Source organism: Haloarcula sp. CBA1115 (genome assembly GCF_000827835.1).
In the GTDB taxonomy this organism is placed as follows: Archaea; Halobacteriota; Halobacteria; order Halobacteriales; family Haloarculaceae; genus Haloarcula; species Haloarcula hispanica.
The window spans coordinates 57,672-115,342 of the sequence record NZ_CP010531.1 but is presented as its reverse complement, the minus strand read 5'-3'; the positions used below and the strand labels follow the sequence as shown (position 1 = coordinate 115,342).

The 57,671-nt window shown below is 56.0% G+C and carries 45 protein-coding genes and 2 pseudogenes (2 of these 47 cut by a window edge); 24 read left to right on the top strand and 23 right to left on the bottom strand.

Features of this window, described 5'->3' with window-relative positions:
- Window positions 1-1,568: the 5' portion of a DUF1156 domain-containing protein gene (locus SG26_RS19190; RefSeq protein WP_050038553.1), read on the bottom strand. 1,081 nt of this gene lie to the left of the window's left edge; only the first 1,568 of its 2,649 coding nucleotides appear in the window; it begins with the start codon at window positions 1,566-1,568; its stop codon lies beyond the left edge, outside the window.
- Between the two features lie 95 nt (window positions 1,569-1,663).
- Entirely contained in the window at window positions 1,664-4,366 is a 2,703-nt protein-coding gene (locus tag SG26_RS19185) for a protein NO VEIN domain-containing protein (protein ID WP_228841627.1), read from the bottom strand.
- A 67-nt stretch (window positions 4,367-4,433) separates the two neighbouring features.
- Here SG26_RS19185 and SG26_RS19180 point away from each other — a divergent pair, with 67 nt between their 5' ends.
- A complete protein-coding gene (locus tag SG26_RS19180; RefSeq protein WP_228841628.1) occupies window positions 4,434-5,366 on the top strand; it encodes a hypothetical protein in 933 nt (310 codons plus the stop codon).
- A gap of 54 nt (window positions 5,367-5,420) precedes the next feature.
- On the opposite strand, the gene SG26_RS19175 is transcribed toward SG26_RS19180, so the two are convergent.
- Window positions 5,421-6,572 carry a hypothetical protein gene (locus SG26_RS19175; RefSeq protein ID WP_228841629.1) on the bottom strand — a complete coding sequence of 384 codons (1,152 nt, stop codon included), beginning with the start codon at window positions 6,570-6,572 and terminating at the stop codon, window positions 5,421-5,423.
- A 642-nt stretch (window positions 6,573-7,214) separates the two neighbouring features.
- Between SG26_RS19175 and SG26_RS19170 the strand changes: the two genes are divergently transcribed.
- Window positions 7,215-8,504: an orc1/cdc6 family replication initiation protein gene (locus SG26_RS19170; protein ID WP_079980877.1), complete on the top strand. Its 1,290-nt coding sequence runs from the start codon at window positions 7,215-7,217 to the stop codon at window positions 8,502-8,504.
- A gap of 695 nt (window positions 8,505-9,199) precedes the next feature.
- Here SG26_RS19170 and SG26_RS19165 read toward each other — a convergent pair.
- The 12 genes from SG26_RS19165 to SG26_RS22060 all read right to left on the bottom strand — a co-directional run bounded on the left by SG26_RS19165 (window position 9,200) and on the right by SG26_RS22060 (window position 22,717).
- Window positions 9,200-9,586, bottom strand: a complete 387-nt coding sequence (locus SG26_RS19165; RefSeq protein WP_050038539.1) for a hypothetical protein — start codon at window positions 9,584-9,586, stop codon at window positions 9,200-9,202.
- 103 nt (window positions 9,587-9,689) lie between these two features.
- Window positions 9,690-10,976 (bottom strand): McrC family protein, encoded by a 1,287-nt coding sequence (locus SG26_RS19160; RefSeq protein ID WP_050038538.1) that lies wholly within the window; start codon window positions 10,974-10,976, stop codon window positions 9,690-9,692.
- Window positions 10,969-12,483: an McrB family protein gene (locus SG26_RS19155; protein WP_079980873.1), complete on the bottom strand. Its 1,515-nt coding sequence runs from the start codon at window positions 12,481-12,483 to the stop codon at window positions 10,969-10,971. The genes SG26_RS19160 and SG26_RS19155 overlap by 8 nt, the downstream gene beginning before the upstream one ends.
- Window positions 12,484-12,486: 3 nt before the next feature.
- Window positions 12,487-13,635: a hypothetical protein gene (locus SG26_RS19150; protein WP_050038536.1), complete on the bottom strand. Its 1,149-nt coding sequence runs from the start codon at window positions 13,633-13,635 to the stop codon at window positions 12,487-12,489.
- A gap of 197 nt (window positions 13,636-13,832) precedes the next feature.
- Window positions 13,833-15,392, bottom strand: a complete 1,560-nt coding sequence (locus SG26_RS19145) for a 26S protease regulatory subunit (protein ID WP_050038535.1) — start codon at window positions 15,390-15,392, stop codon at window positions 13,833-13,835.
- A 141-nt stretch (window positions 15,393-15,533) separates the two neighbouring features.
- On the bottom strand, window positions 15,534-17,501 hold the full coding sequence (locus SG26_RS19140) for a hypothetical protein (RefSeq protein ID WP_050038534.1): 1,968 nt from the start codon (window positions 17,499-17,501) through the stop codon (window positions 15,534-15,536).
- 78 nt (window positions 17,502-17,579) lie between these two features.
- On the bottom strand, window positions 17,580-19,961 hold the full coding sequence (locus SG26_RS19135) for a VirB4 family type IV secretion system protein (protein ID WP_050038533.1): 2,382 nt from the start codon (window positions 19,959-19,961) through the stop codon (window positions 17,580-17,582).
- Between the two features lie 60 nt (window positions 19,962-20,021).
- Complete coding sequence (locus SG26_RS19130) at window positions 20,022-21,545, bottom strand: hypothetical protein (protein WP_154020829.1); 1,524 nt, start codon at window positions 21,543-21,545, stop codon at window positions 20,022-20,024.
- Window positions 21,542-22,003, bottom strand: a complete 462-nt coding sequence (locus SG26_RS19125) for a hypothetical protein (protein WP_050038531.1) — start codon at window positions 22,001-22,003, stop codon at window positions 21,542-21,544. Before SG26_RS19125 ends, SG26_RS19130 begins: the two co-directional genes overlap by 4 nt.
- Window positions 22,004-22,180, bottom strand: a complete 177-nt coding sequence (locus SG26_RS21300; protein WP_154020828.1) for a hypothetical protein — start codon at window positions 22,178-22,180, stop codon at window positions 22,004-22,006. It abuts the gene before it with no gap.
- Window positions 22,177-22,572: a hypothetical protein gene (locus SG26_RS19120; protein WP_058990907.1), complete on the bottom strand. Its 396-nt coding sequence runs from the start codon at window positions 22,570-22,572 to the stop codon at window positions 22,177-22,179. The genes SG26_RS21300 and SG26_RS19120 overlap by 4 nt, the downstream gene beginning before the upstream one ends.
- Before the next feature lie 16 nt (window positions 22,573-22,588).
- Window positions 22,589-22,717: a hypothetical protein gene (locus SG26_RS22060; protein ID WP_255355561.1), complete on the bottom strand. Its 129-nt coding sequence runs from the start codon at window positions 22,715-22,717 to the stop codon at window positions 22,589-22,591.
- 230 nt (window positions 22,718-22,947) lie between these two features.
- On the opposite strand from SG26_RS22060, the gene SG26_RS19115 reads away from it, so the two are divergent.
- The 8 genes from SG26_RS19115 (at window position 22,948) to SG26_RS19080 (ending at window position 31,950) form a co-directional block, all read left to right on the top strand.
- Window positions 22,948-24,165, top strand: coding sequence for a hypothetical protein (locus tag SG26_RS19115; protein WP_154020827.1), 1,218 nt, complete (start codon window positions 22,948-22,950; stop codon window positions 24,163-24,165).
- A gap of 102 nt (window positions 24,166-24,267) precedes the next feature.
- Window positions 24,268-24,702, top strand: a complete 435-nt coding sequence (locus SG26_RS19110; protein WP_050038528.1) for a hypothetical protein — start codon at window positions 24,268-24,270, stop codon at window positions 24,700-24,702.
- An 88-nt stretch (window positions 24,703-24,790) separates the two neighbouring features.
- A complete protein-coding gene (locus SG26_RS19105; protein WP_050038527.1) occupies window positions 24,791-27,028 on the top strand; it encodes an Ig-like domain-containing protein in 2,238 nt (745 codons plus the stop codon).
- 543 nt (window positions 27,029-27,571) lie between these two features.
- Window positions 27,572-28,714 (top strand): winged helix-turn-helix domain-containing protein, encoded by a 1,143-nt coding sequence (locus SG26_RS19100; RefSeq protein ID WP_058990909.1) that lies wholly within the window; start codon window positions 27,572-27,574, stop codon window positions 28,712-28,714.
- A complete protein-coding gene (locus tag SG26_RS19095; protein ID WP_050038525.1) occupies window positions 28,707-29,420 on the top strand; it encodes a hypothetical protein in 714 nt (237 codons plus the stop codon). The genes SG26_RS19100 and SG26_RS19095 overlap by 8 nt, the downstream gene beginning before the upstream one ends.
- Window positions 29,421-29,429: 9 nt before the next feature.
- Window positions 29,430-30,275 carry a hypothetical protein gene (locus SG26_RS19090; RefSeq protein ID WP_050038524.1) on the top strand — a complete coding sequence of 282 codons (846 nt, stop codon included), beginning with the start codon at window positions 29,430-29,432 and terminating at the stop codon, window positions 30,273-30,275.
- On the top strand, window positions 30,268-31,365 hold the full coding sequence (locus tag SG26_RS19085; RefSeq protein WP_369804319.1) for a CBASS oligonucleotide cyclase: 1,098 nt from the start codon (window positions 30,268-30,270) through the stop codon (window positions 31,363-31,365). The genes SG26_RS19090 and SG26_RS19085 overlap by 8 nt, the downstream gene beginning before the upstream one ends.
- Window positions 31,366-31,437: 72 nt before the next feature.
- Window positions 31,438-31,950, top strand: a complete 513-nt coding sequence (locus tag SG26_RS19080) for an SLATT domain-containing protein (protein ID WP_154020825.1) — start codon at window positions 31,438-31,440, stop codon at window positions 31,948-31,950.
- 54 nt (window positions 31,951-32,004) lie between these two features.
- Here SG26_RS19080 and SG26_RS22240 read toward each other — a convergent pair whose 3' ends face one another.
- The 4 genes and pseudogenes from SG26_RS22240 to SG26_RS22055 all read right to left on the bottom strand — a co-directional run.
- Window positions 32,005-32,457 (bottom strand): metal-dependent hydrolase, encoded by a 453-nt coding sequence (locus SG26_RS22240; protein ID WP_369804318.1) that lies wholly within the window; start codon window positions 32,455-32,457, stop codon window positions 32,005-32,007.
- 331 nt (window positions 32,458-32,788) lie between these two features.
- The gene (locus tag SG26_RS21295; RefSeq protein ID WP_154020824.1) at window positions 32,789-33,493 is read right to left on the bottom strand and encodes a hypothetical protein; all 705 of its coding nucleotides are present in this window, start codon (window positions 33,491-33,493) and stop codon (window positions 32,789-32,791) included.
- Window positions 33,494-33,502: 9 nt separating this feature from the next.
- The gene (locus tag SG26_RS21730) at window positions 33,503-34,780 is read right to left on the bottom strand and encodes a pentapeptide repeat-containing protein (RefSeq protein ID WP_228841632.1); all 1,278 of its coding nucleotides are present in this window, start codon (window positions 34,778-34,780) and stop codon (window positions 33,503-33,505) included.
- A gap of 96 nt (window positions 34,781-34,876) precedes the next feature.
- Window positions 34,877-35,227 (bottom strand): annotated as a pseudogene (locus SG26_RS22055) (ribosomal L7Ae/L30e/S12e/Gadd45 family protein); the annotation flags it as partial.
- A gap of 167 nt (window positions 35,228-35,394) precedes the next feature.
- On the opposite strand from SG26_RS22055, the gene SG26_RS19070 reads away from it, so the two are divergent.
- Window positions 35,395-35,895 carry a hypothetical protein gene (locus tag SG26_RS19070; RefSeq protein WP_050038520.1) on the top strand — a complete coding sequence of 167 codons (501 nt, stop codon included), beginning with the start codon at window positions 35,395-35,397 and terminating at the stop codon, window positions 35,893-35,895.
- Between the two features lie 87 nt (window positions 35,896-35,982).
- Here SG26_RS19070 and SG26_RS21290 read toward each other — a convergent pair whose 3' ends face one another.
- Window positions 35,983-36,168 (bottom strand): hypothetical protein, encoded by a 186-nt coding sequence (locus SG26_RS21290; protein WP_007538796.1) that lies wholly within the window; start codon window positions 36,166-36,168, stop codon window positions 35,983-35,985.
- Between the two features lie 277 nt (window positions 36,169-36,445).
- Here SG26_RS21290 and SG26_RS19065 point away from each other — a divergent pair, with 277 nt between their 5' ends.
- From SG26_RS19065 to SG26_RS19040, 6 genes are all read left to right on the top strand, one after another.
- On the top strand, window positions 36,446-36,847 hold the full coding sequence (locus SG26_RS19065) for a hypothetical protein (protein WP_050038519.1): 402 nt from the start codon (window positions 36,446-36,448) through the stop codon (window positions 36,845-36,847).
- Window positions 36,848-37,360: 513 nt separating this feature from the next.
- Window positions 37,361-41,218, top strand: coding sequence for an ATP-binding protein (locus tag SG26_RS19060; protein WP_154020823.1), 3,858 nt, complete (start codon window positions 37,361-37,363; stop codon window positions 41,216-41,218).
- 248 nt (window positions 41,219-41,466) lie between these two features.
- Window positions 41,467-43,155, top strand: a complete 1,689-nt coding sequence (locus SG26_RS19055) for a hypothetical protein (protein WP_154020822.1) — start codon at window positions 41,467-41,469, stop codon at window positions 43,153-43,155.
- Window positions 43,156-43,301: 146 nt separating this feature from the next.
- Window positions 43,302-44,603 carry a DNA repair exonuclease gene (locus tag SG26_RS19050; RefSeq protein ID WP_050038516.1) on the top strand — a complete coding sequence of 434 codons (1,302 nt, stop codon included), beginning with the start codon at window positions 43,302-43,304 and terminating at the stop codon, window positions 44,601-44,603.
- Complete coding sequence (locus SG26_RS19045) at window positions 44,600-48,076, top strand: AAA family ATPase (protein WP_050038515.1); 3,477 nt, start codon at window positions 44,600-44,602, stop codon at window positions 48,074-48,076. The genes SG26_RS19050 and SG26_RS19045 overlap by 4 nt, the downstream gene beginning before the upstream one ends.
- A gap of 163 nt (window positions 48,077-48,239) precedes the next feature.
- Window positions 48,240-48,650, top strand: a complete 411-nt coding sequence (locus SG26_RS19040) for a hypothetical protein (protein ID WP_050038514.1) — start codon at window positions 48,240-48,242, stop codon at window positions 48,648-48,650.
- A gap of 349 nt (window positions 48,651-48,999) precedes the next feature.
- Here SG26_RS19040 and SG26_RS19030 read toward each other — a convergent pair whose 3' ends face one another.
- The gene (locus tag SG26_RS19030) at window positions 49,000-49,605 is read right to left on the bottom strand and encodes a hypothetical protein (protein WP_050038512.1); all 606 of its coding nucleotides are present in this window, start codon (window positions 49,603-49,605) and stop codon (window positions 49,000-49,002) included.
- Between the two features lie 139 nt (window positions 49,606-49,744).
- Between SG26_RS19030 and SG26_RS19025 the strand changes: the two genes are divergently transcribed.
- The 3 genes from SG26_RS19025 (at window position 49,745) to SG26_RS19015 (ending at window position 52,786) form a co-directional block, all read left to right on the top strand.
- A complete protein-coding gene (locus SG26_RS19025; protein WP_050038511.1) occupies window positions 49,745-50,530 on the top strand; it encodes a hypothetical protein in 786 nt (261 codons plus the stop codon).
- A gap of 148 nt (window positions 50,531-50,678) precedes the next feature.
- Window positions 50,679-52,253 (top strand): hypothetical protein, encoded by a 1,575-nt coding sequence (locus SG26_RS22235; RefSeq protein WP_369804317.1) that lies wholly within the window; start codon window positions 50,679-50,681, stop codon window positions 52,251-52,253.
- Window positions 52,254-52,324: 71 nt separating this feature from the next.
- Complete coding sequence (locus SG26_RS19015; RefSeq protein ID WP_050038510.1) at window positions 52,325-52,786, top strand: hypothetical protein; 462 nt, start codon at window positions 52,325-52,327, stop codon at window positions 52,784-52,786.
- A gap of 151 nt (window positions 52,787-52,937) precedes the next feature.
- Here the strand turns inward: SG26_RS19015 and SG26_RS19010 are convergent, their stop codons facing one another.
- Window positions 52,938-53,948 carry a GNAT family N-acetyltransferase gene (locus tag SG26_RS19010; RefSeq protein WP_050038509.1) on the bottom strand — a complete coding sequence of 337 codons (1,011 nt, stop codon included), beginning with the start codon at window positions 53,946-53,948 and terminating at the stop codon, window positions 52,938-52,940.
- A gap of 111 nt (window positions 53,949-54,059) precedes the next feature.
- Complete coding sequence (locus SG26_RS19005; RefSeq protein WP_050038508.1) at window positions 54,060-55,988, bottom strand: hypothetical protein; 1,929 nt, start codon at window positions 55,986-55,988, stop codon at window positions 54,060-54,062.
- A gap of 319 nt (window positions 55,989-56,307) precedes the next feature.
- Here SG26_RS19005 and SG26_RS19000 point away from each other — a divergent pair, with 319 nt between their 5' ends.
- The 4 genes and pseudogenes from SG26_RS19000 to SG26_RS18990 form a co-directional block, all read left to right on the top strand.
- On the top strand, window positions 56,308-56,724 hold the full coding sequence (locus SG26_RS19000; protein WP_154020853.1) for a hypothetical protein: 417 nt from the start codon (window positions 56,308-56,310) through the stop codon (window positions 56,722-56,724).
- Between the two features lie 87 nt (window positions 56,725-56,811).
- Window positions 56,812-57,339 (top strand): hypothetical protein, encoded by a 528-nt coding sequence (locus tag SG26_RS18995; protein ID WP_154020820.1) that lies wholly within the window; start codon window positions 56,812-56,814, stop codon window positions 57,337-57,339.
- Between the two features lie 29 nt (window positions 57,340-57,368).
- Window positions 57,369-57,521: pseudogene (locus SG26_RS22050) on the top strand (transcription initiation factor IIB family protein); the annotation flags it as partial.
- Between the two features lie 93 nt (window positions 57,522-57,614).
- Window positions 57,615-57,671, top strand: partial view of a transcription initiation factor IIB family protein gene (locus SG26_RS18990; RefSeq protein ID WP_255355562.1) — the start only. 687 nt of this gene lie beyond the right edge of the window; 57 of the gene's 744 nt are visible here — the first part of the coding sequence; it begins with the start codon at window positions 57,615-57,617; its stop codon lies off the right edge, out of view.

Below are 57,671 nucleotides of genomic sequence, written 5' to 3'. Positions count from 1 at the left end.
TTAGCCTGAATCTCCCGCATATCCCCTCTGTGGACGCTGGCGTCATTCCCGATTGGCTGAGCAAACGCCTCGGACTCCTTTGTTTCACCCGATTCGATGTACCGGTCGGTCGGGGCATTCGCGTACTCCACTCCGTTCACTAGCTTGTCCCACGTGTTTCGGAAATTCCCTCGGCCGAACTTTGCCCCCCAGACGTTGTTCTCGACGAAGTCAGTCTGCGGGACGAACGAATTCATGCGGAACACTCCCTCCATGTTGTTACGCTGCTGGTTGTAGATCGAAAATGTTGACTGGAACATCAGAGAATCGCTGAATGCCATCAGCAGGTATTCCCGGGCGTCAGTATCTTCGACTTCACTAATGCTCTTCAACAGCGTCGCGAGACAGAGAAGCTGCCGCGGCAAGAACATATCCGTCCACTCGGTGTAGCCGTGGTCGAATAGGGGGCGACGTTCAACTGTCTCGTATCCGGGAGGGATCTCTTCGTCGGGGACCCATTCATGAAGACTATCCGATATTTCCCACACCTCTTCCGCCTTCGAAACCTTCTGTTCGTCCGCGGGATCGACCTGTTTGTACCCTTTGTGGATTTCTTTCGGCCGTCCTTCGTCGTCGCACACGCCACAGTAATACTCAATCGCGTACAGTTCTGCTTCGGGAATTCCCTGAGACTTCGCTGCCTCCGAAATAGCTTCCTTCTGCCCACAGGACTGACAGGTATAGTACCCTCTTGAAACAGGACCGTCTTTGGGTACCCAAGAGGTTCCGCAATCACACTTTGTCTCGCTTTTCCAGTCGTCGACCAGCGAGACGGACCCACAACCCGGACAGAAGACGTAGTACTTACTGCCATCCACGTATCTAGCTTTCGCGACTCGGTAGTTCTTGAACAGGGGAACGGTCTCCCCACACGAAACGCAGTCCAGTTTTCTCACCCAGAAGTTGTTGACCGCTTCAGCCTCGTGGTCACCATGCGGGCAAGGGGTTTGGTAATGGTCACGGAGTTCGGCAGCGACGTCTTTCTTCACCTGCTCGTACGCCGCCTGGAGGTTATCCGGATCAGTCTGGCCTGCTTCAAGTTCCTTCTTCGTGACGAACCAGGCGACGGGGTTGAGGTCGTACCCAACCGTCTCAGCGCCGAAACGGGATGCCTCGACAAGGGAGGTTCCGCCGCCCATGAACGGGTCAAGAACTTTCTTGTCACCGATTCGAACATCCTTGGGATAGAATTCCCAGAGCGGTTCGGGGTCCTCAATATCCGTTTCACTGATTGCGTCAATGATATCCGCCGCATCAAGGCCGTTGGTCCCAAGAGACTGGTTTTCGCCGGGTTCGTAGACCTCTATCTTATTTGCTGGCGTATTCTCGTCCAGCAACGAATAAAGAGTAATTGCACGGAAAAGACATCCCGGTCGGCGTGCCCACCACTTATGCATCGTATAAATCGGTCGATACCACGGTTTTGCTCGGCCTTCTTTTTCCGCGATTTCGTTTACCCGTTCAACCGGGAATCCGTTTTCAATAGGGAGATCAGGACGGCCTTCCTCTCGTGGTTGCTGCTCAGACATCTGATGTCCCTCCATTTTCACGAGAGACATATAAAACTGGTACTACGCTCGCCGGTCTCACGCGAAGTTGGAGTCCAGCAGAGGTGATACTGCTATCAGTAGGAGGACCTCGTCCCCAATGGTGAAGAGTGTCGTTGCCAATCGTTACTCGAGAACTCCAGTTTGAACGTTCCTGCACTACGGGCCGTCTCCGCATCTGCAAAGCGTACAATCGGATCTGTCGACAGGACCTCGGTCACCCTGTACACACGATATCGCTCTGACTCCTTTTCGAGCAGTTGCGTTTGCTTGGTATTGAGATTGAAATCCCGTTTCGACTCTGCCGTTGACTTGACTTCGATAATCTGCCCGTCGGGGTCACCAATAGAGCCGACGTCCAAATCCCGACCGATCTTCGCCTGCCTCACGTCGACGTCTTGATCCGCTTCAAGCTGCAGCTTCACGAAGAGCTCTCCCAGCGCTCCAATCGTGTGTTTTTCATCGAGCATCGAATCGACTCCAAGTTTCCGAAGGAACGATCTCCAGTCGTCTACATCGAGCTCGTCGAACGTTTCGAGGTACGCTTCACTCACGTATCGAGGACCGGTTCTAAGAGCGTCAGCTCCTGCTTCAGCGAAGATACCGCGGTTTTCGGTCACCGTGTCTGTGGTAAACCAAGGTGCAGCCTGGAGATCTTGACTCGAAGCATCTGAATCGTCTGTCACAGTCGGAGCGTAGGCTTCTCCGAGTAGAATTCCGGATGCCGAGAGCCAGGAGCCATCTTCAGATTGTAGTCGAAGGGCCAGCGGATCTTCACCGACTTCCCACTCGCCGTCAGTGAATGCTCGACAGAGAATCGCCGCTGCGAGGTGTCGATCGTTCGTCGAGAGTGATCCCCAGTTGACGGTCTGGAGCCACTCTTCGATCAATGCTCCTTCGGTCAATTCATCCACATCGTTTCCACCCAGCACCGACCGAATCTCCTCTTGCTCGGCAAGGTCACTATCTACGATATTGAGAGAGGACCGGACCTCTTGTAGCGGGTTCTCAGTTTCGAACTCACCCAGGTCAAGCTCAGCAGGCGGAAGATAGACCTGTTCCACATCATCAGTGCCCACGGCTCTTCCATCTTCAAGAGGAATACCAGTTGAGCTGAGGGTCTTTGATTGCTTCCACGAACTCTTGCTTGAGAGGCCGTTATAGATTTTCTCGAAGGTATCTTTTCGAGTGTTGTCGGTGAGTTCTTCGAGAGGAGACGTTACCTCGTGGCTCTGCAGGAAGTCATGAAGTCCCAGTGAGTTCCGTCCCTTGACCGTCCGGTAGATATCTTCGTGTTCCACGTGGATGGGGCGGGAAGCACCCGCTTCCTCAACTTGATCAGCGTCGAACGCTTCGCGAATGTGTTCGTCAACCACCTGGCAGTCGTCAAGTTTGATTCGCTGACCCGCCTGATCCCGAACCAGTTTCGAGTTCTCGACGTGCTCGTGGATTTTGTCGACGATCTCAGTCGTTACGAATGTGTCTCCCCGTCCTTCTGGAACGAATACGCCAAGGTCTGTCCACCAATCGTCGTGGCCGGCAACGACATCGAGGACATCCTTCGCACACTCGACTACGCCCTGCGCGATCTCGCGGTTCCAGGGCAGCTCTTGCTTGATCGTCTGTCGGTCAGCAGGCGTGAGGAAATCCGCATGAACGAGAAAGTCGAAGTCAGTCTCAAGTTCTTTGAGAGGAAGATAGCTGAACACGCCGGTATGCAGTGTCCCGCTTTCTGGCCGAGCGAATCCACCATCTTCGTCTACGATACAGGCGATGAACACCTCACGATAGTCCACACCCCCTCGCATATACTGCTCAGTCTTCGGATCATCCTGGATGCTATCCGGAACCTCCCAGAGATGTTTGAACAGTACCCACGTATCCGCCTCCATCGTTCCATCCGCTAACGACTCCTCAAGCTCTACAACTTCGATAGGATCGAACTGCGCGTCTGCCTCGTCTCTGATCGTTTCCTGTTTTGAACTGGGAAACCCCTGTCTTGCACTCTCAACGGACGAGGCTAATCCATCATCACGAACTTCATCTGTCCGGCTAATACGCCGTGAGCTGTCCGAGTAATCATCATCGATAGATAGCTCACGTACGTCCTTCAAGAAGAGAAAGACACGTCGGTCGATGTTCTCGCTCCGGAGTGGTTCAAAGAGTTCGTCGTCGGAAAGCAGTTGCTGTCCCCGTTCATCCAGCCTGACGACAAACCGGGTAGTATACTCGGTTCCGTCAATCTTCGTGGGAACCCCTGTCTCCTCCGTAGGCTTACAACTCCAGGGGACGACTCTCCAAGGAATCTCATCACCGTGCTCTTCCGCACGCTCTCTATCGAACGAGAAATGGAATTGACCGGAATGAACCTCGACACACTGACTGATCTCGAAGATCGATTTGAATCCCACACCGATGAAACCGATGTGATCACGGGGATGCTTCGGTGAGACGCCAGCGGCACACAGTCCAGTTACGTCGTCCTTGACGTCATCGGCATCTCCATTCTGGCCCACGAGTGCACTATCGGTGAACTCACGCCCGTTGTTGAGAATTTCTAAGCACCAGTCTCCGTCGATCTTGCGGATTTGGAAACGAACAGCACTGGCACCCTCATCGTCTGCGTTCTGGATGAATTCGAGCGGGAAATACGTCGAGGCAAAGTTCATCTGGACGACATTCGAGTGACCGTGAAGACTCGTCCTCACCAGATCAGGTGAATCAGCCAAATATTGTTCTCGTATGTTCCGGACTAATTCGTCTGGATTGCTGGCATCCATCTATTGGTGGTAAATCAGATGTTCTTAACATATAACTTCCAACGGCCACACTACGACTGGTAGTAACGTGTCTGATTCAGATATGGACCTCCCTGTTGACCCTACTCAGAACGAAGCCTCACCGCAGGAACTCATACAGGCTCTTCCGACACGAGCGGCCCGCCGGCGTGTCCTCCAGGCGGCCGAGATCTCCATCGACGTCGACGACAAGAATTTCGAGAGTTTCCTCGACGAGCTATCCGAGGTCGAACTCCGGCGAGCCGCTTCCGAGCTCAGATTCGCCGGCGAACCCACCGTCTATTACTATCGGGTCGACGGCCTGCACCGACTCTCCTCCGATGATGCCCTCGGACGAAGCAATAACGAGAGTTCCTCTGGAGCGTACGGCCCTGATGTCGAGACAGCAATCAGGGACCACGACCGTATCTACGTCGTCTGCCAGGTGCCGGAAACTGGATCACAAACACAGCTCACACTCGCCCCTGACGACCGGGAAACGACCGTCGCGACGTTCAAACCCAGGTCGCAACTTCTCGCAGTACGCGCCAGCGATACAGAGACTGCAGATGCCACAGCCAGCGCTGTGTCGAAGTACTACGAGATGGATGGAGCAGAACGAATCTCGTTTCTCGATGCCGGAATCCGAGGCCGATTCGAGGACGCGTGCGTAGATGGATATTCGACGCTCCAACTCCGGAACCTCAATTCACAGGATAACACAAGAGAAATCGAAGTTCGTTCGAAGGAGCCGGATGGAGAACGCATCTCCGACGTCCGTCACGACCCGATCGTTGAGGATCTGGTCCGCCGTGGTGACACAGAACTTGCCGCTGCGACAGGTCTCGTATCGGTACCGACTGTGGTCCGGTTCCCAGAAGATGGCGAGCCATTACATCCTCGAGTGACGGTTAGGTTCAGCGAAGGAAGCGTGACTTTCGAGCAATTCGTTCCTGAGTCCATCCTTATCGAGTTCGACAACATCGTGCGAGAGTCCTTGTGAGCCGGCGATAAATCTGGAAGTTGTCGTATGGAACGCTGTGGTGAAATCTGGAGGTCATCCCGATTCTATTTCGAAGGCTGTTTCGAGCAGGTCGGTTAATTCTCGGAGCTCAGGGACGACGGATTTATCGACCTGGACCGTGACCCGATCGGTTTCCTTGGGATGTTTCTTCCCCAGAGAGAGGACGACGTCCCCATCTGGAGAGAGCGATGCTGAAAGCCACGCCGTTACTCTGGGGGAGCCCGCAAGCCAAGCGGTGGTGAGGTCGTGCCAGGGGTGTTCACGCTCCACCTCCGATGGACGTTCTTGACCGAACGCTTTCGGCTGGAGTGTCTCTACAAAAGACCGTAATTCCGCACAATCGCTCTGTTCAAGCTGGACCGTGACTCGATGCGTATCTGCGTTCCATCCCCAGTCCTTCTTTCCGAGCTGGAAGGTGAGATTCCCTGTTGGTGAGCGAGAAATCGTCACCCACGCCCGCCCCTTCTTACGGATCCGGCGCTGTGCGACGGTTACCCACTCTCCGGACTTGTCGAATGAAGCCCAGAACTCACCAGGAATCGGGACTTCCATCGACACAGAGACCGACTTCTCCTGCCAGAGCCATCTCGTCACGTCGGGATAGCCTTCGGTTCCAGTCCTACTCGGAAGCACGTAGGGCCAGACGGTCAGCATACCGGAGAGATCCACGTCGTACTCTGTGAAGTCGGCTTCATCGAGCCATGCGACACTGTACTCCCGGTCGAGATAATGGTCCGTGACCGCCTCGATATCCTTTCCGTGATTACGATACTGAGCCTCCACAGCAATTCCCCTCCCATACGGATGACAGGGCTCGTCGAAGGTCACCAATACGTCAGCAATTCGGTCACCGACGCCCGATTCCAACTCTACTGTGGCGTCGGGGAAATCGTGTTCGAGACGAGCATAGGCTATCGACTTCATCTTTAGATGCTCATCTGACTCCCCAGGGCACTCGCCGGTCGTGGCGAGATCATCGAACGTGACCTGCCCTGATTTTGTAGAGATCTCAGACCTCTGTTCCTGCTCGTGGTGACGGAAATGCCGAGAAATGAAGGCGTTCCCCCGTTCGTGTGATTTCACTACTGCCATCGGTTGTTCGCAGACAGGGCAGGAGACGGTCTCTCCATCGTCTACTTGTGGAGGAATGACTCGAGTATCGTCGAGGAGGGCTAAGTACGGCATCAGACTCGTTTTAGGGAATAGGTTACATGGCAGACGTAAAGACAGTTTCTGCGACACACGCTGCGATTGTATCACCCGCAATCGGTCGCAGCTTACTATCTTCCAGCATCGAATGAGCCGTAGATCTATATGCAGGAGTCGACTTTTACACTTCGATGACGGGGGGTGCGGTACGTGTTGGGAAGATTTCAGTCGAGGACTGCGGGAGATGTGCGAGTTACACATCGATGACGGGGGGTGTGGCTGACAGATTATTTGGACGACAATATCAGGGCGGTATCCAAATCCAGCCGAACCGCACGCTGTTACACTTCGAACACGGGGGGAGAACCACAGCAATGTACTTCGTCACCGGTATTGAGCCGAGATAGCCCAGAATGCCGAATATGAGGAGTAGCCCAAATGACGCCGAGAGATATACATCGACGGAGGTTAATCTTTTTAATACCTCCGTCACACAGCAGAAGTATGGCCGGCAGCAATCAGGGTGGCACTGATCAATCTACGTTGGAAGATGAAGCAACGCAATCACAGACAGAGGACACGTCCGATGCCACTCAGGACAATACCGCTGCCGACAACGCGTCTCTCGGTCTCTCCGAAGACGACGCTGACGGAAGTACACAGCAGTCGATCCGGGATATGCTCAACGAGGACGGTGGCGGGTCAGTCTTCGTCAACCGTGACCTCGTCGAGCCCGACACCATCATCGACGAAGAGCGGATCGTCGGTCGCGACGACCAACTTGAGTCCGTCGTGTCGTTCCTGAAGCCGACACTGCAAGGAAACCGGCCGCCGAATATGCTTCTCTACGGTCCTGCCGGTACTGGGAAGTCACTCATCATCGGTGCCGTGACGCAGCAAATCGTCGAGCTCTGCAAATCGAAGGGTGAGAGCTTCGGTGTTGTCGACATAAATTGCCAGCCGATCAATACCCTCGATCAGGCGGTCTACGAACTCGTCCAGACGGTCGCGAAGGACGTCGGCGCAGAAGTGGGCGTGCCCGAAACTGGCGTGTCGACTAAACGCAAGTACAGACGTCTCTACGAACTCATCAACACCCACTACGACTCGGTCATCTTCATCCTCGACGAGATCGACCTCCTGGTCGGACGCCGCGCTAACGACGAACCCGCCTACTCGAAGCTGCTCTACCAGCTCTCGCGAGCGAGTAACACGAATGAGATCGAGGGTAGAGTCTCCGTCGCGGCGCTGACGAACGATCCGAAGTTCATGGAGGACATCGACGGGCGAGCCGAGAGTTCGTTCAACCCACGGGACGTGTACTTCCCGGACTACGATGCCAACCAGTTGCGCGAGATACTCCAGAATCGTCGTGACGCCTTCCGACCGGATGCGCTCTCCGATGACGTGATTCCACTCGTCGCTGCCTTCGCAGCACAAAGTCACGGGGATGCTCGGAAGGCCATCGACCTGTTCCGTGGCGCTGGCGACCTCGCCGACGAGCGTAGTGACGACAGCGTCGAGGAACATCACGTCCGCGAATCACAGGAAGAGATCGACAAGGACCGTTCGCTGAAGCTCGTCGAGGGACTCACGACGCAGAAAAAGATCTCGTTGTACGCCACTGCTGCCGTCGCGCATTACTCGAAGCGCTCTGGAAGTTCTGTTCCGAGCCCCGTCGGATTCAAAGTGTATCAGTGGGTGACGGACGAGCTCGACGCGGACCAGATGACTCGGGAGACGTACGTCAAGTACGTCAAAGAGCTTTCCACGTACGGCTTGATTTCGACGTCGAGGAAGAGTCGCGGTCGCGGTGGTGGGATGTACATGGAGTTCACCTTCACGGGTGACCCCACGGGAATCATGAAACGGATCACGGAAGACACCCGATTGGAGAGTATTGCCGAACAAGAGGAACTCCTCCGAACGGTGGTCAACGCACAGCTGAAGGATTTCCACCAGGACTGAGGCTGGCGCTTTTCGCGGAGTATGAGTGTAGATACACCCCCCGTCGTCGATGTGTAAGTTCCTGACCCCTCCCCCCGTCATCGAAGTGTAACTGATTTCGATGCAGTGACTAGTTCCACGAAACCGAGCAAGGGTGTTCGATATTAGTGAACGCAGAGTCCAGGTGCGAATAGTACAGATCACTCTTGTCAGACTCTATCGGTATAGGAAGATACCGTCCGACAAACGAGAGGGAGGAAGTCCCCGACGAATGGCCTCGAGTCCATAACGCAACCCCCTCCCCCCGTCATCGATGTGTAAATCACCGATGAAGGGCGGGTAGAAGCGATAGAGCGAACGGTCTCATTCAGGGTGAGAGGGTCTAACGCTAGTGATAGCAAGGGAAGGAGGGTGTAGAATACCGATCATTCAGAGCGATTGACCTCGCTCGGTCAGCTGGAGCATCACTCCACCTGACACTCACTCTAGGTCCATTGCAGTTCTGGTTAATCCGGAGGTGACATAAAACTTCGTCAGACTAGAGTCATAACTTCTAGAGAAGTTACTTTAGGAGTCTCACGACCTCTCGTCCGTGTCTGCGGCTGTTCCGTCCATTTTCGCATGATCTCATCTTCTCCCCCCGCCCCCTTCTCACGGTTTTACACATCGATGACGGGGGGAGAGGGTCCCGGTTTCTGGCCTCGTCGAGCTCGTTCTCACCTTGGGTTAACCGGTGCGATGTACTCGTTCTTCCACGAATCGCCCTCTCGCCACTGCCAGTAGTAGTACCGGTAACTTCTCTCTCCGGTCTGCTTCGTTGTCTTCACGGTGATGTAGGCCCCGCTAGCAGGAACATCATCGTAGTCCTTCGGATCTGTCGAGATTTCACGTTCTTCCAGGTCCTCGAGGTCCTCCTCGCCGACTTCTTCTTCAGCCCATCGACGTTCGAGTTCATCTTGGCGTTGCTGCCGTTTCCATTTCGCCAACTCGGTCGCGTACGACGCAACCTCTTCGAGCCGCTCCGACGATTGCTTCTCCAGTGGCTCGCGAAGATACTTCGGAAGATCGGGCGCTGGTGGTTTCGTTGACTCCTCTTCTCCCATAGTTACCCCACATTGAGCGATAGATATCAATCTGTGGGGTAACTCAAAGTCGCTCTCTCAGGTCCAAACGAAGAAGCTCTCCCCGGTGACGCAGGACCTGTAACTACAGTACTTCGACGAGATAATCAGATGCACTTGATTCGAGCGCGTCGACATAATCGTCGTACGAAAAAACAGGCGCATTTGTGGAGATGGTTCTCGAGCGGAGTCTGAATTCGTCTAACACCCTCGATTGTTCTGATCCTCGATCTCGATGTCCTGGGAAAACCAGCGCTCCGTCAGTCTCCATCGCAAGAATATAGGAGGTCAACTGGTACACGTCTCCAGATGAAACAGAACCTGTCTTCCATTTCGCGTCTATAACCGTAATCGGGGCTCCTTCGCGATCTCTGACGACGACATCAGGACGCATCGAGACGGCATGTGGTCCATCTACGATGTTTTGAATTGACGCTTGCCCTTCCACGACCAAATCACCGTGTTCCTTCGCTGCCGCCCGAAATGCCCGTTCTACGATCCGTTCAAAAATATTATTCATATTCACGAAGAGAGCGAGTGACCGCTGTGATCCAGCACTAACATCCTCGAAGAAATCACGTGTCAAAACAGTCCGAGTCAGGTCTACCAGAGTCTCGTAATGGTCATTCAGTCGCGACAGCTCGATTCGTTCTACTGCCTCCACTGAGACTGACGAAGGGGTTACAAACTGCCGGAGCCGCTGCTCCTGAACACGGAGACTGCTGGCGAGGTCTGTATCTCGAACCAACCGAGTGAGGACTCGAGTCGCTGTGAGTACAGCACGATTCAATTCAGAATCCGCCGTGAACTCATCGTGCTCGATCGCAAAGTCCGTTGGTGCACTTATCGATCGCCGGAGCTGTCGTTGGACATCAATTCGACCGGTGACGTGCTCTCGAACCGAGTTCGTCCTAACGTATTCCCGATGCAGTCCTCGGTCGAGAACAGTCCGTAGCTCACTGAGGAACAATACAGCGATTGCATCGAAAAAGGTCGATGCAGCACTAAACTCTGTCTCGACATCAATTGACTCGACAGGGGTATCGAAGGCATATTGCAGTGCCCAAAGTAGGTTAGTGACGGACCGTTTCGGTGTTACCTCCACCTGCGTTCCGCTTGGGAGGGTCAACACACCAACATGAGTGCCCGTAGAAAGTACCGCTAGTCCCTCGCTTGTATATGATACGGAGAGCGGTGCTGGCGTACACTCCTCCTCAAGTTGTTCTAGAAAGGCAATATCTTCTTCACCAATCTCAAATGGAATTGTTTGGTCGTGTTCCTCTAGCGAGATCGGGTCTGACGGTGGAACCGTTTCATCCTTCGATGTAGAGTCAACTACGGGTCCGAAGTGGCTGATAGCAAACTCACTCATCTTGGTTTGCCGCCTGTTGAGCGAAGGACTGGAGCCCCTCAACCAATGCGTCCATCTCTTCGTCGGTTAACGTGGCGACATCGAGCGTCGGTGATTCGAACTCTTCCTCATCAGGATTCCATGAGTGTGCATATCCGTCGATTTCATCAAATACGGATGCAGCATCATCTATGAATTCTGGAGTGAGCGAATTCTCTTCGCGACCCGAAAGCCAGTCCCATCGGAAATCGATTTCCCCGTCCTGATTGAGTTGAATCACGCCGACACCAGGATCAATGTCGTCGGTTTTGAGCTGGGCGGTTGGGAATTGATCTCCCCGGCCAGTATCAACCCATCCAAGGTCCTCACCGATGTCCAACAGCCGTTCGACCCGTTCTGCGGCTTCCGAATTCAAATTGCTTCGTATACGCTCTCGAAATGCTTCCTGTGTCTTCTCGCCGGCAGCCCAGGAATCCTGAGCCTCGACCGATGTACCGTCTCCGTCGGAAACGACTACCTCTGATGTATCAATAAGCGGGATCGGGTCGCTGATTCGCGCAATCTGGCATAGCGCGATATACAACGACTCGGCATCGAATGACCGAATCTGTTCTGTCTTCCAATCGATGAGGCGTTCGCCGGTTTCGGTGAGAAGGTCGTTCTGAAGCCGGTCGAATTGGCCGAAATAGTACTCCTCCAGTTGCGGAAGGATATCGTACCGCCATGCGTCGACGACGTCTATTGCTGAATCATGTCCAAGCAAGTAGGTGTGACCGAGCTGCTTGCCTTTCCCAAGCTCAGGTGCATGCAGAATCCGCTTATTCAGCTCCGATATCGCCTCTACACTTGCGCCCAACAATTGTTCTCTGCGAGAGCCTGCAGCGCCTGGCTGCGTCACTGCAACGGTCGGTGAGTTCGCCTCCATGTTGTATTCCTGCCAGACCACATTGAGATCCGGAGGGAAATCCACGAACCGGAAGCGCCGGCGAAGTGCTGTATCCACCAGCGCAATCGACTGATCGGCTGTGTTCATGGTTCCAATCACGTATAAATTAGGCGGCAGCGAGAACTGTTTACCAGAGTGAGCCAATGAAACCTCAAAGCTCCCGCGTTTGTCTGCCTCAAGTAACGTGATGACCTCTCCGAACACTTGGGCGAGATTCCCGCGATTGATCTCGTCGATGATGAGAACATACGGGGGTGCGGATCCAGACTCACTAAATCCGTCCGAGGCCGAGGCGGACTCCTGTGCTTGGTCGTACGCTTTTTGAGCCCGTTCCGCAACACGCTTCAACACCCCGTCTTCGATCTGGTACTGGACGTCGCCTCCTTCTGTGGCCTCAGCAGTCAGCCCCTCAATGAAGTCTTCATACGAGAACGAGGGATGGAACGTTACGGACGCAACCTGCTCATCGCGCGGCTTCCCGTCGCTCTGGTTGAACACCCACCAATCGGCAAAACGCTTCGCCTCGAACGTCTTACCCGTTCCCGGTGGTCCATAGAACACGACCTGCTTTGCAGACTCCAACTGTCACGTTACCGTCTCAACCACGTCTTCTGGCGGCCGTTCTGGTGGGTCAACACTCTGAATCTCATTCAACCGATAGTACTCCGGCAGCACTTCGTCGAATTTGTCGATCAAGAGATCCAGCGTCAGCGCGTCGGTTTCGGTGATGGTCTCAATATCGACTCGGTCTTGCCATCCATCTTCACGTAGTTCGTCTCCAACGTACAACCCGTACCGCACACCGTCCCACTGAATCCCCATGAACAACTGGTACGCGTTGCCCTTGCTCCCACGGATTTCGGGATAGATCGCAAACCAGGCGTCGTCACTAAGGATATTTCGAGGGGCGAGGAAATCGACGACGTGAGCCGTACTTTCGTCAATTCCCACCTCCTCAATCAGAGCGCTCGTAATATCGTCTAAATATGCACTGACACGCGGGCGGAAATAGTCGAAGTACAGTTGACCGAGAACGCTGAATGAATCGAACGCCCGCATGATGTCAGTGTCATACTTTGTATTCTCTTCATCCACGAACGTCTGCAGATCTTCTTCTGACAACGAACCCTGTTGCCGGATCCTTTCCAGTGCGCTGAACCGGATCTGATTGACTTTGATATCACCCTCGTACTGAGCGTGCTTCGTCTCCAGGTATTCTCCAGGAAGGCGATGGATTGCTGGTATTAGTCCGACCTCGTCAGGATTGTCGATATCTGAATCAGCAGAGCTTTCGAGCTGCTCTGAGCCAGAAAACAGCGTCTGGTCGTACTCATGCAACTGCTTTGAAAACCGCCACAACCAGCGTAAGAAGAACGTTCCAAGTGGCTTCGGTACAGGTTGTTGTGTGATTCGGTGGAGAAACCCCTCAAATTTCTCTTGATCAATATCTCTGCTGTACTGCTCTTCGAGATTTCTGGCTAACCGCTTGGTAAATTCGTTGTAGAGCTCTCTCTTTTCATCGCCGGACAAGGACTCCAACGTCTCTTCTGGTTGTGCCATTAATGACTCTTCACGGGCAGGCCACCAGTCAGCAAAATACCGGATCAGCGCTTCGAGCGCTGCCTCATCGTACCCCTTGTTGGACGAACGCGCCGCAGGTGGAACCGCTAGATACGCATCCTTCAGTGCCTGCGTATCGAACACGAACCCCTGAATTTTGAGAAAGCTCGGCATCTACGGATGAGATGATACCCTACTCAAATATCAGTTTCGCTACTCATGATCTCCCGAACAGGGTCTCGTTGGCTAGAATATCTCTTCAGGGAATGAGGGCATATTCGCTCTCACAAGAGTTACCCCACGAATCAGAACTTGTTTGGTTTTGTGGGGTAACTAACCGCAATGGAATCTCTGTTTTCCTCGACTAAATCTCACTGGAACCCGACGGCAGAATCGTCGTCTGATGCAGAATCGGTCCAGTCGACATCGCCAGAACCGACTTGTGGAGTTCGGTTAGTGGAGGATGACCTACTGGTCACATCGAGGTCCTCGACGCTTGGGAAGTCTCTTAGAGAAACCCTGTCAGCATCTCGCGTCGCCGCATTCCGCTTCGCTTTCGTGACTACTTCTTCGATATCTGCACCACTGAGACCGCGACTCCGCCTTGCGAGATCTGCAAAACTATCACCCGAGAGTTCGTGTGGAACCCCCTGCAGTTTCGACTGGATAATCGCATGACGACTCTCCTCTTCGGGAAGACCAATCTCGATATGCGTGGCTAATCGTCCTGGTCGAAGAATCGCTGGATCGATGTCTTCTGGGCGATTCGTTGCTCCGACAACGATGGCCGTTCGATCGTCTGCAGTGAGGTGGACCAGAAGTTCGCTCGTAATCTTCCGGTCTTCAGCGTGAGCTCCGCCGGCGCCGACATCGCGACCGCCGAGGAGATGTTCGGCCTCGTCGAGGAAGATCACACATGGGCCAAGCGACTCAGCTTCTTCGAACAACTGGCGAACTCGTTGCGGACCCTCGTTGATCCATTTACTCGTGATGTCAGCAGGACCTAACTCGACGAACGGGACAGCGAGTTCTCCTGCTAGCGCTCGAGCAAACAGAGTCTTCCCAGTTCCTGGTGGTCCGTGGAGGAGAATCCCTCGTGATGGCTCGATTCCGAAACGGTCGAAGCGTTCGTCACCTTGGGTCGCTGCATGAATTGGTTGTAGAACCTCGTCTGTGAGCCGCTGCTTGACTTCGTAGTAGCCCCCAACGTCGTTGAAGCCAATCTCTGAGTTCATCCAGGCGTACTCGAATTCGTCGGTAGCTGCTTTCGCTGGTGCCCTGGAGGTCTGGGAGTGACGTTGAGTCTTGTCTGAGCTGGTAACATTCGACGAGTCCGGCCCATCCCGAGCTGTCTCACCCTCTCGCTGGATCTGTCTGAACTTGTCGTAATCGACGTTCGGCGTTACATGACGGCCAGTAGCGTAGTGGTACCCGTTTTCTCCTCGGGGATTGTAGTACATCGCCGAGACGATAGAGGCAGAAACAACCAATACGAGAGCCGCCTGTATCCGAACGTCAGCTGGAACGACTGCCGAGAAGAATCCAAACTGGGGAACTGGAAGAGAAGAAGCAGCCAACGACACAGCCTCTGCAGAAAGCAACAGGACGACGAATATCTCATACACGAGTGCGAATGGGAAGAGTCCGATGACACCTACTGATTTGAATAGGGGAAGGCCGAATCCACCTGCGACATAGACAATCAGGATCCCGAGCCCGAGAGCCACTATAGCATTCGGTGGCAGATCGAGCCAAGGGGCCACTATCCACATGTGGATAAGCGCCAACGCAGACCAGGCGAAAATAAAGAATAGCCTGTATATGCTCCGCTTCTTGTGATCTCGCTCCATGACTCGGTAGGTCACGTACTCGATAGTGGCGAATATACCGAGGAAGATGATTACGGAGAGTACGGTGTTGAGGAGTTTCATCGGCTCACGAGGGGTCCCTCTGTAAACTGAGTACGTCACCGAAGACGTACTCATGGGCTTCTACACACACTCTATGCCGTTACTACGCTATAACATCTCGCTCCGTAGGGAGGTGGTCGGGTCGTAGTCCCAGGCGCAATTTCACAGCGTCTCTGATTGCTCACCTCCACTATCATTCTCCCACGGAGGGTCGGAGGCTTGATTCGGCCCCTCTCTTTGGGCTGCCCAGTCGATGTCTGCCTCACTTGCTGAATCAGCCAACTCGTCGTTTCCAGGGCCGATGAGGTGTTTTCCACCCCGCTTTCCCATATTGTACGCTGCGTATGGGCTTCGCGTCATTGCCCCTGCGAAGACGATTCCGCTTGCCTTTCCGGCCTTAACTCCTGTCTTCCCGACTTGCTTGCTGGCTCGACCGGTCGTGATCGCAGCTCGTCCTGGAGCTTTCGCCGCGCTCTGTGCAGTCCGAAGTCGTTTCACACTCCTAGCCGACTTGGAGGCGTCATCTCTGAGCGCCGCAGCCTGCTGACCGAAGTTTTGGGCTCTATCGTTAATGTCGATGGTTGTACTCCCGCCAGATGTGGTCTCGTAGGTCACCTTGCCCTCAGCATCGGGAGTCACAGTGGAGACTCCAGTCGCTGGCTCTTCAGCACCAGTCAGAATCCCCCGACTGGAAGCCTCTGTGACATCGAATTCGCCATTTTGGTAGGCCTCAGTCAGGAAGTCGCGGTTCGCATCGGCCTCATCGGCGGCAGCAAGATTCTGACTGATCGCTCTTCGATGACTGTCGATGCTCTCCGACCCAATTGCCTTACGAGCGCTACCTAATCCACCGCTCTTCGCTTTTGAACCCAGTCTCTTTGCGGCAGAGCTAGCCCGATTTGCGTGTGAACGCGCGGTGTTTCCTCCTGGGGCACCAGCAACAAATCCAGCTGCAGAGTCTTTTCCTCTTGAGAACAACCCTGGTGCTGAATCGACACTATCCTCAACGGCCGATTCTCGAGTACCCAGCGCATCTGAGATACTACTCCGCATCGTGCCGCCGACGGTCGAGTTCCCGGTGGAAGCAGATGGATCCGACGCGGTCCCTCCGCTTCCAGCGGCACCGGCTCCGCCACTACTTGCCCCGCCGGCACTCCCACCACTCGCTGCTCCAGATCCAGAGCTGGAGGCACTGCTGACAGCCGCCGACCCGGCTCCCGCGCCGACAGCGACTGCACCGACGCCGGTGGCTGCGATTGCGGCGGCCACAGTCATGGTGAATGCGGCGTCGACGCCGAGCGGCTGGCCTGCCCAACCGATGGTCTTCCAGATCACGACGAACAGGATGATCGGGAAGATCAACGCCAATGCTGCCGAAACGTAGAAGTCGGCGACGTCGCCGGTCGCGGAGATTCCACCGGTCGCGATGACGTTGAATACACGCATCACCAGGGCGATAATTGGACCGACGAGCAGGGCGTAGACGCCCATTCGGAGCCACGTCGCAGCGAAGTTGCTGATCGCCTTCATCGGCCCCCAGTTCGCGTACCAGAGGACGGCGAAGAAAGGCGCACCCACGGCGACCGTAACGACGATGAACTGCCGGAGGACCAGCAGAACAGACGCAAGGATCGTCGCGATGAGCATCAGCGGCACTGCCACGAGGAGCGCGACGACCTCGACGCCAAGTCCGAGCGTGGATCCCCAGCTCCCGCCGAGGTCGGCGTTGAACGTGAGGACGAACGTCGCTGGTGCAAGTGCATTCGTGACCGCGTTCGAGGCTTCGATGAGGAACCCGAACAGCGGCTGCGAGATAGCGATGAAGAATATGACGGCGACCACGCGAGCCACCATGTTCCAGAGCGAGGCTTCGCGGTCCTGACTGAACGGCATCGCGATCAGTCCGGCGGCGATCAGAATCGGGAGAAGTGCGATCGAGAGGCGGAAGACGTCGTCCCAGGCGGTCGTGACCTGGGCACTGGTCATGATTGCTGGATCGATGTTCAGCAGTGGCTTCAGCCCGAAGTTGAACATGAAGTTGATCGCACTCACGAGCATCGAGCGGATGAACTCGAAGAGTGCCCGAGCAATAGCGTCGGGAATCCAGCCAAGGTCTAGGAGGTCACCCATCGGCCAGATCCTCGATGTCGTCGACGCGTCCGCTCGTCTGGACCCCACAAGCGGTCGACAGTATGTGGAGTGACGAGTTCATGCCTCCTCCGGGGTGTTTCCGTTCTCGCCCGACCCGGCTGGCCCGTCCGGGTCTACGTCGCTGGCATCAATCGACGGTTCGTCGATCTCGACAGAGAGCCCATCGTCGAAATCAGCCTCCATCGCCATCTGGAGGTCCATGTCCCGATTCATCACGTGGGGCAGGTCCGTCATATCGAGATCCTCGTGGAGTTCGACGTTTCGGGCATGACCTTCTCCCTCGACGAGGTCGACGCCCTCGACGCCGGCGAGCCAGTCCCACGGGTCGAGCGCGTCATCGAGAACCGTGTGTTCGAACGGCCCGCTCCGAATTTCGAGCCGTCGTCGACCGTGGACACTCGTCGCTAGCAGACACTCCGAGTAATCAGAGTCCTGTCCACGGGCCGCCGTCTGGATGAAGCGAATCTCGTCGGCGGACAGCCCGTAGTACTCGGCGGTCTCCTCGGAGACGGATTCGGCGTAGAACAGGCACTTCACGTCACAGTTCTCGTACACCTCGCGGCGCTCAGGCGTTCGAACGAACTCGTGGGCTGTTTGGCTCATCAGCGTCAGGCCTGCCTCGTAGTGGCGGGCGTGCCGGATGTAGAGGTTGATCAGGTCGCGTGCAGCTGGCCGGCCCAGGAGGTAGTGTGCCTCGTCGAACGTCACGTCAACCTTGTACGGCGAGCGCTTGGCCTCGAGGTACGCCCACGAGAGCATCGCGTGGAGGATGAGCGGCATTTCACCTGTGTCGGCGAACGAACTCATGTCCATCACGACCAGCCGCGAGGAGAGATCCAGGTTCGTCTGGCCGTTCAGATTGTGGTTGACACCCCCGGGTTTGAACGACTCGAACTTTGGTTGGAGCGAGGTCGCCAGCGCGACGTGGTGCTCGGTCGGGGAGACGATCGTGTCCGAGAACGGTACACCCTTCGCAGCCGTACTGCTGCCGGATTCCTCATCGAGTTCGTCGCCGAACACACCGAGCGCTCGGAAGTGTTCGACCTCTTCGTCGTCGATGACGCCGGCTTCGGTTGCGGCTTCGATACCGCCGGTCGCGATGACGTTCACGCCACGAATCAGGTCGTCGATGACTGGCGATTCGTTGCCGTAGGTGTCGAACTCTCCGAGGATGATGCCCTTCGAGAGATACGCGTAGTGTGCTGCCTGAATCAGGATACCCTCCTCGCCAGCAGACATCCCGTCACGCTGTTCGAGGTGCGTGTTCAACATCTCGATGACAGACCGAATCGTGAGCGCGTACGTATCCTCTCCGCCCTCGTACTCGGCCTCAGCAGGCGGCGAGATGTCCAGCGGGTTCACCGTGTAGTTCCCACCGAAACGGATCACCTCGCCGCCTAGCGACTGAGCGAAGCGTGGATAGTCGTCGCCGGCGGGGTCGAACAGGATACACTGAACGTTCGGGTCGCCGAGCAGCCGCCGATAGATCTCCATCTTCCGGAAGTAGCTCTTGCCCGACCCGGTCTTCCCGGAGATCGCCATCGAGTGTCCCGATAACGCGTAGCGGTCGAGGATGACCGGGCGCTTCGTATCGTCGAACCCGAACAGGACGCCCTCCGGGTCGTAGATGGACGGCTCGACCAGGTTGAAGAACGTCCCCAGCGCTTCGAGCTGGATCGGATGGGTGTTGTTGATCGTGTCGGTCGCGAGCGGCGCGACGGAGCCCATCGCGTCCAGCTGTTGGTGCTTGACGGGACTGAGATCGACGTCCTGCTCGGCGAGAATGGCTTCGACGCGGTCGAGCATCTCGTCCAGTTCGTCCTGGGTATCCGCGACGAGTTCGAGGTAGATCGAGACATCGTAGAGCTTGGTCGTTCCTCGAATGGTGTTCTGGAGAAGGCGTTCGAGGTCCTGCCGTTCGAGTTCGTCCTGGTAGGTGTCCGTCCGCCCGCGTTTCTGCTTCACCGCGACCGACGTGACGGCCTGCGTGTAGCGTTTCTGGAGTTGGCGGCGAACGTCCTTTGCGGCTCGTGGTCGAACGTGCAACGAGAAGCGGAGATCGACATCTGCGAGCGTGAGTGGGACGAGCCAGCCCAGTCCTACCTTTCGGGGGAACGAGGTGACCGTCAGAATCTGTGAGATTCGGTCGTCGCGGATCTGGAACTCCGGATAGTCCTGCACGACTCGCGGTGCGATGAGTCGCTTGTCGAGTTCACCGCGCTCTTTCATCGTCTCCATCAGCGTCGCGAGGTCGACGTCGTCGGCCTGAAGCTGGTAGGCCGCCCACTCGATGTTCTCGGTCGTCGTCTCCTTACCGAGGAGATTCAGGTAGTCGAGGGCGTGCTGTGTTTCTTCGCCTGACAGCCCATCTATCGGGAGCCGTTCGTCACCGTCTTCCGGTGAGTCGTTACTGAACGCTTGCGTGATTCGATTGATCATCTCTGAACCTCCAGCTCAGGTCGAGCCAGAGTAACCGCCTCCCGGTGAAGCCCGGGTAGCTCAGACATCTGCCTCCTCCGTCGGAGATTCGTTGTGTCGACTCTCGTCCGTGGGCTCGCTCATATCCTCGAAATGTTCGAGTACGCTTCTGCGACCGCGCACGGCGAGGCCGACACCGACGACGAGGAGGAGTAATCCGACTGCATACACCTCGACGACGAACGCCGTCGACGCCGTCGGAGTACTGTCCCACTGGAAGGGATACGCCTGACTGAACAGGTAGACTGCCACAGCAGTCACGCCGACGCCGGCGAAGCCCACGATGGTCGCACGCTGGCTCGATGGAAGCAAGACAGCAAGACTCAGCAGGAAGGTCGGGAGACTCCCCGCCGCAAGTCCGAACGAGGCCTCGCGGACAACCCAGTAGGACTCAGATCCAGGCTGCCCGCTCCCGAGGAACGTCCCGAGCGCGATCACTGCGAACAGGAGGCTCGCAGCGAACAGTCCGACGCCAGCGTACACTGACAGCGGGGAGTGATAGTTCGTTCCTCGACCAATGGGGCCGACGGCTCTGGCGTACCACGCGAGAATCCGTGAGTTATCGACCTGTTCGACGTATTCTTTTTGGACTCGTCCGCCATATGGGAGGTCGCCCGTCGTCTCCGGACGCGGGTCAGCGTCTTCGTCTGGTTCAAGCAGTGCCTCTTCTCGATCGGCGCTATCAAACGCCGCATCCAGATCTAACGGATCACCAGTCGCTGGATCGGTCTGCGTCTTCTCATCGGGTTGGGTGAAGACGCTATGCTCGAAGGAGATCGGTGCCTCCTGTCCTCGATAGACCTGGTAGAGGACGTCGAGGACCTCCGCTCGGTCATCGAGGATCGAGGTTTCGACGCGGGTCCGTGGGAGCTGTGAGGCGACACGCTGAACGCGAGCCCAGACCTCGTCGAGATACGGCTCTTCGTCCTCAACGTTCTTCGCACCCCCTCCGAACGGGAGTACATCCGCAATCGCGTCGAAGCGACCGCCCTCGTCGTCTTCTCCCTTCATGACCGCGACCGCGACGAAGAACCGACGATCTCGGACATTCGCGAGCGCAATCGTTCGGTCAAGCCACTCTGCGTGAGCCACGCGCCCGTATTCGAGGAGCGCCGAGTCAGCGACGTGGTCGATGTGTGGCTGTGGAGCCACACCCGCCGAAGCGACGCCACCGTCAGTGGCAGTGTCCTCGACGACGTCGTCGGGTGCCTCTTCATCCTCCATTGCTGGGATGGCTGTCGGCTGTCCAGTTGGCGCGCCCAGTGCATCCGGGCCGATGAAGCGTTCGAGGTAGCGGTCGCCGTCGAACCGGGTCGTCAGCGTCAGGAACTGTGTCGGGAACTGCAGGCCCCGGAGGAACGTCATGTACGAGATGTACAGGCTGGTCCGACGCTCTTCGGAGAGCGTCAACCACTCGCGGGGCTCGATCTCGACAAGCATCGTGTAGGCTGTGGGCGTCTCGATAACGCCGCCATCTCGAACGTTCTCGAAGTTGAGTAGGTCGAGCGTTGACTGCTCGCCCCCCATGCTATTCCCAGGGTTCATCGGTCGTCCTCCGTCGACGGGGAATCGAGGTCTGGTCGTGTCGCGTCGAGGACACCCTGGTAGGCGAGATCTGTTCCACTATCCTTCACGGAGTGCTCTGCCCACCCAGCTGGTCGCGGCTGGGTCAGCCACTCATCCTGCGTCACTCCGATACCGAGATCGCCGTGTTCCGGGTCGGGATGCCGCCAGACGTAGACGTTCGACCCTGTCTTGAAGTGAAACACAGCGTGAGCGTACTTGAGCGGACGCTGTCCGGGTGGTGTCTTCATGAAGATCAGCCCGCCTATCCCGATGCCGAGGACGAACAGCGGGAAGGTGAACAGCAGCGGGAAGCCAACCGTATAGAGAACGGCACACGGCGCTAACGGGATCGCCAGCGATTCTGCGAGTCGCTTCACCGAGAAGCCCAGGAACTTCGACTCCAGGAGATTGCTCGCAACGGGCACAGGGTCGGGCATCTACTCGTCCTCCTCGCCGTCACAGAGTTCTGCTTCGGTCGGAAGCACACCGCCCGCTTCCAGCCGTTCAGCTCCTTTGATCAGCATCCCGCGCCAGTTGACCCCGTGCCGCTCACGAACCGCGTCTAACTGTTCGAACTGCTCGTCGTCCTTGATGATGATCCGTGTCGACTTCATCGCTCGACCTCAACTGGACTGAACTCGTCGACCGATGGGCGTTCGTGACGTGCTCCGGTGTCGAGCGTTCGCAGTGACCCTCGAGAATCGAACAGCGAAGAAACCGGGTTGTGGTCCTCAGCAGAGCTACCTGGACCATCATGCCTGCTGGACTCCGTGAGTTCCTCTCGCCTTCGCTTCTCACGCCCGTGTGACCGTTCCGACCCGTGGCCCTGGAAGGGTTCTGTCGAAGCTTCACCCCTCTTCTGATCGGTGAACCAGATCTCCCGACCTTCGAGTCGCTTGGCTCCTTGAATCAGCATGCCCCGCCACTGCACGCCGTACTTGTCTCGGATCGTTCTGAGTCGGTGGTACTCTGTCTCGTTTCTGAACCGGATCTCGATTTCAGGCATTCTCAGCTCACCACCCTCAGCTGGCACACTCGGCGAGCGAGCCGTCACTCAGGAACGAGAGTTCGAATGCAGTCACGACTGGTAGCATCGTGCCGGTGGGGAGCGACAGGACTGCCCCAGTTGTGGGTACTGTTTGGTAGTGCATCACACCACTCCTCGGCGAGGAACCCATTTGTTTATTTCAGGAATGCGTATGACGTAATACTGCGTACAGCGCACTGTTGCGGCAGGCGCAAGCGTTCGGTTTCTGCAATAATCCGATTGCCCTGATGGGCTCTAATCATGATGGGGTAAGAAGGGTATATCCAATACTGCTCTAGTATAGATGACAGAGAACCTGGTGGATTGATAATCACGCAATCAATCTTGAAACCTATGCGAGAAAAGTGGGACCCTATATTTACTTTTCAACACAGTGGACAGACCAAGGCGGAGCAACTTGAAAACAACACGACAAAAGGTCTTCTGAAACTGCTGCAAGATACCAACCCAAGAGTGTTGGCTGACTTTCTGTCTCTATTCGTTGGCGATTTTCAGATGTCTCCTTCAGTATTTGATGTATATGAGGATGCAGAACAAGTCCCTGATGAGAGGACACTTAGGACTCAACCCGCAGGAGACCCTGTTACATTTCATACACAGCGGGGTATCGATTCGCTTGATACAGCTTCAGAAAAGGGGTACGTTCTTGGCATCTCTCGAATGGGGGGAACGATAGATAACGAGGATAAGGTTAAGGACTTCAACATTCCTGACGGAATCATTGATGTCCCACACCGTAATGGCTCTTCAATCATTGTTCTGGAGGTGAAAACAGGAGCCGATAAACTCACTGAGGACGAGCTGAATCGATATGCCCATTCCCTTGATACGGACGACACAGAAAGATTGGAAATCAAGTGGAGACGTATCTACGATTTCTGTCTCTCACTCTTTACTGATGCCTCGTTATCCAAATTAGATCGTTATCTTCTAGCTGAATATGCACGGTATCTGGAATATGAGCAGCTAGAGATGGATATCTCTGACTACAATCCCGACTCTGGGCACCGTAAACTACTGCAACTCAAAAGACTGAACGGTGACTCCAGCGTATTTGAGGACGGGAAATTGGGACTTCGAATTCGATGGACTGACGAAAATAGTAATAAGACCTCAAATTTTGGCTGGATAAGTGCTGAGTATTTTTCGTCACTACTCGGAGCCATCCCGGAGAGCATTCGAGAGATGACGTTTTCAGGAGAAGAAGTCAATTATGAACCACTAATCGAGTGGGTGTATGAGGAGTATCCTGAATTAGAAGCGAAGGAAGCTCAGCACGTGTACGTTCCTGAACGGGGAGCGGATATCTTCAAGAACCTGCCGGGTGAGAGTACTCGTCACCTACAGTTTCGATGGACTAGGGACGATGATGGAGAGTATTATCATGAGCATCCGAATCTCCGATTGTATCGAAAAGGGGCAAGTTGTCCCGACCTGGCCCCGGACGCTTTCGAGGAACTGTTCGAGGAGCTTGATGCGGAGGTCCGAGAGAAAATGTTCTGTGGTGAAATCAATCTCAGGGCAGGGTGGAGATCCTATCTACGGAGCTAATCATTCCTGCGTACAGCGCACTGTTGCGGCAGGCGCAAGCGTGCGGCTTCCGCATTCTTAGAGGACTTTTCTCGCGGTACAGCCTCCTCGATAGCGACGACCATGCTGACACCTCACCAGTTCCACCTCTTGCTGCCGTTCGCTGGTGGCTTCCTTGAGCGCCTGTCTGACCTGCTGCTCCCCGTTACAGGGCCACTGACGATTCCAATCGAACGATTCCACGTCGCTGGTGATGTCTTGGGCTCGTTCACCGACCTCGGATGGCTGTCTCTCTTCGTATTCCAGCAGTTGCGTCCGGAGACAATCCTCGCAGTCGTGGATTTCAGTTCGATGCTTGACTTCCCGCCGTGGACGGCGACAGTATTCGTCTACGCTGGTCTCGTCCTGTTGGTCCTGGGCGTGATGGCCTGGCTCGGGAGCCACAGCCTCTATCGCCGTGCCTGGGGTCGAAGACTCGCGATGTCAGGCGGCGGGCTGTTCGTTGTTGGGACCGCTTTCGGGACGTTCGTGGACCTCCTGCAGTATGTCCTCGGATAAGTCTCGTGAGGGCCGCTCGTCCCTCTCAAAACCACGCCGAGTAGCTCGATTCACGAAACGACTACCTCGAACTCCCGTTCGTCTCCCTGTGACACTCGTGAAGACACGGCTCGTCGTCGCCGGCGTCGTCTTCCTTCTCGTCTCCAGTGCGGTCATCGGGGCAGCGGCAGGCGATCTAATCATCCCCAGTCCAGAGCCGGGTGTCGAGAAGGACTACGACGACACCTTTCGGGTGTTGGCGAGTAACGATCCCGACCCAGGGCGGGGATCCAGTGTCGTTCAGGTCTACGAGTACGGCGAGAACGGAACGATCACCGAAGTGAACCGGACCGTCGTTACCCAGCCGGTCCAGCTCTGGGACTCGAACATCCAATCACGCGACGCACTGCTCATCGCGAACGAGTCCGATATGTACCAATCCGGACTCCACGGGTTCGTTCAGGTCCCGTACCGTGACCAGTGGACGACCCTCCGGGACTGGTGGGACGGCGAGTTCCGCATTCTTCCGATCTATACCGGCGACCCGAGTCGAGCCACGAGCAACGACGGCCAGTACACCGTTGAAGTCCGACACCCCAATGGCTGGTGGAACCCGGTCTACAATGCAGACGTCGAGCGCGTCGACGGAAACCTCACCGTCACGAATCCAGATGAGGCGCTCGTCCTCTCCTCGTACTATAGCACTGTGATCGAGCGGAAGATCCAGATCATCGAATCGCTCCTTCAGCACTCCGAGATGGCCCCCAGTGAGTCCGCAGCGCGAAGCACGTCCGTCGTCCCCACAGAGAACGGCATTGAGGTATTCCCAACCACTGACGGCGCGAACGTCAACCTCCAGTGGCAACCGGGCACTCATGCGCTCGTCCGCGATGCGTACGTTGGAAACATCGACGTCATTCCCGGTGTCTGGTACGACGGTCGGTACGTCACCCCGAGCTGGCAGCTCACCACCTACGTCCCGTGGGATTACCGGATTGAGGAGCCAGCCGATTACAGCGAGAGCGGAACCTGCACCATCACCCACCACCACAAGCAGGGCAACACGACGGTCACTCACAACCATACCTATCCCCTGACCCGCTGGGCCAACTACCAACTCATCGATTCGAACGCCTCGATTGTGAACGTCACAGCGGGGAACATCAGCCTCGACCGAACGCGACCGGGAATGTGGACGACGATGAACTACACGACCTCTCGACCACGTCGGCTCCCACCGGGGAACTACGACCTCTCCGCGACACTTCGAATAGAGGTCGAACTGGAGACTCACTACGGCGTCTCTAGCGCGCAGTGTTCCGAGTGGAACAACCGACGAACGGTCAACCGGACGGTCGAACTCCAGTACTCGGTCCCCATCGAGACTGTCAACAGCGACGATCTCTCCATCGACGTCCAGGTGTACGACCGACCGGGTCGAGACATCGTCGCCGTCAATTGGAGTGGCGAGCAGGGACTCGCAGCTGGCGCAGCTGCATGGGAAGACGTCGAAATCCAGATTGGCGAAAAGACGATGTACATCACGGCGCCGTGGCGATTCTACTCTGTCTCTCGGAATACGCACGTCGAAGAGCGGACCCAGGGTGGAACGACTCAGGTAGAAGCCTCCCATTCGTACAACGGGGCCTATCCAGCGATGCTCCGGTATCGGATGAGTCCCGGGAACGTGAGTGTCCTCGCGGAACAAACCGCAGACCAACGAATCTGGTGGGAGACGACGCACGTCGCTCAGAACCGATCAGTTCCAGCGGCGTCACTGCCGAGTACCATCGTTGCCCCAGAGAACACGAAGCCGACATACCTCTACGACCAGTACGCGGGCATCCTGAAAAGCCTGGATCGCACGATGGGCGAGACGGTGAGTGCTCAAGCAGGCGATGTCTGGGGACTTCCCGTCGATACCTCTGTGAGCGTCGTCCGCTATCAGGAGTCACGACTCACGGTGACGATGAACCACAGCGCTGGGACAGCCGAGGTATTCCTCTCTGATACTGCCGGGAACCCAATCCCGAACCGACTGGTCAGTCTCGATGGAGCCAGCGTACAAAACGTGACGACAGATGCGAACGGACGAGCGACAGTTCCTCTCTCAGGGACGCTCGTCCGTGCTCACTTCGCCGGCGATGATTGGCGCGAGTCTCGGTCCCAGTACTACCTGGAGACCCACTCATATGGCGTCTCGCCCAGCTCATTCCTTTCGGGGGCTACCGACCTCTTCGGCTACCTCAACGCTGCAATCTCGAATACAATCCTCTTCATCGAATGGCTCGTGCTCGGAATCTTCGCGCTGTTCTGGATGCGATTCATGCGGGAGAAGCCTGTCTGATATTGAATTCTGCAATTAATGGGTTTTAGACCTGAACGGCTCCATTGTGATCACCTGGGGCTGGAAGGGATGGTGTGACCGCTACACAGCGTATCTTCAGAAGGAAGTGGTGGATGCTTTTAAATGTCGGTTGAGAGTCCCGACACTCGAACGCCGACGGTTTACCAGTACCAAAACTTGTTTGCAAAGTCAGGGCTCATGCGAGACCAGTGAGACACTGTCCACTATACCGACTGGTTTTCTACGGTGTGAAACCCATATACTGAGTTATTGAACAAACGCCCGAGAGTTTACATCTCACACCACTGTGGTTGTTCCACAATAAGATCCAGATGCATGCTGCGGCATTCGTCTCTTACAGGGTTTTTATCACCCAATTATGGTCTTGTCGAAGGGGGTGGTCGGATCATTTGTACTGGCGTTTCTGAATGGCGAGTTCGTGTTCTAGGTCTGGTTGGTTTGATTCCGTTTTTGCGGAGTGTCTGGGTGATGAACCTGTTGGTAGGCCTAGGGATTTATGACGTTGGAGTATAGTACGATAGTTTGAAGGAAAAGGATATAGTTCGAGAATACATGGTTGGCTCCAATAAGCGGAATAGGTTCGAAGAAGCATTTGAACGCGGTCAACGGGGCGATATCAGCAACTACGAGGCCTGGCTCCAGGATCAAGGCATTCGCCCCGATCGCGTCACGGAGGCGTTTGTGGCGCAGTATTTCAGGGAGCAGCCGGAGTATGCGGTGAACCACGACGACCAACTCGAGGATGTCGCGGAATTCCTCGGGTTCTTCTCCAGAAGGGAAGGACCGTACCACATCCCCGTTGTGGGGGTGACGGGTATCGGGAAAACCCAGTTCCTCGGAACGATCCAGCATATGCTGGACCAGTTGGATATCGGGTTGCCGTACCGGGAGTATTCGGCAGTCCGGTTCGGGGAGGATACCGAGGAGGGCGAGCCGTACTGGGATGATGTCCTCGCGGAGTTAGCCGATCTGGAGAAGGCGGTCATCTTGCTTGATGACTGTGACGGCGATAAGCGAATCGATCACTCGCTGCAGACGATTAGCAGCCGAGTCGAGGATGCGTTCGTTATCACTGCGTGGACGCCCGAGCGCTGGCGTATGTGTAAGGACGAAATCACCGATACGCTCCCCGTATCGCAGGAAGTTGCCCTAACACCGCTTGGTGAGGCAGCCACGGTTGAGGCGTTACAGGTGACGATGGAGGCGTTCAGTACGGAGTCGGTTGAGCTCCCGACGGACCTGTACCAGCGGATCTATCGGTACAGCTTCGGGATTCCGGCTTTGTTCCACCTGTTCCTCCGGAAAACGTTGCGGGAGACGTTCCTCCAAGGCTTGGAGCTTGGTGATGGCGACGCGGTTGAGGCTGCTGCGCAGACGCTCCATTTAGACGGTGTGGAGGAACGCGTCTATGATCTCTCGGAGAAGCAGTTGTTGATCCTCAAGCATATCTTACTGGCTCGGCATCCGCAGGGGCGGCGACCGTCCGAACTGGTCGAACTCCTGGACCGGGACAAGTCCACGATCTCGTACCATCTGCAGAATTTGACGGACACTCATATATTAGAGAAGGAGAAGGCTGGTCGGTCAACGTTCTACCGGGTGTATGCCCCGGTGAAACCGATTGTGCAGCGGCGTGTTGCTCAGGAGGGAGAATTCCATGCCTAGTTACAAGCTGATACCCACACCCCACGACGACCTCGATACGGACAACGTCGAGGAACGAGTTGAACAGCTCTCAGCACGAGAATCAAACGAGGACCTGCGTCGCGGAACACTCCCGGAGACGTTGGACAGTGTGGCGGACGACGTCTTCTGGTTCGAGTACGCGATTGAGCGTGAGTTCGAGTATGAGACGCTGGGTGGTGAGTACGAGACGAAGATCTTGGAGAAGCATCCTGTTGTGTTCTTGGGTGGTGATTTCGTTGCCATCGGGAACTGCAACAAGGATGTTGAGAACGAACTCCAAGGATTCCTCGAAGACCACTTCGTGCCGGGCTACGCCCTCGAAACGCTGGACTTCGAGGAAACCACCCTGCAAAAGATTATCGAGCAGGCGCCCGACATCGTCAAGGCGGATCTCAACCCTACGCAGAGCTCGGAGCCTGAACAGATCTCGGGCCGAGACCGCCGTAGCCTGAAAGCTACCGACTTCTGGGACCGGTATGAGGGTGAACCGGTCTCCAAGGTCAAGGTCAAACTGCCGAACGAAGGCACCGAAATCACGGTCGGGTTCGATAAGCGCGGTATCGTCATCCTGTACGAACAATCACTGACAATGCGGGAGCAGGTGGAGGCGTTGAGCTACGTGGCTGACAACGTCCTCTCCCGGTTCATCAACCCGCAGTACCAGACCACGCTCCTCGAGGAGTAACATCTACCAATGACACACCAACAGATCCCCATCGAAAACAACCAGGGATTCAACCTCGTATCGCTCGATGACGCACCCACCGGGCCTGTCCTCCTTATCGAGCGACAGGACGCCCACGACCAGTTCCATCAGGACCACCCCTGCCAGTTAACGGTCCTGCTCCGACTCACCGACGTGAAAACACTGGTCAACAAGGGTGAGACAGCCGACTCCTACTTCGGCGACCACGTCACGGTGATTACCACCACGACGATCAACGACCGAGTCCTCTCCGACCTCGGTTGGGATGACGAACTCCGCCTTGTACGGGAGTTCCAACCGGCATTCCATATCCCGTGCGACTACCCCGTTTACAAAGATGACGACCCCTTGCTTCGGCGCAAGCACGTCCTCAAGTGCTTAGAGGGAATGATCTGGATGGCCAGCAAACTCGCAGGGACGACGACCCGCGTCATTCCCTTGCTCAAGGGCGAAACACCGCATGAGCGCCGCCTGTGCTACCAGGTCTTCCAGTACCTCGGTGTCCGGTACTGTGTGTTCTACGGTACGCAATATTTCACAGCGAACATCGGATTCTACCAACTCCTGGAAGACCTGCGGACCGTGGTTTCCGAAGCACCACACCTCCAAATACTGCTCATCGGTCTCCAAGCACCCCATCGACTCGAACAGGTACCCCCACAGATCGTGGCGGCAGCAGGCCAACGCTGGATCGATGAAGTCCAGCTCCGCGACATCCCATACAGCCAATCACAGGAACGCTTCACACAGATGGAGGACGACATCAACGCTGCGCTCGGACACGGACAGATGCCGATCATGGCCTGGTCAAGCGGAATGGAGGTGACTGCATAAATGGGGGGGCGGTTACAACTCCACCGACCAGACATACTCCCACACCGGGCGTGAACCCGGCGATACCGGCGGTGCCGGGCAGACCCTCCATGATGCGATCTCCGACGACCCTGAACCAGAACCCGACAACGAACCGGAGTCAGACGAGGTCGAAGACTGCTACGAGGACCACGTCGAGGAAACGGAAATCACCGACCGGCAAGCTGAGACCATCTCTGACCGGCGGGACGTGCTCGTTGACATTCTCAGCGACGACATGGAAATCGAGGAGAGCCAGCTGATCGGATCCTACACCCGCGGCACCATGACTGCCCCGCTCAGAGAGGATTCTGATGCTGACGTGATGATTGTCCTCGATGCGGACGAGCACCGGCAATGGATCGAGCAGGAAAACGGGCCGCGGAACTGTTTGAACGCGATTAAACGTCGTATCGAAAACGATCCCCGGTTCTCAGAGACCGAGGTGAAGGTCGACCAGAACGTTGTCCAGGTCAAATACCACGACTCAACTATTGAGATTGCGCCTGCCTTCCGGTACAGCGAAGTCCCCCATGCCGATCACCCGCGCGGTATGTTCGGGTTGTTCACCGATGCGAGTGATGGCTATGCGATTCCGGATACACATGGGCGGCAGTCGTGGCAGGGCACGAATCCCCGGAAGTACAAGCAGATGTTCGATGCACGGGACAAGGCACACGACGGGAAGGTCTCCGGTTTGACGCGGACGATGAAAAAGTGGGCTGAGTCCAACAATGTCCCTGTCCGTTCCTTCCACATGGAGACGATGGTCTACAACTACTTTGAGGAGAAGGCCCGACGCGGCGAACCTGTCCCCGACACCTACCAGGAGATGACCCGCGAATTCGTCCAAACCCTCCCGAATCGGGTCAATAACCGGACTAAGGAACCCGTCTACGAGGAAACTGTCGACGATGGAATGAGCCGAAGTGACCGTAGGAAAGCGGCGAAACAAGCTAAAAAAGCTCGGGAGAAATTAGATGAAGCAAAACGTCTCAAGGAAGAAGGGAAGACGAAACAGGCGAAAGAAGAGCTGCAAGATGTCCATGGGGACGACTTCAACTCCGATTAGGGTGTTACGGTGACAGGTGACGATTTTGATTACGACGCACATGAACGATTGCGGAAGCGGACCGCAAACAAGATGGATAGTGTCCTCTGGACAGAAAAGGCACACTTCAAGGCGGCTGATTGGTATGCGACGTGGGGGCGCCGGATGGATTGGCTCATTACATTCGCCGCTGGCGCACTGACCGTGGGGCTGCTGTGGGAGACGACACCACAGATGCTTCTCATCGGGATAGCAATATCCACCGCGGTACTGTCTGGATACAAGACTGCTGCCAAGCCACAGAAGAAAGCGGAAGATCACTATAAGGCTGCCAATGCCTACCTCAAACTCCGCGATGACTTCCGTGATTTTGTCGAACTGAAATTAGCTGATGAAAGCGTAGGGCTGGACCAGATGCAGGAAAGGTTCGAGCATCTCTCGCAGCGACGGCAAGACCTCAATGATGATATGCCCAGTATGAGTAGCCGGTGGTACGATCAACTGGACGACTCGATTTACGATGAGATAGAGACGACCGATCAGGCTCGAGAACGACTCGCTGGCTGTGCCAACCTTCAGAAGCTTCCTGACGACGACGAGCAATGACGATCCTCAGTCCACAGTTAGAGCCATTCAATTGAATCGCGAAATTCACCTTCGTCAGAAGGGCCGATAGAACAGCCCCAGTGCGAGTATCTGTGCCCCGATTCCACCGACTAGTAACGCTCCATTCCAGATGCGGGAGTTCGACCGAACGAGACCGAATCTGAGTTGTTCAGGGGATAGTGGTTGGAACGGGCGAATTGCGTGATCACTACGGCCGACCGTTAGGGCATCTGCGATCAGGTGTGAGACGATCCCCAGGAAGACGGTAGTTCCTGCGAGTAGAGCGAGCGGCCAGGCTGGAATCTCAATAGGGAGTCCGATGAGACCGACATAGAGTCCAGCTGTCGTTACTGCTCCAGCACCCACTGCGAACCAAATCGTGTGGGTCAGACCTCTGTGTGGGAGCCAACCGAAATCGTGGTCGAGATCGGGAAGCCGACAGACTGCCACCGCAAGAATCGTCATCCCAAACCCGACAATCCCGAACAGTCCTGTTAGTGGAACCATCAGCAGTAATGCAACGCCCCGGTGCCCGTCCTTGTACATGGGTTATCGACTCAGCCACCAGATCCGGAATGTGTGCTGATAGAAGCAAATACGTTAGGGTAGATAATAAATTAAGCAGGAGATAAATAAATATATAAACATTCGAACAAACTCAGCATCTGATTATATATCCTCGAAAAGGAACTGAATAGTGTTCGAAACGAGATCGAGGGGACATTGAAACACTGCTAACCGTGTAATTTTACGATCAATCACTGATATCTACCCCTATAAGAACTAACTCCGAATGAATCTTGCTAAACTAACCAATTATTACGAGCCTGATGACCAACTACACTGCCTCCGTTTCTGTTTCATCATCGTCGCTTAGTGCTTTCTTAACGACGCGTTCAAATTCGCGTTCTAGATCTTCTGCATTAACTGGCCCACCACCCATATAGTACTCTCCCGATTTAATGAAAGCGCGACGATTTGCTCGGCAATCCTTATCGAGGGTTGCACATTCCCATATTTTTCGTTCAGCCCCCACATCTTCCCCCTGCTTTGTCGTTTGTTTCTCTTTATTGGTTTCACTCCCTTCTATATCACCTTTTATAACTTTTGCATCACCTGTGATTCCTCCCTTAATGCTTTCTGAACTACTCTGTGATCTTGCTATAGATTTAGTCTGATTACGTTTGAGGGTACGTGGTTCAGCTATTGATTCGTGGATAATGCATTGTCTTGTACCTCCTTGTGCAACTTGGATATATTTTGAATCTAACCCCCACTTTTCTTCTTCTTGATTGTTAATATAGATGTAGAATTTCCTCCAGCAATTTCGTGTAATCGCTGGCCGGTAAACAAATTCAATACGTGTTTCGTGGGGCATTTCTTCGAAAACAGCCTCCACTTGATGGGTAGACAGTTCTGACATAGATGATTTCAAATCAGCTAGTGATGCCCCCATCTGAGAATTGACCGGCTCATTGTCAACTTTACCCTCATACTGATCTCCTTCATTAAGTATCAGAGATTTAATTTTTTGAAAAAGCATAATCAATTACTAGCCTCCAGCACCCCCCGTCTTTGTCGAAGCTACGATCCCAATTAGTTCGTTCATCTCTTCTTCTGTCACCCCTGGATGCTCTGAAAGACTTCGAAAACTCTCTTCTAAGGTATCAATATCTGATATCTCGGATGGCGAGTCAAATAAAATAACTGCTAATGACTTCGCCGCATACGGCTGCACTTCTGAGTAGCCCCCTTCCACTATCTTTTGAAGTGCACTGATTGATTTTGGATATTCACACGGTTCCTCAATTAGGATTGGAGATAGCTCAATCACCAAGACCTCACGGACAGATTCAGACCCATCTCGTAATATACTAGCAAATATGTCGTCGAACTTGGATAATGACACTACTGTATTGTCGTTTGCTGTTTTTAAAGCCCGTAAAATCGATATTTGCACTGAGGGGATTTCAATTTTTGTTAGTAGTTCTGCAAGTGGGTCAACGAGATTACGGGCATATTCTGGATTTTCTTGAATGATTATCTCTGCCACATCTACTCCTTTTGATTTATCAAGAATGCCCTTGCTATTAATTAGTGACCTACTCAGGTCTAAATAGTCAATATTATTTAACTTTGCAGAGGCCACATTGACACCGGACAAATCTACATCACGCAAGTCCGTCTGATCGAGCTTAGCACCTGATATGTTGGCTCCATCCATGACCGAGCCTTTCAAATTCGCGTTGGTGAGATCAGCATTCGCTAATTTTGCATCGGTGAGGTTTGCTCCTTTGAGATCCGCATCCGAAAGATCTGCTGAGGATAAATCCGCATTCGTTAATTTGACTTCTACGAGACTAGTATGGGACAAATTTGCGTTTGATAAATCCGCTTCTCTGAAAGAAGAATGGGATAAATCACTACTTGAAAAATTTGCATCACGGAGATTTGAACGGGTAAAATCGGCGCCTATTAATTCGAATGTGGTCGGGTCTACACCGTTTGCTGTGATGTCTGACCAATCGTCTGCAATATCATATTCTTCTTCTTGTGCGATTTGAATCTGGTCTCCTTCCTTGGTTGTCTCGTCTACGGTAGTAGATATGACGAAGCCTTCATATCCTCCATCCAGTAACTGACACCGAGCCTTTGCACCGTGGCCTTTTTCAGGGAATTCTTGCTGAATTTCGATTACTTTAGCAGTGATTGAGATGGACTGATCTTTTGTTGAACTCTTATCGTGGTCTTTCCCCTCTCTGTCTCCTTCTTTTATATCGTTTAAACGATCTATGAGTTCATCATTTGAACCTGAGAAAGTATAGTTCACTTCAGAACTCTCTGATTGCCTTGAACTCTTTCTAGAAGCACTGCCAGATCGTCTACGGTCCGTAGATCTACTTGGTTCCGAGTTATAATCTGATTCCAAATCGGCCAATCCATGTGATGCCTCTCCAGGATCAATAATTGCAGCTGAAGTGGAGCCAACCTTTAATCCACCAGCATTACCTACTGCTTCTTGGTCTGAAATGAATATTACAGGTATCTCCTTCTCATGACAAAGCTCTGGGAGATGCATTACGATCTCTTCAGGTTGGACATCCTCAGCGATGTAAACTAGTTCAGCATCGCCACGCTCAACGGCCTTTGTTACATCATTTGTCCCTATCGCAATGGTGCCTGTCTTACGAGCGGTTTCTAAGACAGAGAGGGCTTCTTCCTGAATTTCGGTAGAATTTTCCCCCCGATCACCGCTCACGTCAGAATTATCAAACATTGACTACTACGAATATTGACCTCTAGCGATTCGCAGTTGATAATATTTACTATAAGGATATTTATGTTTTCTAATGTTCTGGTCCAATGCATTGAATGCCGCAACTGTGCGTGCTCCGCACCTTCTAAGCCTATTTCTTTTTTCTCAACCCCTGTGAGGTAAGAACCATGCCGTCTGTTTCCGATCTCGTCGCTCCAGCGTTTCGACTGTTCACCGTTGCGGAGGTGACAGCCAGATATCTCGCGCTGATTTTCCTCGTCGTCGGCATCCTCGGCTTCTTCACAACGAAGACGAATTCGCGACGGTCGATTCGCTACCGAGGGATGATGGTTGGAGCTGCTGCCGCTCTCGTTGCAATCCTCGGTATGAGTGCGTTCTACGACCTCGTCGCATTCATCATGGGCGGGACAGGATTCCTCCCATCGGGCTGGCCGTACGGAGCTAGCGGGACTTCGGGACTTCTCCCCATAGCGCAAGCAGCGTCTGGAATGCTCTCCTATCTGGGTCTGGCTTGTTTTTCGCTAGGGGCTGCGTTGTGGGCGGGAGGCTCAAGATATGGTCGAACCTCAACTCGCGGCTACCGCGGAGTCACATGGGGACTCGTGATGATCGGTGTCTCGATGGGTGGAATCCTGTTCTCTGCCATCGCGGGTATCTATGGGCTCTGAGTATCCGAGAAACCCCAAAAACTGAAAGGTGAGTCGCGCTTCGGCCGATGTTGGCCGGTCCCAATTCTGTTGATCGCGGAATCGGAGCTAGACGCGACCTCGTTCGATGGATCCGTACTGCGCGTTGAGTTCTTCGGCAGAGGCGAACTCCACTTGATCGAGGAGTTCGTTCACTGCCTGGTCGTAGGACTGTCGGTCGAGGAGGTTCCGATTGCTGTACGCCCGAAGGCGGTCACGGGTTCCCTCTTTCACGGGAATCGAATATCGGCTCATCGCTGACGTCCCCTCTGGCTGTTCAGCCTACCCCTTCTGGTAGTATACGACATGGTGGTCACTATGGTTCGACTACAGATCGGGACCGCAACTACTTGCTCGCTCTATGTGGGTTGGTATTGAGCATAACTGTTTCCCCACAATCCCCTCATAGAGCGCATTTATTGCCGAGATTCGCGCATTTGTGCGTCCGACGCAACCTTGCGGCCACCGTAAGATTGCGAAATCCGCATTCCTGAAACAAACATTATACCTTCCAGCTTACGGCTGGTGTGCAATGACGAACCAGCACACCACAGACTCCGACCCCGACACGAACAGCCTCCGCCGCTTCCGGCGAGTCCTCAACTTCGAGAGCCTTTTCGTCACCGCGTTCTTCTCGCTGATGCTCTTCGTCAACCCAGTAGCTGCACAATCCAGCGGACCTACGGGTGGGTCCGGTGGCTCTGTCGCAGGCTGGGAGACGATCCTCACCAATCTCTACGACGTCGTCTACACGACGCTCCAGTACGCCGGCCTCACTGTGCTGGTCCTGGGTCTGATCGTTTGGCTCACTGCCCGGACGAACTCCCAGCGGTCCGAGACGGGAATGAAACTGACGCTCGGTGGCGGTGCAATGGTCATCGCGTACTTCGGGCTCGGCGCACTCGTCTCCCTGCTCGAGTTCATCGCAGGGTGAGCCCGACGAGTACCCGCCCATTGACCCCTTTGGAACTGACCCGTGACCGGATTTCATACTGCCATCTCGAGGCTCCTTCCCGTCGGGGTGGACGATCCACTTGGTTCGTGGACGGTAGTCCTGACTGGTCGCTCGTGGCATCGGTCACCGCTCCTACGACGTGACCTTCTTTCCGAACATGCACACGCTAACCCACAATCGACTGTATAGCCACCTCAGACACCGACTCCGTGCAAGAGACCGCTCACATCAGTGGTCGGTGAGGACTCAAAAGAGGTGGTCCCCATGACGAACGGGTCGGGACCGTCTCGTAGGTCCGGTTCTGGAGGACGCGAGCCACGACTTCCGAACATTGATGACTCCGAAATCCAGAATGCGGTTTCGACACGGATCCACGGTCGTACGAGTGACGACTCGGGCCCAAGTTCGGAGGACGCAACACCTGCTGACAGAGCCGAAGGGGATCACCCAGATTCCTCTCCGAGTGATGCACTATCCCAGTCGGACCACGATTTGAGGGGAGACGATTCTGATAGACTTTCAGACGACTCTACTGACGACGACGATGGATTCCGCCCGTATATCAAAATCACGCCGGCTCGTGAGCAAGTAACGCCGGACCACGTCGTCAAGGGACTCTATGGCCTCTACCGGGCTGGGAGTGGCCGAGAGATGCCGTTCCATCTCGAACGCCGGCTTTCGTTCGTGAGCACGCAGCGGACGTTCGAGTTCCTGATTCACAAGCCAGCAGATACCCGCCGATTCGACTTCTACCTCGGCGTTCGGCCCTACGAGGTCGAGGCTCTCGAACACCTCGCAGCGAACGTCCGGGCGATGTATCCCGAGAGCTTCCACTTCGAAATCGTCCCGTTCGCCACGACCGATATCTTCGTCGACGACGTCGAGCCTGCTGGTGCGACGCTCGCGGATCTGGCCGCGTTCGAAGGTATCGATGAACTCGTTGAACTGGACGGATTCGAACCAGACCTTCTCGATACACCTGACGATACTGGCGACGAATCTCGACGTGGCGCGAATGGCGACCCGACGCCGCCGGCGATGGTTCGATGGGAGGGCGTTGAGACGAAGAACAACGACTGGATGACGTTGCTCTCGCAGTTCAGCGAGATCTCGGTCGACATCGAGGATTCGTTCCGGTCGCCCCTGAGCGTCCTCCTCGAACAGGCAACCGAGACGGACGAACCGTTCGTCTTCCAGGTCGTCTTCACGCCTCGTCGTGACTGGACGAAGGAAGCAGAGGTCCAGAAACGGAACCTCAAGATGGGGACTACTGGCGTCTTCAGTTCGTTCAAACAGGAGGCTGCCGCGATGATCCTCGGCACGTCTGAAGAGGAGCGTCGGCAGCGTCACCGGCCAGATACACCCGAGCAGATCGGGGGCACCATCTCTGGCGGGGGTGACGGCCAATCGACGCGACACAGCCGAATGGGGCAGATTGACCTGAAGCAGCCGACCGTGACGTTCGACGTGTCCCTACGAGCAGCCGGCGAAGCGAGCGTTGTGAACGGCGTCACTGGCGCATTCACCGCTCTGAGCGGGCCGTACTACGGCGTCGAGGGGGCAAGCGTCAGTCGGGTGGGCCATGAGTTCGATGCGCTCTGCCGGTCGCGACTGAGCCCGACGAGTATTCGAGAGCGTTTCCAGAGCAAGAACCCGATCATCGTCGCTAGTCCAGACGAGCTGGCGAACTTCGTAACTGTACCCAGCACGGGCGCGCTTCCGAAGGCGAGCCGTGGTGCGTCTGGTGGCGCTCCAGACGCTCGCTCGCCGCTCACCGCGACCGACGAAGAGTTGCTCGCGGAATTCGACTCTGGGATGTGCATCGGTGAGGCTGAAACGGCATCTCCCGACCGCGACAACATCCCCATCAGTCTCACTGCGGAGCAACTCACCCATCACGTCCTTAGGGCGTCGACGACGGGTGGCGGGAAGACGACAGCGATGATCAACGACGGTCTCAGCGCGTACGACGAACTCGACGGGTCGATCTTCATCTTCGACAAGAAGGGCGGCAGTATGGCGACAGAGTACAAACGAGCGCACTTCCGGCAGTTCGGCGACCTCGACGACATCGTCCATCTCCCGGTTCCAGGGCCGAACGGCGAACTGCCCGCGTTCCCGTTCTTCGACATACGACCCCAGATCGCGGCTGGCATGAGTCGTGAGGCAGCTGTTCAGGAAAAGATCGACCGCTACAACGAACTACTGGAGTACGTCCTCGGTGACGAACATCACAACCAGGCGTTCGTTGCACAGGAGATCCTCAGCAACCTCATTGGTGCATTGTTCGACCCGGTGTACGGCCAGGATGCGTACGCCATCAGCGACCTCCTCGATGCGGCCACGAAGATGCAGACCGAGCAGACGATTCCAGAGGTCAGCGATCCGGAGCTTCACGCGACGCTCATGCGCCACTTCAGTGCCGAGGAACGCCGGTTCGCCACGTCTATCGATGCCGTTCTCAACCGCATCACGAAGCTGAAAGAGCGGGACTTCATCTGGCGAATGCTGAACTTCGTTCCCGAATGGGACGGCGAAGCCCAGCGGTATGCTGACGAGCAGATGTTGCTCGATCTCGATGGGCTCCTCGACTCGAAGTCGGTCGTGCTGATCGATACCGGCGAGTTCCGACCCGCGTCGAGCAACGTCTTCACGGTGCTTATGCTGGATTACCTCTGGTCGTGGGTGCGACTCCGAAAGCGATGGAACCGGACTGTCCTTGACCCTGCCGACGGTTACTGTGTGAACCTGATCATCGACGAGGCCGCACCGATTATGCAGTCCAGTCTCGTTCGTGACGAGATGATTCCTGACGCCCGTGAGTTCGCTCTCGCGTTCGAGCTCATCGTTCACTTCCCGGAGCAGGTCAAACGTGACGCACTCGATACGCGGGCCTACAAGGAAATCCTCCGCAACATCAACACCAAGCTCATCGGTAAGCTCGCAATCGACGACGAGCTGGCGACGACGCTGTTCCACGAAGAACTCGACGCCGCCGCCCTCTCGAATCGGATCGCGTCACTCCCTCGCGGTGAGTGGCTCGCACAGCTACCCGACACCGGCTTTATGACCGACACGCCGGAACTGGTGACACTCAAGCCGCTACCCGTCCCGGACGGACACAGCGACGGAGAGGAGTCGGTCGACGCGGGCACGTACAGCCCGACGGCAGAGATGACTTTCCAGGAGGCAGACGAACTCCAGTGGTCACGTACTCGATTCACGTACTGTCTCGTCCCCGGCGTCAACAGTCCGCCAGACGCCGCCCAGCGTGCAGCCCGCTATGGAACCGGCCCGATGAACAGCGCGACAACTGAACGACCTCCGACGCCTCCGGACAGAGACCAGAATGCCGAGCGGCCGGACTCCGGAGAAATAGACGAGCCTCGGAACTCGGATGAACACGACTCTCAGGTGGAGACCCATCCCGACTCTGCTATTGGCGGGGCTTCCAACGAGTTCGGAACCGTTCTCGGAACCGGCTCGCCATCACAGGCTCACTTGGATGATCCGAAGGAGAGAGAAACCTCGGGAACGGAGAGTCCTCCCGCAGATACCACAAACCACGTCTCTGATCTTCCAGCGACACCTGAGATTGCTAAGAACCCCGACCAGGAGAGTGGCCTGACAGACACATCACGGCAGTTCCTTCGAGACGTGATCGCAGGGATCAACGGCGAACTGGATGGGTACGATCTGACGCAGTCGATGACGGCTATCCGGGATGCGATAGAGGGAGAGGTCGACGAAGAGCAGTTGGTGGAAGACGGACTCCTCGAAATCCAGCGTGTGTACGGTCGGAAGTATTACTACGTGCCTCCAGCGGGACAGGCCGCAGTCAGCAGGAAGATTTACGCGGGCCGGAACAACGGAGACCTCTTCGAGAAAACGGCTCACAAGGTCTACGTCGAGTACATCGCTCGCCATCTGCGAAACCGGGGGCTTCTCGTCGAAACCTATTACGAGCCGATGGCTGGCGGGATGGTCTTCGACGTCGCCGCATTCCTTCCACGTGACGACGGAAGCCGAACGCTTGCGGTGATCGCTGAGGTGGTGACGAATATCCGTCCGGAATTGATGGTTAAACACTACGACGACCTCGCGTCGTTCGAGGGGGTCAGGAAGATGTGGGTAGTCCCGCATACGGACGTCGCCCACGAAATCATCAGAGCACTGGCCGATGCTGGACGTCTTGAGAACGTACCCCACAAAACTACCAAGAACTATGCACGTCTCTCCGAGGAGGCGTTCGACAATCCCCGCGAATGGCGATTCGTCGGCGGTCGCAATATCATCGAATCAGTCGATCAAGCTGAGGAGGACTCCGAGGACGATGACCTGCGCCACTAGCTGGGCGCACCGTGTGCTCTATAGCATCTCTAAAGCAACCTCCTGCCTTCCTGCGTCTATCGGCGAATCACCTAGAATAGGTCTTGGCAGGGGAGGGAACGCAGATCCGCTCCAAGGACGCACAGTCATACGGTTTTGGGCGCACCAGTCCAGTTCGAGAGAGGAATCGAGCGCACGCCGGCGCACCGAGGTTTATCGCGATGCCGAATCGGCTGTGGAGACGACCGAAGCAGTTCCCCGTTCCATCCATGTCCAGCAGTGAAATCGACGAGCGTCTGATCCCAGACAGATTGACCGAGTGTGAGCAATGGATTTGTTGGCAGGAGGTCGAACGTGATGGGAAGCCGACAAAGGTTCCGATCAAGCCCTATCATACCAGTGGGACCTCGAACGCCAGTGCGACGGACCCCGCTACGTGGCGTGATCTCCAGAGCGCGCTCGAGTTCCATCAGAGCGACCGCGTCGATACCGATGGGATTGGATTCGTCTTCGCCTCCGAGACATCTATCGTCGGCGTTGACCTGGATGACTGCCGTGATCCTGCTACTGGTGACCTCACTGACTGGGCTCGTGATATCGTCGACCGACTCGATTCCTACACCGAGGTTTCTCCATCTGGCCGCGGTGTTCACGTCCTTCTTGAGGGGGAACTCCCGCCAGGACGCAACCGGCGTGGTGACGTCGAGATGTACGAAGAAGCTCGCTTCTTTACCGTCACGACCGACCACGTCAAAGGAACGCCTGAGACGATTGCTCGCCGGCAAGACGCACTGCTCGGTGTACACTACGAATACGTTCAGTCCTCACCCGATTCGGATACTGGGGCAGTTGACCTCGATCAGGCAATCGACGCGGCAGCGAAGAATGGGAACGAAGCGTCGGATGGCGAACCGACTGGTGATTCACCCGCTGGAGAGTCGGCTGATGAGAAATCACAGGCCATCGGTTCGAAGTCGAGTCTGTACACTCGCTATGGCCTCGATTTCCCGGACATAGAAGATTCGGCGCTCGAAGTCGCACTGCACAGTTGCAGCGTAGATGTCCTTCCCGATGATCCCCCGACTACACTCGACGAAATCGCCGGTCCTGGGGTCGAACTCGACGATGACGCACTCCTCCAGCAGGCGATGGCCTCGAAAAGTGGCGACACCATCGCAGCACTCTACGAAGGGGATAAGGAACTCTGGGCGTCACCCGAGAGCCGATATCCCTCGCAGTCGGAGGCAGACATGGGGCTGTGTTTCTACCTGGGGTTTTGGACCGGTGGCGATCCCGAACGGATGGATCGCTTGTTCCGGGATTCCGGCCTCTACCGGGGAAAGTGGGATCGGGTCCACTTCGCGAACGGCGCGACGTATGGAGACGTGTGTATCGCTCGGACGCTCCTGACTATCGACGACTACTACACACCGCCAACGGGCCGAGAGCGTTCAACACCTGATGACCGAGACGAAAACCTAGGTGAGACGGCACTCTCGGAGGAGCCAGGTCATAACACTGTTTCTGATCCTGTGGATACTGACGCCGTTGACGACGCTCGTCGTTTAGCCGCAAAGGTACAACGTCAGCAGCGTGACCTTGACGAGAAGCGTGAGCGGATTGCAGAATTAGAGAGTCGGCTTCGTCAGTATCGGACAGTTCTCGGGATTGACCCTGCCAGCGAGAGGACTCTCCTCAGAGAACTGAGGGACACAGACACTGTCACCAGCAGCGGGAGTCGAAGCCACCCTAGCCGCCAGTCCTGGACTAGACGACACGGCGACAGTGACTCCCAAGACGGTGCCGAACTACAGTCGAATGGACAGGGCCAGCCCGATCGCGAGGACACGGCTACTGATGATGTACTCCCCTCTCATGAAGAACTCAGTGGGACATCAGATGAGGAGAAGCCATCCTCGAGTGGATTACTCGATCGCCTTCGGCGGCGACTGTCTTGAGACGCCGCCAATAACGAACTGCTGCACCCGGTTTCAACAACTGGCGTTACGTGGATCTGGATATCTATCGGCTCCCAGTAGTTCAGGAATGGGTGACATTTATTTATCCGTAACTTGTGCTTCTATCTCACTGTCTAGTCGCACTCATGAAGGACGCCCTGGAACTACTGTACACAGGAGATCTCCACCTCGGCCGTCACCCGAGTCGAATTCCGGATGATTTGGATGGTCCGGAGCTGTCGCCGAAAGCTGTCTGGCTGTCGACGGTCCAGGAAGCAATCGACCGGGACGTCGACGCGGTCGTGATTGCTGGTGATGTCGTCGATCAGGAGAATCGCTATTTCGAGGCGTACGGCGCGTTCGAAGACGGAGTTGCACAACTCGACGAAGCGGGGATTCCAGTCGTCGTGGTAGCCGGGAACCACGACTTCGATGCGCTCCCTGATATGGTCGATAACCTCGACGCTGACACGCTCCAATTCCTCGGGAGAGACGGGCAGTGGGAACGCTGGACGCTCGAACGGGACGGCGAGCCCATCGCCCACTTCGATGGCTGGTCGTTTTCGGCTGAACACGTCTACGAGTCCCCGCTCGATGAGTATGACCTCCCGGCGACCGATGACGCTCCTCAGATCGGAGTACTTCACGCCGACCTCGACTCGCGAGGCAGCCGGTACGCACCGGTTCTGTCGAGCGAACTCCGCGACACCGCGGCAGATGCCTGGTTACTCGGTCATATTCACAGTCCAGGCATCCAGATCGACTCGCGTCCACTGGCGTTGTACTCGGGCTCGCCACAACCCCTTGACCCAGGAGAACAGCGGGCCCACGGCCCGTGGACGATTACGATACCCGAAAACGGAGACGTACAAGCTGACCAGATGCCCCTGGCATCCGTTCGCTACGACCAGGTTACGGTCGACGTGTCCGAGGTAGACGACCCACATGAAGCGACCGCTGTAATCTCGGAGGAGATCAAAGACCACGTTCGATCCGAACTCGACACGAGATCGCTGGAGCTCAGCCTCGTTCGCGTTCGTCTCACCGGACGGACGGATGCGCACTCGTCGCTCGTCGAGCAGCATCGATCGATGGAGCGTGACCTCGGATTCCGGGAAGGCTCGGTTTCCGTCCGGATCGAATCGATTGATGTCGATACCCGCCCGGCAATCGATCTCGAAGACCTTGCAGAAGGGGACAATGCAGCTGCGTACCTCGCTGACCTCCTGCTCGAAATCGAGAACGGTGATCCTCACGAAACCTACAGCGAGGTAGTCGATGACTCGCTAGGCGCTGTACGGCAGACTCATAGTGCGAATGCGTACAACCCGCTCCGACGCGAAACCGACCTCGAAGATCCGGACGACGCTGACGCTATCGAGCATCTCGAACAGCAGGCACGGGTGCTGCTCGATACCCTACTCAGCCAAAAGGAGGGTAACGCATGACCAGGGACCCGATCTGCTTCGAGGAAATCCAGATCGTCCAAGCTCCTGGGTTCGAAACTGGCGGCTTCTCTGTCGACGACCTGTGCTCCGGCATCAATGTCGTTCACGGGCCGAATGCGGCAGGAAAGACGACACTCGCTGAGTCGCTCGAATGGCTTTGCTGGCCCGAGACCGCCGACGAACGTGCATCCCTCGTGGGGCAGCTCTCACTGAATGGTGAAGCCTGGCGAGTCGAAGTCGACAATGGGTCCACGAGCTACCAGCGTGACGGCCAGGAGGCGAACGGTCCGAGCCTCCCTCCGGCCGATCAACGCGACCGCTACCGTCTCTCCCTCCACGACCTCCTCCAGCGAGACAACAACAACGAGTCGTTCGCCGAGATAATCGAGCGAGAATCAGCTGGTGGGTACGATCTCTCTGCAGCATACGACGAGCTCGGGTATTCGGATTCCCCGAGTCGGGCCAACAGGAACGTCGTCCAGAACGCCAAGGGAGCGATTCAGGAGTTACGTGAGGCGCGGAACGACGTTTCCGAACTACGCCAAGAGCAGACCGAACTCTCCCGCTTACGTAGTGAACTGGAGGCAGCGCGTCGAGCACAGGAGCGCTCCGAACTGCTCGAGCAGGCGATCGACTACGCACAGGCGAGAAACGAGCTGGAGCAGGCTGAATCGAGGCTCGACGAGTTCCCCGATATTTTAGAGCAGGTCGACGGAGACGAAATCGAGCGTGTTCGGTCCCTCGAAGATGACATTGACGAGTGGATCGACAAAAAAGACGAGGCCGAAAAAACGAAAGCGGACGCTCAGGACCGGCTCGATGAGGCTGATCTTCCTGAAGAAGGCCTCCCGACAGGCCGTATCGACCATCTGAAAGAGCTTCGCGATGACCTCGATTCTGCGGAGGACCGGAAACGCGATCTCGAAGGAGAGTTGGCTGACGCAAAACGGCAGCGAGAAACTGCCCGAGAAGACATTCCCCTCGATGTCGATACCGAGGACCTTGTTGGCCTGGAGCCCGTCACGTGGAAGACCGTCTCGAAGTTCGCACGAGAGGCCGAGGAACTCCAGTCCGAGCGTGAAACCCGGGAGGCCGTCCAACGACTTCTAGAGGACGGGGAGCATCCTGAGCCCGATCTACCCACGCTCCAACGTGCGAGTCAGTCGCTGGAGGAATGGCTGGCTGCGTCCGTTTCTACGGAGTCGAACGACGGTTCGGAAGCATTCCGTATCGCCACGTTCTCGGCGATTTCCCTAGCCTCGACGGGCATCGCGCTCGGTCTACTGGTGCATCCACTGCTGTTCTCAATCCTGGTCGTCGCCGCTGGCATCTTCTGGTATGGGCTGCGCGCTCGCTCACAGTCCGCAGACGGAGGGAATTCACGAGAACCGCACCGTGAGTCGTTCGAGAAAACTGGTCTGAAGCCGCCAGAGACCTGGTCCGAGGATGCGGTTCGGTCCCGTCTGATCGGACTGTACGACGCAATCGCAGAGCACAAGCTGGCCGAGCGACGGTCCGAATGGCGCGATAGCCTGGCGACGGATTCGGACACGCTCGAACAGAAGGAGCAGGATCTGGAGGAAACACGTGCCAAACTTCAAGATCAGTTGGGCGCCGCGCCAGATGCGTCTGATGTCGAACTCGCCGTGATCTCCAAGCGAGTCCTCGACTGGCAGGAAGCCCACGACGAGGTTGAAGGGATTCAAGAGAGCATCGACACTGTCGACGAGCAGCTCGAGACCGCCCGTGAAGACCTCCAAGCGAAACTCGATCCCTACGGCTACGACGGCGTCCAGAGTTCCGGTGAGGCGACCGAGGCAATCCGGAACCTCGAGAACCGCGAACAGCAACGCGAAACCGCACAGCGGGACCTCGACCAGGCTACGAAGACGATTCAGGAAGCGACCGAGAAGATAGATGCGCTGGAGGACGAACGCGACGAAATCTTTGCGGAACTGGAGCTCGACCCCGATGACCACGATTGGTTGGAGGAACTCTGTGAGCAGGTCGAAGCATACGACTCGGCTGCGGAGGCTGTACGAGAGGCCGAAATCAGGGCGAATACGGAGGCCGAAGAACTCGAAAGCTACCCAGAATTCGAACCGGACCTTAAGGAGCAGGAGACTGCTGACCTCAGAGAGGACCTCCGTGAGGCGGAACGAACTGCCGAGGATTTCGACGACCTGCAGTCACGGATTGCCGATATCAAGGCGGAGATCAGACAGGCAAAGTCCGACGACCAAGTTGAAACGGCGCTCGCAGAGCGTGACCGGGCGCTCGATGACCTGAAAGACCAACTCGAGGACGACTGTGCTGCGATGGTCGGCGACGTCCTGGTGGAGCACGTTCAGGAGGCGACAATGGAGACCAGTCGCCCTGATGTCTTCGAGCGTGCTCGTGAAATCTTGGCGACGATCACTCGTGGGCGGTATCGGTTGGACTTCGACGAGAATGAAGCCGAGTTCCGTGCGTTCGACGAATCGAAACAGAAGGGACTCGCGCTCGACGAGCTTTCGAGCGGTACTCGGGTCCAGGTCTTGCTCGCCGTTCGGATCGCCTTCGTCGAACAGCAGGAGCAGGGCGTTCGGATCCCGCTCCTCCTCGACGAAACTCTCGCCAACACAGACGACCGCAGGGCGAAGACCATCATCGAGTCGACGATTGAACTGGCGAGGAACGGCCGTCAGGTCTTCTATTTCACCGCACAGGGCGACGAAGTAGCAAAGTGGACTGCTGCACTGGAGAGCACGAACGGTGTTGACCACGAGATTGTCGACCTTGCAACGGTTCGCGATGTCGACGATTCGGTCTACATTCCCGATCTGGAATCTGTCGAATCGTTCACTCCGAAAGCACCCAGTCCCGACAGTCACGACCACGACTCGTATGGGGACGAACTCGCGGTGGACTCGTTCAATCCGCACCGTGGCGTTGGGACAGCGCACCTGTGGTACGTGGTCGACGATGTCGAAACCCTCCGTCAACTCCTGGAGCTCGGAATCGAGCACTGGGGACAGCTGAACAACTTGCTCCAGTGGGGGAACGGCGACCTCTCCTCAGTTGATTCCGACCAGATAACGGTCGCAGAGCAGAATGCTGTGGCGCTGAGCGAGTTCGTCGACGCCTGGAAGGTTGGTCGTGGCGAACCCGTCGATCGAGAGGTTCTCGAAGCCTCTGGCGCCGTGAGCAGCAACTTCATCGACGAGGTCACTGCCCTTGCCGAATCGGTCAATGGGGATGGCAGACAGATCGTCGATGCCCTGCACAGTGGCGAAGTGAACCGCTTCCGTAGCGGGAAAGCGGACAAGCTGGAAACGTACCTCGAAGAGAACGGGTACATCGAACCTCGTGATACGCTGGACAAAGGCCAGATTCGTGCCCGCGTCATCGAGCGCTACGTCGACGAAGGTATCTCCCGCGACGAGGCCAAAGACAGGACCGACGAACTGCTGGCACGCCTAAGTGGATCCTGATTTTTCTCAGAACTATTGGAGCCCCCATTACCTGTCAGAATTGTGTGCTACATACGCCGCTCGTAACCATCAGAACCTCAGCTCAGATCGTGTCTGACGGACTCTTTAGTGGCCAAGATTGCAGAAAGCTATACACTTGACTTCCACCAACGGTCCAGATACGATGGTACGCCCTGACCCTGGGACGCTTCAAGACGCGGCCCGCTACGCTGAGTCGGTGGCTGATCGCGGCATAGACACGACCAACGCCAAGGCACTTGCTAAGATGCGGAACGCGCTTATCCGTCTGGAGAAAGTGGCTGAAGAAGCACGAAAGCAGGTGGTTGAACCTGCGTTAGATGAGGAAGTGGACGTTGGAGATAGCGTGGCCGGCGTGCAAAGACTGGAGGGCGAGCGGCCAACTGTGACGGACAATGCGGCTGCCCTAGAGATGCTCGAGGACGCCTGCGTTGATCCAGCGGAGGTTGTGAGAATTAACCCCAAGCAATTCGTCGACGCTGTCGATGGAACCGGCGTCGACCCAACGGTGGTCATTGATCGCGAGGAGTACACATTTTACCGCCGGGACGGGTGAGTGAGCGAGCAGGCCAAAGAAACTCGATAGAACCGATTCTCCCAGACTGATCTCCGGCTCGGTGGCCTGCTAGCGACTGATTCTGGGACTTACCATTTCCAAGGAGATGAGAAGAACGAGAGCGTGAGCGGCGACAAACACCGTGATAGCGTATCGGTGTGCCTGCGCTTGTACTCTGATTCCTCCTTGGAGAACAACGATGTCTAGCTCTGTTGCCTCGACCTGCAGGACCGTGTACAGACCATCACTGACGCACTTGTCGCCTGCTACGAGGACCGAGCCAAGCTCCCGGTTAGTCTCAAGACCGAGGACGTGCCGGATCTGATGTGCGCTATATGCACTTACAGTCTCACGGGAGAAATTCAACACCACGCTCGGACAGTTTTTCTCCCAAGAATGAAGCCGCCTGAAGAAGTCCGCCGAAGGCAACTAGACCAAATCCTACTAGTACGACCTGAGCTTGGGCGACTGAAGGAATAAAGTCCGATAATGCAGTTTGTGTGAGCAGTAACATTATTCCAACAGAGAATACGACCATCCCCCATCGGAGGAGCTTGTCGCCGATATCATGAACACTACGGTAGATTGTCCTTGGTTGGTAGTCTGGAAGTTTTGCTGAAGCGAACTCCCGAGCTTTTTCTGTCGAAATGTCCTCCGATTTGATGGAGTCGATGTTCGTGATTATTTCTGGAGAATCCGCTTCTCCTCCCGTGTCTTGATCTTTTGGGACCCAGAAAATATGTGCCCCACTCGCGTCGTATCGACCTATTCTCCCATCGTCAACTAATGACCTCAACCGATCTCGCATTGCTTGCTCTGAATACCCTAGTTCCTCCTGGATGACTTTCCGTTCAATAGCCGGACTATCGGTGGTTTCAATTAGTGCCTTCACAGTGGCCACGATCTCCTCATCGCTCTTATCGGGAGGTCTTCCCGGACTATCGCCCTTCCCCATGTCAGATTGGGTTTATTGTGCAACCACCAATAGAATACCGCCCCCCTCACAATCGATACTGTGGGGCCGCAATACATTCGCATCTCAACAATAATCTATATAAATAGTGTAGCAGGTTGTATTCCGGTTCGAAGCGAGAATGAGTGGAAAAACAGAAGCATTGAGCTCCGGAAAGAGAGGGGCGAAAAAGGACCAGAAGCAGTTGGTACTGAAAGCAGAAAACCATGCCAGTCGAGAGGACTACGAAGAGGAACTGGAACTGATGCGGGATGGGATTGAGTCGTTGGTTATGGAAGGGAGCGAAAATAACCCCGAATGGGGCATCACCGAGGGATGGTTCCAGCAGGCGATAGGCGGGATGTTCTACGTGATGGGCCCGCTCTACATTTCGAAAGAAAGCTTGGTCGAATTCGCCAAGTACCAGGATGCAGATCTGTACTTCACTCGGGAAAGCGATGCTGAAGTCCTTCGGAACGCTCCCCGGTTGGTCAGATGGTTTTCAGCTTTCCTCTACTTCATCATGCTTCCAAGTAGCGTGGTGGTCGGCCTAATTTGGGGTCCAGTCCAGGGTGCTTCCCTCCTATTGGCCAGTTTCGGTATCCCGGTGTTGACGATTCGAATATACAACACTCGGTTCAACCGGGGGGAGAGAAACCGGGACGAACTAATGGCCAATAAAATTCAGGAGGCCTTAGAAACGAACGATTCGGTTTTGGCAATCGTCGGCCATGCCCATGCAGACGGCGTGATGGACGCACTCCCGGACGATCTGGACGTGGACCACCATCCAACCCAATCTAAAGGGTTGACCGCTAGCGGCATCTGGGACTTCACGGTGCGAGGCTTCCAGATGATTTCTCTACTGTTTTTCCTTTACTTGGCTATCCTCTGGGCCGTGGTGAATTTTGTACTTCCATTCATCTAACCTTCTCCGTGGCCTGCTGGCGACTGATTCTGGGATTTATCATACCCAAGGGGATGAGGAGAATCAGAGAGGGAGCGACGAAAACACACTCTGATAGCGAATCGGTGTGTCTCGAACGCTTACTCCAGTTCCTCCTCGGAGAACAACGATGTCCAGTACTGTTGCCCCTGACCTGCAGGATCGTATCCAGACCATTAGCGACGCATTTGCGGCGTTCGACGAATCCCGAGTTACCGGCGGAAGTGACCCGACGTTCGTCCTTAACCAGCGCGATATCGAGGACCAATTGGAGCGGATGTGCGCCTATCGAGTTCCGATGGACGAGGCTGTTCGAACCGTCGTTCGGAAGGCGTGTACCGATGCCGACCTCGACCGCGACGATCTCACTGACGACCTCGCCAAACTGGCTGGCTACGGCGGACGTCCCCAGAAGGCTGCTCGGACGATGCTCAACAGCATCGATGAGGCCGACAAGTGGGTCGACGTCGTCGCCGAAGTCGTCGAACTGTGGGAGCCCCGGAGCGACAAGATCGCCCAGGTCGGACTGCTGGGCGACGAGTCTGGCCGACTCAAGTTCGTCGCGTGGGCCAGTGCCGACCTGCCCGAACTCGAAGAGGGTGGCACCTACAAATTCGAGAGCGTCGTCACCGACGAGTACCAGGGCCGGTTCTCGGTGAGTTGCAACTCCGCTACCTCGATCAGCGAGACAGACCAGTCCATCGAGGTCAGCGACGGCACGATCGAAGTCGTCGGGAGCGTCGTCGACGTCCAGGAAGGTTCGGGCCTCATCAAGCGCTGTGGGCAGGGCGACTGCACTCGCGTTCTCCGGAACGGCCGGTGTGCCGAACACGGACAGCGTGACGGCGACTTCGACCTTCGGATCAAGGCGATCCTCGACGACGGCGAGCGGTCGGTCAGCGTGCTGTTCAACGAGGAAGCCACGGAAGCAGTCACCAGCATCTCGTTGGACGATGCGACGACAATGGCGATGGATGCACTCTCGACCGATGTCGTCGCCGACGAGATCAGCGAGCAGCTCCTGGGTCGCAGGTTCCGGCTCACTGGTAGCGTCTTCGGGACGTACTTCCTCGTAGATGAGGCTGAAGAGACCGACGCTGTGTCGGCTGGGCTGGATGCAGATGCAGTCGTACCCGCGCTCACCCAGCGCCAGCCAGCGACGCGGCTGTTCGCTGAGGAGCTCAACGCGACTACGCACACGTTCCAAGAATCCGACGAAGAGCGCGCTCCTGTGTACGGCCTGACGCCAACTGGGATCGGCATCAACCGGGTGTTCGTCGTCGGGACGCTTACTGAGACGGCTGACGTCGGTAACGATTCGGAGTACTGGCAGGGGAAGGTGTTCGCAGCTAGCTCCCCTGTCTACGTCTACGCCGGCCAGTACCAGCCTGAAGCGATGGCAGCGCTCCGAGCTGCGGAGACGCCCACCTACGTCGCTATCGTCGGCAAGCTTCGGACCTACGAGTCGGGAGATCGGGTCAACGTCGCCATCGAGCCAGAGTCGATCACCGAGGTTGATGAGTCGACTCGGGAAGCGTGGGTTGCTGAAGCGGCGGCTCAGACCAGTGGCCGGATTGGGGCGTTCGAGGCTGAAGAGGCCCCGTTCGGTGCTCAGGCACAGGAGGAATACGGTGAAAGCCTCGATGACCTCCGAGAGGCCGTCGTCGCTATTGAGGACGGCAACTCTCACGACACCGAAGTATAGACGCGGTCGTTCAGAATCTATTTCTTCCATTTTCCCCTCAGTTATATGGAAGCTCTTTCCGAACTCCGTCTATGCTCGTCCCTGAGGAGTACATCATTGAGGAGACCGAGATCGACGAGCGGGAATTTGAGCGGGACCCTCCGGGTGTCCACCTTCGATATAATCATACGGAGCCGTCCGTCATCAGTGACGGCGTCGACTTTATCGCTGTCATCGAACAGGGTGGCGACGAGTTCCGGATCGACTATTGGGGATACGCCTTCGGCCGGATGTACATCACTTCCGAGGGCGTTCAAGAACTCGGTCAGCGACTCTCCTACGAGGACGATGAGATCCCTTCGTGGACACTTGACCCCGAGACTGTCGACGCCAATGACCCGCCATGGTGGTTGCCTGATGGCACCGCTATCGATCCCACAGTTGCTTGTGATAACTGTGAGGAGACCGTTTCGGTGCGGGAGGTCGTCACTCCACGCCGGCCGCCAGTGGACATGGAAGGAGCCGTATTCTGTCGAGATTGTTGGGAACAGTAATTGCTCGTATTGCTTTGTTCTCTCGCTGGAGTGAAGAGAAAGCCGATGTCGGCTCTCTTGTTACCCCACAAATCCTATTTCCCTTTTGTCGTGGGGTAACGGCTGTTCTTTGATCTTCTAAAGTGCCTCGAACTCGGAGAGTGAAGCACCTCTACCCAAACGCGAGGGGGGTCAGATTATGAACTTCGCGTGCTGGTCCGGAGGCTCTATCAAGGTGTCCTATTGAGGAGAGGACAGCTTTTCCTCCAGATGTCGGCTCATCTGCGAAGTAGTGCTCTGAACCGCAGACGTTCTCATACCAACCAGAAACGAGATCGGCAGCGAGTCCCTGTCCTCTGTACTCCTCCCTGATATACAACTGCGACAGTATCGGACCTCGTTCGTGAGGTTCCCAAGTAAGATATCCAACCACCGTGTCGTCCAACACGTAGCACAGTGCGTGTTGGTAATCGTGCTTGTAGGTACTCACAACCTCTTCGGACCGAGAACCGATGTGTGACAGGACAAGAAGTGCGTCTTGGACGCGAACAGGGCCGCTAGGGGTATGATGTATCGCGTATGCATCCTCGTTGTCGAAGTCTACTATGGATTCGTACGAAAGGTCACCACCAAAGAGCCAGTCCGCAGAGAACAACTTGTTCAGTGAGGCTTTCTTCCCATGCCGATATCGGCCGTAAATTCGGAAACAGTCTTCACATGAGACGAAGCGGAACTCTTCCTCATCGAAGTCCTCACCGAGTTCCATATTTTCGTTTTCAACCAGAACCTTGTTTGAGGACATGCGATCGCAAGTGCATTCAGCGGGGTCAACTGGTGGATCACGGCTTGCCTCTCCAAGAACACTCATCGCGCTCGATAAACCGGTTACCGACTCGACTTCCTCAATATAGTCGGATTGGAGCTGAAGAATTGCATCGCTGTCCGTCGCTGGGATGAAAACTGCGCGCAGTTCGCCGTCAACGTACTGGGCGAAAGGTTCCGCTGAGAGGTCTGCTTCACCGAATTGAGTCCAAGCACCGTTCGACTGGTACGAGAAAACAGCGCGACGATCGGTGAACAAGACACTGCCAATCTGAACCGAGCCAAACTGACGCCGGTGTTCGACCTCCATTTCGACGACGAGCGTTTCTTCTTCCTCCAGCACACGTTCCGCAGATGACATTGGTGAGGTGTACTGATTCAGGGGAGAATAATCTTGGTGTGCTGAACATTCGGCAATGGGAAAAGGGGTTAGGATTCTAAGTCTCGGAGAGACTTTTTGTGCTACTTGGTTCTACGTCGTTCTCGTCACCTGCTGTTTCGTCGCTGTCTCCGACGCAGTCGAACGATTCTGCGCAACTACTTCGACATCATCCTGCGCGAGCCACCAGTCGGGCATCCAGTCCGCGATCGGGAACACCCAGCTTTCGGATCCTCGCCAGTACGCGATTGGATTCCTCGGCACGGCTGTTCCGCTGATTGAGGGCTTCGATTTCCGGTGTGGTCTCGTTCGTCGTGACTCTACGGATTCGGTCTGATGGTGCGTCGACGCTGATTCGTCGTCTGAATCGCCAGGCGCCTGTTCGAGGATCGTGATTTCGCTATCGCGTCGAGTCTCGAACGTTGCTTCGTTCCCGTACCAGCCCTTGTGGACGTTCTCGACACGCACGAGGTCACCGACCGTCAGTTCGGGGAACCGGTGTGATCGGATGAGCGTGCGGCCACCGAAGTCCGTCGGGTCTGGCGTCGGGCGCGTCTCGTCCCATTCAGACTTCTTCCAGATTGCGAAACGAATCGTCCCGGTCTCGTCCTGAAGGACGCCGGCCTGCTTGATTCCGGGGTGAGTGTTCTCGAAGAGGATCGAAACACGACCCTGCGTGGAGAACCTTCCCTTCGTCTGTGCAGTCGACATATATCGGACGTTGCCGATTTTCTGGACGTTCTGGGGATCGTTCGCTTCGTCTTCGGCCTGTCTGAGCAGCGCATTCGTCGGCTCGACGCCGCGGTTGACACGCTTTGCGAGCGCGAGTGCGAGCGTCAGCGGACTCTTGCGCACCTCGTAGACCTTCTCGAAGTCGTCACTCAGGAGTCGGTGCGCCATCGCACAGACTTCCTCGTGTTCGTCGGGGTCCAGCTCGAGCAACGGGCGAAGGCGGTCCTTTTTCGCCTGTTTCGCTCGTTTCTCTCTGGCCTCGGCGAGTTCAGCCGCAGTGAGCCGGGTCGCTGCGAGTTCGTCGAAGCGTTTGTTCAGCCACTTCGCGTGACCGACTAGCTCGACGTCGTCGCTCAGCTCGCCAGGGTGGCAGATGCCATCCGTGACTTTCCGTTTCTCGGCCTCCAATGCGAGTGATCGCTCGATGGACTCCAGAGAGCTGCCTGCGAACTGCTCGGGTTCCGTGACCAGGTCACCGAGACGAACGTATTCGCCATCGGGGAGCAAGACCTCCAGATCGGCGGTCTCGAGTCCCGTGGTTGTCTCCATCCGCTCAGCTTGGTCGTGGGTCTCTGCGTCGTCCGGTCGGTCGTACGCTTGCAGTCGGCTTTCGGCCGAACCGTGTGCGGCCGAGTTCGAGTGGCGGCCAGTGGTCGTCACTCGGTGGTCGACAGCCTTCGAAGTGGGCGTCGACGGCGTGTGTGCAGTCGTGCGGCCGGCGGATTCGTCGAGACCACTGGCGACACCAACGACTTGTTCGCCGGTCGGATCGACGAATTTTGAGCTGGCGTTACCAGGGTGCCACGATGCGAGATCGCCTGCTGAATCGGGCTCGATGAGCGCGTCAGCGGGCTGGCCGTTCGCGTTCGTTCGGGCTCTCATGAGCTGTCCTCGTTCTGGGACGATGGGGTAGCCATCAGACGTGTACCCGTACAGTCCATCAACGGGTTCTGCACGCGTCCCGAAGTCAGTCTTCGCTGCCGTCCGCTCAGTGTAGACGTCACCGTCTTTGTGCTTGTCCGTTGCGACCTCGGGGTCGGTTCGGGAGTCAGCGTCGGATGGGGCGTCCATGAGCGCCCAGAGGAGTCCTGCCAGTCTTGCGACCAGCCGAGTTCTCGTCGTGGGGTCAGTGGTGGAGCGGCGCTGCTCCTTGTCCTCCCGGTAGGTCCGGAAGTAGGGAGAGCGACCGTCTTCAGTCCGCGTCGTTGCGGTCCCATGTCCTTCGTTCGTCTGTTTCGTCGCCGCTATCGTCGCCGATAGGTTCTTATCCTCAGTGTTGCTACTGTTCATTGGAATACCTACATTCCATTCGTGAGGCTCTAGTCAGCCTCACATTCTACACTGCGTAGCGGAGCATAGGTATATCGCCAATTGAGCTACTGGTATCGGTTTTTTCGAAGGAATACCCACATTCCCCCCACACTTCGATTGCTGTTCAAACGACAGGCTGGTGTCTCTTCATAGTGAAATAGTCCAAGTGCATCCTTTTCCTGATTTTATCGACCCCGAAAGGGGTGAGGAATAGGAAATGCACATGCTCATCAGAGTTCTCGTTCCGGCGGTCGATAGCTCAGAGGCAATTAGTACAGCTCGGTACGCACTCGACCGAATGATTGGAATCGGTGACGGAGTGTCGACGGCGTTCGACTACTACAAAACCCTAGATGAATCGACGGCTCGGTATCGAGACCATCCCCGCTACGATGGCCTCGATCCAGCGCTGCCCCTGCAGTCAGAGACGGGGAGACAACTCCTCGAAGACGCCGTCGAGACACAAGAAGCGTGGTTCCGTGGGACACTCGACAAGCTACGAGTGAAACTCGAGTCTCTCGATTGTGAGTCCGTGATGGACGACGTCGACCTTACTCGGTTCGATTGTTATCGACTCGGCCAGTTCGCCGGGCCGTCTGTCTGGATCTACGACCAACACGGTGCTGGCCTTCGCTCTCGGTCAGCGGTCGAACAGCATCTCGATCACAACAGTGATGACGAGTTCTGGGTGGTTCCCGCTGATGTCCACTACTGAGCCTTCTATCCGGATTTTATCTTCGACAAATCGGTGTGGGTCGTGTACTTTGGACTCACTGACTCCGGAGTTGTCCGCGGAGGCTCGATGAGCTTCTATGCGACCGTAGTCGGGTACATCCAGTACCGGAGCCAGACGTTCCTCGATGCCGCACTCGACAAGTTACGACATGGAGGCTGGCTCGACACGGAGAACCGATGGAGAACCGACGGTCGGTCTGGAGGACACGGCCACCTATCCTCAGTGGATTCCGAGAACCTACTCCTGGTTGTTCCGTCGGATCTGTACCGAAATCTCGCTCGAATTTCGACCAGCCTGTTCGTTGGAGCAACCGACGGCGTCCTCGTGATCAGCTCCGTGGATGGGTGCTTCGATGCGTGGGTGGAACGACCACTTCCTGCAGTCGCTGCTCCAGATCCCACGACAGACGCGATCACGAGTATCGAAGCAGTCGATCTCGAAGCGTTTGCGCGAAAATACGATCTCGGTGTGAAACGGTTCGAAGCCTCGGCTCCTGGCGAATACGCAGCTTGGCAGAATCAGGTTCTCCGGGCATTCCACCGTGAATTCGACCCGGAACTTCCGCCCAACCTGACTGGCCCCGACTTCGAGTAATCCGCTTCCAGAGTTCCAATCGATCAACTATGTCTACAGATTCATCCAGCGTCGCGACCAAGCACACTGAACAGCCTGAGAGGAACAGTGCTGAGACTCACGACCGGCTCTCTACGATCGATCAGTGCCCCGAGTGCTCTGTGGTCAAGCTCAGACGAGACGGTACCGAGAGGTACTGTCCTGAGTGTGGGCTCGTCGTCGACGAGGATTGTATCGACTACGGGCCTGAATGGACGCCATATGACGCCGAAGAGCGACGTCGCGTTGGTGGGCCAGTGACGAATTCACGCCACGACTGGGGCATCTCTGCAGAGATCGGCCGGTATCGCGAT

Bases quoted from the DNA above. Each gene is read 5' to 3' on its own strand.
- SG26_RS19080 (WP_154020825.1), top strand. From the start codon at position 31,438: ATGGATAGTGTCCTCTGGACAGAAAAGGCACACTTCAAGGCGGCTGAT.
- SG26_RS19040 (WP_050038514.1), top strand. From the start codon at position 48,240: ATGGTACGCCCTGACCCTGGGACGCTTCAAGACGCGGCCCGCTACGCT.
- SG26_RS19120 (WP_058990907.1), bottom strand. From the start codon at position 22,572: ATGCCTGAAATCGAGATCCGGTTCAGAAACGAGACAGAGTACCACCGA.
- SG26_RS19135 (WP_050038533.1), bottom strand. From the start codon at position 19,961: ATGATCAATCGAATCACGCAAGCGTTCAGTAACGACTCACCGGAAGAC.
- SG26_RS19045 (WP_050038515.1), top strand. From the start codon at position 44,600: ATGACCAGGGACCCGATCTGCTTCGAGGAAATCCAGATCGTCCAAGCT.
- SG26_RS19005 (WP_050038508.1), bottom strand. From the start codon at position 55,988: ATGAACAGTAGCAACACTGAGGATAAGAACCTATCGGCGACGATAGCG.
- SG26_RS19165 (WP_050038539.1), bottom strand. From the start codon at position 9,586: ATGGGAGAAGAGGAGTCAACGAAACCACCAGCGCCCGATCTTCCGAAG.
- SG26_RS19150 (WP_050038536.1), bottom strand. From the start codon at position 13,635: ATGCCGAGCTTTCTCAAAATTCAGGGGTTCGTGTTCGATACGCAGGCA.
- SG26_RS19095 (WP_050038525.1), top strand. From the start codon at position 28,707: ATGCCTAGTTACAAGCTGATACCCACACCCCACGACGACCTCGATACG.
- SG26_RS22240 (WP_369804318.1), bottom strand. From the start codon at position 32,457: ATGGTTCCACTAACAGGACTGTTCGGGATTGTCGGGTTTGGGATGACG.
- SG26_RS21290 (WP_007538796.1), bottom strand. From the start codon at position 36,168: ATGAGCCGATATTCGATTCCCGTGAAAGAGGGAACCCGTGACCGCCTT.
- SG26_RS19145 (WP_050038535.1), bottom strand. From the start codon at position 15,392: ATGAAACTCCTCAACACCGTACTCTCCGTAATCATCTTCCTCGGTATA.
- SG26_RS19055 (WP_154020822.1), top strand. From the start codon at position 41,467: ATGTCCAGCAGTGAAATCGACGAGCGTCTGATCCCAGACAGATTGACC.
- SG26_RS19130 (WP_154020829.1), bottom strand. From the start codon at position 21,545: ATGAACCCTGGGAATAGCATGGGGGGCGAGCAGTCAACGCTCGACCTA.
- SG26_RS19015 (WP_050038510.1), top strand. From the start codon at position 52,325: ATGCTCGTCCCTGAGGAGTACATCATTGAGGAGACCGAGATCGACGAG.
- SG26_RS19030 (WP_050038512.1), bottom strand. From the start codon at position 49,605: ATGGGGAAGGGCGATAGTCCGGGAAGACCTCCCGATAAGAGCGATGAG.
- SG26_RS21295 (WP_154020824.1), bottom strand. From the start codon at position 33,493: ATGCTTTTTCAAAAAATTAAATCTCTGATACTTAATGAAGGAGATCAG.
- SG26_RS19160 (WP_050038538.1), bottom strand. From the start codon at position 10,976: ATGAGTGAGTTTGCTATCAGCCACTTCGGACCCGTAGTTGACTCTACA.
- SG26_RS22235 (WP_369804317.1), top strand. From the start codon at position 50,679: ATGTCCAGTACTGTTGCCCCTGACCTGCAGGATCGTATCCAGACCATT.
- SG26_RS19065 (WP_050038519.1), top strand. From the start codon at position 36,446: ATGACGAACCAGCACACCACAGACTCCGACCCCGACACGAACAGCCTC.
- SG26_RS19025 (WP_050038511.1), top strand. From the start codon at position 49,745: ATGAGTGGAAAAACAGAAGCATTGAGCTCCGGAAAGAGAGGGGCGAAA.
- SG26_RS22060 (WP_255355561.1), bottom strand. From the start codon at position 22,717: ATGCACTACCAAACAGTACCCACAACTGGGGCAGTCCTGTCGCTCCCC.
- SG26_RS19000 (WP_154020853.1), top strand. From the start codon at position 56,308: ATGATTGGAATCGGTGACGGAGTGTCGACGGCGTTCGACTACTACAAA.
- SG26_RS19115 (WP_154020827.1), top strand. From the start codon at position 22,948: ATGCGAGAAAAGTGGGACCCTATATTTACTTTTCAACACAGTGGACAG.
- SG26_RS18995 (WP_154020820.1), top strand. From the start codon at position 56,812: ATGAGCTTCTATGCGACCGTAGTCGGGTACATCCAGTACCGGAGCCAG.
- SG26_RS19125 (WP_050038531.1), bottom strand. From the start codon at position 22,003: ATGCCCGACCCTGTGCCCGTTGCGAGCAATCTCCTGGAGTCGAAGTTC.
- SG26_RS19070 (WP_050038520.1), top strand. From the start codon at position 35,395: ATGCCGTCTGTTTCCGATCTCGTCGCTCCAGCGTTTCGACTGTTCACC.
- SG26_RS19175 (WP_228841629.1), bottom strand. From the start codon at position 6,572: ATGCCGTACTTAGCCCTCCTCGACGATACTCGAGTCATTCCTCCACAA.
- SG26_RS19010 (WP_050038509.1), bottom strand. From the start codon at position 53,948: ATGTCATCTGCGGAACGTGTGCTGGAGGAAGAAGAAACGCTCGTCGTC.
- SG26_RS19185 (WP_228841627.1), bottom strand. From the start codon at position 4,366: ATGGATGCCAGCAATCCAGACGAATTAGTCCGGAACATACGAGAACAA.
- SG26_RS21300 (WP_154020828.1), bottom strand. From the start codon at position 22,180: ATGAAGTCGACACGGATCATCATCAAGGACGACGAGCAGTTCGAACAG.
- SG26_RS19050 (WP_050038516.1), top strand. From the start codon at position 43,302: ATGAAGGACGCCCTGGAACTACTGTACACAGGAGATCTCCACCTCGGC.
- SG26_RS19140 (WP_050038534.1), bottom strand. From the start codon at position 17,501: ATGGGTGACCTCCTAGACCTTGGCTGGATTCCCGACGCTATTGCTCGG.
- SG26_RS19110 (WP_050038528.1), top strand. From the start codon at position 24,268: ATGCTGACACCTCACCAGTTCCACCTCTTGCTGCCGTTCGCTGGTGGC.
- SG26_RS19170 (WP_079980877.1), top strand. From the start codon at position 7,215: ATGCTCAACGAGGACGGTGGCGGGTCAGTCTTCGTCAACCGTGACCTC.
- SG26_RS19090 (WP_050038524.1), top strand. From the start codon at position 29,430: ATGACACACCAACAGATCCCCATCGAAAACAACCAGGGATTCAACCTC.